The 43,220-nt window shown below is 65.5% G+C and carries 33 protein-coding genes and 3 pseudogenes; 25 read left to right on the forward strand and 11 right to left on the reverse strand.

The window, feature by feature from the left end:
- The 6 genes and pseudogenes from ACIQJT_RS41060 to ACIQJT_RS41085 all read left to right on the forward strand — a co-directional run.
- Nucleotides 1-345: pseudogene (locus ACIQJT_RS41060) on the forward strand (ectoine hydroxylase); the annotation flags it as partial.
- Nucleotides 346-572: 227 nt separating this feature from the next.
- Nucleotides 573-1,793: an acyl-CoA dehydrogenase family protein gene (locus tag ACIQJT_RS41065; RefSeq protein ID WP_402650588.1), complete on the forward strand. Its 1,221-nt coding sequence runs from the start codon at nucleotides 573-575 to the stop codon at nucleotides 1,791-1,793.
- A 225-nt stretch (nucleotides 1,794-2,018) separates the two neighbouring features.
- Complete coding sequence (gene ilvC, locus ACIQJT_RS41070; protein WP_402650589.1) at nucleotides 2,019-3,020, forward strand: ketol-acid reductoisomerase; 1,002 nt, start codon at nucleotides 2,019-2,021, stop codon at nucleotides 3,018-3,020.
- Nucleotides 3,013-3,525 (forward strand): MEKHLA domain-containing protein, encoded by a 513-nt coding sequence (locus ACIQJT_RS41075; protein WP_402650590.1) that lies wholly within the window; start codon nucleotides 3,013-3,015, stop codon nucleotides 3,523-3,525. Before ilvC ends, ACIQJT_RS41075 begins: the two co-directional genes overlap by 8 nt.
- 854 nt (nucleotides 3,526-4,379) lie before the next feature.
- Entirely contained in the window at nucleotides 4,380-5,099 is a 720-nt protein-coding gene (locus ACIQJT_RS41080) for a hypothetical protein (RefSeq protein ID WP_402650591.1), read from the forward strand.
- A gap of 45 nt (nucleotides 5,100-5,144) precedes the next feature.
- Nucleotides 5,145-7,544 (forward strand): tetratricopeptide repeat protein, encoded by a 2,400-nt coding sequence (locus tag ACIQJT_RS41085; RefSeq protein ID WP_402650592.1) that lies wholly within the window; start codon nucleotides 5,145-5,147, stop codon nucleotides 7,542-7,544.
- Nucleotides 7,545-8,044: 500 nt separating this feature from the next.
- On the opposite strand, the gene ACIQJT_RS41090 is transcribed toward ACIQJT_RS41085, so the two are convergent.
- Both ACIQJT_RS41090 and ACIQJT_RS41095 read right to left on the reverse strand, forming a co-directional pair.
- The gene (locus tag ACIQJT_RS41090; protein WP_402650593.1) at nucleotides 8,045-8,974 is read right to left on the reverse strand and encodes a M48 family metalloprotease; all 930 of its coding nucleotides are present in this window, start codon (nucleotides 8,972-8,974) and stop codon (nucleotides 8,045-8,047) included.
- On the reverse strand, nucleotides 8,974-9,342 hold the full coding sequence (locus ACIQJT_RS41095; protein WP_402650594.1) for a BlaI/MecI/CopY family transcriptional regulator: 369 nt from the start codon (nucleotides 9,340-9,342) through the stop codon (nucleotides 8,974-8,976). The genes ACIQJT_RS41090 and ACIQJT_RS41095 overlap by 1 nt, the downstream gene beginning before the upstream one ends.
- Before the next feature lie 115 nt (nucleotides 9,343-9,457).
- On the opposite strand from ACIQJT_RS41095, the gene ACIQJT_RS41100 reads away from it, so the two are divergent.
- The 7 genes and pseudogenes from ACIQJT_RS41100 (at nucleotide 9,458) to ACIQJT_RS41130 (ending at nucleotide 20,519) form a co-directional block, all read left to right on the forward strand.
- Nucleotides 9,458-10,123, forward strand: coding sequence for a DedA family protein (locus ACIQJT_RS41100; RefSeq protein WP_402650620.1), 666 nt, complete (start codon nucleotides 9,458-9,460; stop codon nucleotides 10,121-10,123).
- On the forward strand, nucleotides 10,120-10,725 hold the full coding sequence (locus ACIQJT_RS41105; RefSeq protein WP_402650595.1) for a phosphatase PAP2 family protein: 606 nt from the start codon (nucleotides 10,120-10,122) through the stop codon (nucleotides 10,723-10,725). Before ACIQJT_RS41100 ends, ACIQJT_RS41105 begins: the two co-directional genes overlap by 4 nt.
- 617 nt (nucleotides 10,726-11,342) lie before the next feature.
- Nucleotides 11,343-12,100, forward strand: a pseudogene (locus tag ACIQJT_RS41110) (transposase family protein).
- A gap of 268 nt (nucleotides 12,101-12,368) precedes the next feature.
- A complete protein-coding gene (locus tag ACIQJT_RS41115) occupies nucleotides 12,369-16,268 on the forward strand; it encodes a Pls/PosA family non-ribosomal peptide synthetase (protein ID WP_402650621.1) in 3,900 nt (1,299 codons plus the stop codon).
- Nucleotides 16,269-18,287: 2,019 nt separating this feature from the next.
- On the forward strand, nucleotides 18,288-18,965 hold the full coding sequence (locus ACIQJT_RS41120; protein ID WP_402650596.1) for a hypothetical protein: 678 nt from the start codon (nucleotides 18,288-18,290) through the stop codon (nucleotides 18,963-18,965).
- A gap of 204 nt (nucleotides 18,966-19,169) precedes the next feature.
- Nucleotides 19,170-19,304: a hypothetical protein gene (locus tag ACIQJT_RS41125; protein ID WP_402650597.1), complete on the forward strand. Its 135-nt coding sequence runs from the start codon at nucleotides 19,170-19,172 to the stop codon at nucleotides 19,302-19,304.
- A gap of 225 nt (nucleotides 19,305-19,529) precedes the next feature.
- Nucleotides 19,530-20,519, forward strand: a complete 990-nt coding sequence (locus ACIQJT_RS41130; protein WP_402650598.1) for a hypothetical protein — start codon at nucleotides 19,530-19,532, stop codon at nucleotides 20,517-20,519.
- 308 nt (nucleotides 20,520-20,827) lie between these two features.
- On the opposite strand, the gene ACIQJT_RS41135 is transcribed toward ACIQJT_RS41130, so the two are convergent.
- On the reverse strand, nucleotides 20,828-20,932 hold the full coding sequence (locus tag ACIQJT_RS41135; protein WP_402650599.1) for an FAD-dependent monooxygenase: 105 nt from the start codon (nucleotides 20,930-20,932) through the stop codon (nucleotides 20,828-20,830).
- A 358-nt stretch (nucleotides 20,933-21,290) separates the two neighbouring features.
- On the opposite strand from ACIQJT_RS41135, the gene ACIQJT_RS41140 reads away from it, so the two are divergent.
- Nucleotides 21,291-22,757 (forward strand): carboxylesterase/lipase family protein, encoded by a 1,467-nt coding sequence (locus ACIQJT_RS41140; protein WP_402650600.1) that lies wholly within the window; start codon nucleotides 21,291-21,293, stop codon nucleotides 22,755-22,757.
- A gap of 99 nt (nucleotides 22,758-22,856) precedes the next feature.
- On the opposite strand, the gene ACIQJT_RS41145 is transcribed toward ACIQJT_RS41140, so the two are convergent.
- Nucleotides 22,857-23,465 carry a TetR/AcrR family transcriptional regulator gene (locus tag ACIQJT_RS41145; RefSeq protein ID WP_402650601.1) on the reverse strand — a complete coding sequence of 203 codons (609 nt, stop codon included), beginning with the start codon at nucleotides 23,463-23,465 and terminating at the stop codon, nucleotides 22,857-22,859.
- Between the two features lie 317 nt (nucleotides 23,466-23,782).
- Between ACIQJT_RS41145 and ACIQJT_RS41150 the strand changes: the two genes are divergently transcribed.
- The 5 genes from ACIQJT_RS41150 to ACIQJT_RS41170 all read left to right on the forward strand — a co-directional run bounded on the left by ACIQJT_RS41150 (nucleotide 23,783) and on the right by ACIQJT_RS41170 (nucleotide 26,994).
- A complete protein-coding gene (locus tag ACIQJT_RS41150; protein WP_402650602.1) occupies nucleotides 23,783-24,214 on the forward strand; it encodes a VOC family protein in 432 nt (143 codons plus the stop codon).
- Nucleotides 24,215-24,218: 4 nt separating this feature from the next.
- Nucleotides 24,219-24,665: a heme-binding protein gene (locus ACIQJT_RS41155; protein ID WP_402650603.1), complete on the forward strand. Its 447-nt coding sequence runs from the start codon at nucleotides 24,219-24,221 to the stop codon at nucleotides 24,663-24,665.
- Between the two features lie 24 nt (nucleotides 24,666-24,689).
- Nucleotides 24,690-25,523, forward strand: a complete 834-nt coding sequence (locus ACIQJT_RS41160) for an HpcH/HpaI aldolase/citrate lyase family protein (RefSeq protein WP_402650604.1) — start codon at nucleotides 24,690-24,692, stop codon at nucleotides 25,521-25,523.
- 53 nt (nucleotides 25,524-25,576) lie between these two features.
- Nucleotides 25,577-26,104, forward strand: a complete 528-nt coding sequence (locus ACIQJT_RS41165) for a cupin domain-containing protein (RefSeq protein WP_402650605.1) — start codon at nucleotides 25,577-25,579, stop codon at nucleotides 26,102-26,104.
- 512 nt (nucleotides 26,105-26,616) lie between these two features.
- On the forward strand, nucleotides 26,617-26,994 hold the full coding sequence (locus ACIQJT_RS41170) for a hypothetical protein (protein ID WP_402650606.1): 378 nt from the start codon (nucleotides 26,617-26,619) through the stop codon (nucleotides 26,992-26,994).
- On the opposite strand, the pseudogene ACIQJT_RS41175 reads toward ACIQJT_RS41170, so the two are convergent.
- Nucleotides 26,982-27,377: pseudogene (locus ACIQJT_RS41175) on the reverse strand (transposase); the annotation flags it as partial. The gene ACIQJT_RS41170 and the pseudogene ACIQJT_RS41175 overlap by 13 nt on opposite strands.
- 18 nt (nucleotides 27,378-27,395) lie before the next feature.
- Nucleotides 27,396-27,728, reverse strand: a complete 333-nt coding sequence (locus ACIQJT_RS41180) for a TetR/AcrR family transcriptional regulator (protein ID WP_402650607.1) — start codon at nucleotides 27,726-27,728, stop codon at nucleotides 27,396-27,398.
- 720 nt (nucleotides 27,729-28,448) lie between these two features.
- Between ACIQJT_RS41180 and ACIQJT_RS41185 the strand changes: the two genes are divergently transcribed.
- A complete protein-coding gene (locus ACIQJT_RS41185; protein WP_402650608.1) occupies nucleotides 28,449-29,798 on the forward strand; it encodes an MFS transporter in 1,350 nt (449 codons plus the stop codon).
- A gap of 1,112 nt (nucleotides 29,799-30,910) precedes the next feature.
- Here ACIQJT_RS41185 and ACIQJT_RS41190 read toward each other — a convergent pair.
- The 3 genes from ACIQJT_RS41190 to paaI are packed head-to-tail and all read right to left on the reverse strand — an operon-like array spanning nucleotide 30,911 to nucleotide 33,349.
- Nucleotides 30,911-31,561 carry a TetR/AcrR family transcriptional regulator gene (locus ACIQJT_RS41190; protein ID WP_402650609.1) on the reverse strand — a complete coding sequence of 217 codons (651 nt, stop codon included), beginning with the start codon at nucleotides 31,559-31,561 and terminating at the stop codon, nucleotides 30,911-30,913.
- 25 nt (nucleotides 31,562-31,586) lie between these two features.
- Nucleotides 31,587-32,921 (reverse strand): phenylacetate--CoA ligase PaaK, encoded by a 1,335-nt coding sequence (gene paaK / locus ACIQJT_RS41195; protein ID WP_402650611.1) that lies wholly within the window; start codon nucleotides 32,919-32,921, stop codon nucleotides 31,587-31,589.
- Complete coding sequence (gene paaI, locus ACIQJT_RS41200; RefSeq protein WP_402650612.1) at nucleotides 32,918-33,349, reverse strand: hydroxyphenylacetyl-CoA thioesterase PaaI; 432 nt, start codon at nucleotides 33,347-33,349, stop codon at nucleotides 32,918-32,920. The genes paaK and paaI overlap by 4 nt, the downstream gene beginning before the upstream one ends.
- A 705-nt stretch (nucleotides 33,350-34,054) precedes the next feature.
- Between paaI and ACIQJT_RS41205 the strand changes: the two genes are divergently transcribed.
- The 3 genes from ACIQJT_RS41205 (at nucleotide 34,055) to ACIQJT_RS41215 (ending at nucleotide 39,254) form a co-directional block, all read left to right on the forward strand.
- Nucleotides 34,055-35,266 carry a sensor histidine kinase gene (locus ACIQJT_RS41205; protein WP_402650613.1) on the forward strand — a complete coding sequence of 404 codons (1,212 nt, stop codon included), beginning with the start codon at nucleotides 34,055-34,057 and terminating at the stop codon, nucleotides 35,264-35,266.
- Nucleotides 35,263-35,946, forward strand: a complete 684-nt coding sequence (locus ACIQJT_RS41210; protein ID WP_402650614.1) for a response regulator — start codon at nucleotides 35,263-35,265, stop codon at nucleotides 35,944-35,946. The genes ACIQJT_RS41205 and ACIQJT_RS41210 overlap by 4 nt, the downstream gene beginning before the upstream one ends.
- 143 nt (nucleotides 35,947-36,089) lie before the next feature.
- Nucleotides 36,090-39,254 (forward strand): efflux RND transporter permease subunit, encoded by a 3,165-nt coding sequence (locus tag ACIQJT_RS41215; protein ID WP_402650615.1) that lies wholly within the window; start codon nucleotides 36,090-36,092, stop codon nucleotides 39,252-39,254.
- Nucleotides 39,255-39,449: 195 nt separating this feature from the next.
- Here the strand turns inward: ACIQJT_RS41215 and ACIQJT_RS41220 are convergent, their stop codons facing one another.
- A complete protein-coding gene (locus tag ACIQJT_RS41220) occupies nucleotides 39,450-40,397 on the reverse strand; it encodes an alpha/beta hydrolase (RefSeq protein WP_402650616.1) in 948 nt (315 codons plus the stop codon).
- Between the two features lie 805 nt (nucleotides 40,398-41,202).
- On the opposite strand from ACIQJT_RS41220, the gene ACIQJT_RS41225 reads away from it, so the two are divergent.
- Nucleotides 41,203-42,105, forward strand: a complete 903-nt coding sequence (locus ACIQJT_RS41225) for a DUF3626 domain-containing protein (protein WP_402650617.1) — start codon at nucleotides 41,203-41,205, stop codon at nucleotides 42,103-42,105.
- A protein-coding gene (locus tag ACIQJT_RS41230) for an IS5 family transposase (RefSeq protein WP_402650618.1) occupies nucleotides 42,092-42,894 on the forward strand; the annotation gives its coding sequence in 2 pieces (ribosomal slippage) (nucleotides 42,092-42,433 and nucleotides 42,436-42,894; 801 coding nt in all). Before ACIQJT_RS41225 ends, ACIQJT_RS41230 begins: the two co-directional genes overlap by 14 nt.
- Here the strand turns inward: ACIQJT_RS41230 and ACIQJT_RS41235 are convergent.
- A partial coding sequence (locus ACIQJT_RS41235; RefSeq protein ID WP_402650619.1) for an MFS transporter occupies nucleotides 42,866-43,220 on the reverse strand: 355 nt, incomplete at its 5' end. The two genes, ACIQJT_RS41230 and ACIQJT_RS41235, sit on opposite strands and share 29 nt — an antisense overlap.

The raw sequence follows: 43,220 nt of genomic DNA on the forward strand, positions 1-43,220 counted from the left end.
TGTTCCCACCGCACCTTCGTGCCGTGCGTGGGCCGAACCCCGAACGATCACCACCGCAACTCCCTGCGCACCCACTCCGTGGCCGTCGGGATGCCTGACCAGGACTCGGTGCGTGAACTCGCCCACAATGCGGGCGGCATCGAGCAGTTCACCGGGCCCCCCGGATCAGCCACCTCCTTCGACTCCAACTGCATGCACGGATCGAACGGCAACATCACGCCCTACCCGCGGTCCAACGTTTTCATCGTCTGCAACAGCGTCGACAACGTCCTCGGGGAGCCCTTCGGCGCGCCCGCCCCACGGCCGACGTCACTTGTATTGAAGGTCTCGTGCGGCATAAGCTGAATGCATACGAGAACGATCGTTTTTTCTTGGAGGAGCCTTTGTCGTCACCTCCTGCCGGCCCAGGTCGCCGAGCGTGGCCAGCCGGACAGGACGGGACTGGGCACCTCCGACGGATCGTTGAGCGGACGATCTCCTGACTGCACGGCTTTCGCCGCTTATGGACATCCAAGCTCGTCCATGTCCCTGTAACACGACCTACGAACAAGCATTTCGAAAGAGAACGTGACATGACTGAACGGACTGGATCGGCGGACCGTCCTGCTGCCGACGAGCACGAGGGGCTTCGCCAGGACATCCTGGCTAGGACCGCGGGGTTGCACCCCCTGGTCGAAAAGTACGCGGCGCAGGGTGAAGAGATGCGGCGCATACCCAACGAGGTGGTGAACGCACTGACCGAGGCGGGGGCCTTTCGGCTGCTGCAGCCTCGTCGGTTCGGCGGCGCCGAGGCGGGACTCACTGAACTCGTCGACATGTCGAGCGATCTGGCGCACGCCGATGGTTCGACATCCTGGGTGACGATGATCATCGCTGTGACCAACTGGCTGGCGTGCCTCTTCCCCGACAAGGCCCAGGCCGAGGTCTTCGGTGTCGACCCAGACGCCAAGGTGGCCGGCGCCGCCGCACCGACCGGTACCGGTCGGCGCACTGAGGGCGGCTGGATCGTGAGCGGGCGGTGGCCCTACAGCTCCGGTTCCTGGCATGCCACATGGGCCGTGGTGGGCGTCCTGCTCCTTGACGACGACCAGCAGGTCACCGATCAGACTCTCGCCCTGATCCCTACCGACGAGCTCATCGTGGAGGACACCTGGTTCAACAGCGGCATGCGGGCCACCGGCAGCAACACGCTGTCCGGTCAGGACATCTTCGTGCCCGCGCATCGGGTGCTTTCCGTACCCAGGGCCGCGGAAGGCGACCGGCCCGCGACGGCATCGCGACAGGGCCTGTACAGCGCTGCCTTCGGCCCCATGCTCTCGGTGTGTCTGGCTGCCCCGGTGCTCGGCCTCGGCGAAGCAGCGCTCCAGTGGACGATCCAGCAGGCCGCAGTCAAGCCGCTGTCCTTCACCGTGCATGGACGCCAAGCCGACTCCGTCGGAGTTCAGAACCTGATCGGCCGGGCGGCGCTACGACTGCGATCGGCGCGACTGCACCTGCGGGACGTCGCTGCAGAAGTGGATACGGCCGCCGAAGAGGGCCGATCTCTCACCTACGGCGAGCGTGGACGTATCAAGGCGCAGACCGCGCACGCCGTCGAAGAGTCCCTGGCAGCCATTGACACCCTGCTCACAGTGCACGGTGCAGGCGCCTTTGCCGATGCCAGCCCGCTCCAGCGGATGTGGCGCGATGCTAACGCTGCCGCCCGCCACGCTGGCCTCAACCCTGCGGTCGCGCAGGAGGTCTACGGCAAGCATCTGCTCGGCGTGGATGAAACCGTGAGCCTCATGGTCTGACCCAGCCCAAAAGCCCACCCCGCTGAGTCATGAGGTGAGCGTGAACGCTTGCACGACCGGCGCCTGCTGGCGCCGCACACACCTCAAGACCGGTATCGCTCATTGGCCAGACATTCGTGCTGGCTGCCAGACCGGCATCGCGACAATGCCGAGGCTGGTCAGCTCTGTGGCCCGGAGGTCTCTCCGGTCACAGGGCCTCCAAGCCGTACCAGTGAAAGGAATCCAGTGGCCGAGCTGTTCTACGACGCCGACGCCGACCTGTCCATCATCCAGGGCCGCAAGGTCGCGGTCATCGGTTACGGCAGCCAGGGCCACGCCCACGCGCTGTCGCTCCGTGACTCGGGTGTCGACGTGCGTGTCGGTCTGCACGAGGGCTCCAAGTCCAAGGCCAAGGCCGAGGAGCAGGGCCTGCGCGTGGTGACGCCGTCCGAGGCCGCCGCCGAGGCCGACGTCATCATGATCCTGGTCCCGGACCCGATCCAGGCCCAGGTCTACGAGGAGTCCATCAAGGACAACCTGAACGACGGCGACGCGCTGTTCTTCGGCCACGGTCTGAACATCCGCTTCGACTTCATCAAGCCGCCGGCGAACGTCGACGTCTGCATGGTCGCCCCGAAGGGCCCGGGCCACCTCGTCCGTCGCCAGTACGAGGAGGGCCGCGGCGTTCCGTGCATCGCGGCCGTCGAGCAGGACGCGTCGGGCAACGCCTTCGCGCTGGCTCTGTCGTACGCCAAGGGCATCGGCGGCACCCGCGCCGGCGTCATCAAGACGACCTTCACCGAGGAGACCGAGACCGACCTGTTCGGTGAGCAGGCCGTGCTCTGCGGTGGTACGGCCGCGCTGGTCAAGGCCGGTTTCGAGACGCTGACCGAGGCGGGCTACCAGCCGGAGATCGCGTACTTCGAGTGCCTGCACGAACTGAAGCTGATCGTCGACCTCATGTACGAGGGCGGCCTGGAGAAGATGCGCTGGTCGATCTCCGAGACCGCCGAGTGGGGCGACTACGTCACCGGCCCGCGGATCATCACGGACGCCACCAAGGCCGAGATGAAGAAGGTCCTCGCCGAGATCCAGGACGGCACCTTCGCGCGTGAGTGGATGGCCGAGTACCACGGCGGTCTGAAGAAGTACAACGAGTACAAGCAGCAGGACTCCGAGCACCTCCTGGAGACCACCGGCAAGCAGCTCCGCAAGCTCATGAGCTGGGTCGAGGACGCTGATGGCTAACCGCGTCGCACAGACCTGGCACTCCCCGTCAGACCGTGACGTCACAGCCCTCTGTCCGGAATTCGCCGCGATGATGCTCGGCAGCCATCTACGTAGCGTAGGGGTCCCGCTGTGTCCGCGAGTTTGGACGAACGAAGAAGAGGCAGCGGTCTGGCTATACGAGGCGCCGTTCGGATTGCTGGCACACAACACGACATCGGATCCCCGTTTCGTCTACGCCAACCGCACCGCCCAGCGTTGCTTCGGCTACACGTGGCAAGAGTTCACTAGTCTTCCTTCCCGTCTTTCCACAGCTACCGACGCCCAGCACGACCGAGAGAAATTCGTCGATTCAGTTAATCGCAATGGGTTCGCTGACGGATACCGGGGTCGGAGGATCCGCAAGGACGGCAGTGCGTTCTGGATTGAAGACGTCTGCATGTGGGACCTAGTGGATGCAGCCGGAAAGAAGCACGGACAGGCAGCGGTCTTCCGTTCCTGGACCGACGCAGGAAAAGAGCATTGAAATAATCCAGGAAATTACCTCCTGCTCGAGCACACCGAGCCTCTCATCCTGTCCTGGAGGGTGAAATAGGTGGTCAGTGGGTGGGGTGACAAGACAGGGCCCCTCGTCATCGGCGTTGTGACTCCACTCCACACACCGGAGACCGAAGGAGCCCTGGGGCCTTCCTCCGTGATGGTGGACACGCTTCGTTGATCACGCGGCAAGTGTGAACTGAGCCAGGTGTCGACGTTCGTACTCGTAGGGGGCCGAGGTGTCGGCGGCGGAGTGCCGACAGGTAGGTGTTGTAGCGGCAGCCAGGCGAAGACCCGGTTCCTGCAGGGGGGCAGGGTCGCTGCAGCCACTACGACTTCGACGTCGATGTCCTGGCCGCCTATCGGCCCCCTGGCAAAGGATGCATCGAACGCCAGATCCTCATAAGTGGGGCCAGGCCTCGGCGACGAGGTTTTGGCCACAACCATCTTCGAACCGCTGCCCCACTGCGAAGTCGCCCCGATCAACGGCAACAACTACCGGCTCATGAACCGCCTTCAGGCGAGCGGGACACCGACGTGGCCTGAGCAGCGCTGCACCCAACTTCGTACCCGGTGGTGCCCTCAGAGGAGTACCTGGCATCCCGGGCCGCACGCGCGTCCACGGCCCGGAACTCCCCCTGGCCGCGGCTCCGCGATAAAGCCCGGCAACCTCCCCCCGCCGGATACGCGCAGAAGCGCCGGGCGACGGCAGTGCCGCACCGGTGCCGGGTAGTTCATAGTGGAATTCTTCGTGCCACTGATTCCTTTTAGAACGGACGCCTGGACGACTGTTGCCAGCGAGCCTTCCACGAGCGGGTCCCCGGTCGAATCTGGACGATCCGCTTGACCGGGCATGCCGACCGGACCGTCACCACCACCTGCAGCATCGCGGCGTGCCGGATGCTGCCCCGCTCCAAGGACCTGGCCGGGCTGCGGACGTTCGCCGCTCAGCACGCCGCCGCCCACGCACGAGTGGCCACCGTCCGCGCCAACGCCTGGTGCGACTGCGGCTCTTCTCAGTGCGCCGCCCACCCGGACACGACCGCCCACTGCGCGGGCGGCGTGGCACTCGTTCTCCAGCACGATCCTGTTGTCGGACGCGTCTGGACGCTCGAAAAAGTCTGTAAGGCGTGTGCCTCGCTGATCGCTTGCTGCCCGGGCGTGCGCGTCGCCACTTGTGCCCCAACCACCGGGCCATTGGGGCAGTATGCCGGTATGAACAACTGGAAGCGGTACGCGACGATCGCCGTCTCGACGCTTGTCATAGCTGCAACGGTGACCGTGTGGTTCACCAGAGACATGAATGCGGCGAGTCAAGTGGGCTCCATTGTGGCCGCGTGCGCGGCGGTGATCACACTAGCGAGGGAACTTCTGCGGCCGGGTGGGCAGCCGGCTCTTGCCGTCGCCCTGCAGACGGGCCGGGCGACGGCCCGATCGGGCGCTGACGCCAACACGGGCATCACAGGTCCAGCGAACAGCTTGCAGGGCGAGTTCCGGGCGGAGCGCACCGGAGACGCCGACGGCGACGGCGGCACTGCCAACACAGGCATCCGCCTCAGCTGACCCCCCTCAACCAGACCGTCCGCACAGCGCCAGAACGGGACGCAGGTGCTCAGTAACAAGAACGTGCTCAAGGTCTCGAACACGGGCAGCGCGTACGCCGAAGCCAATGGTTGGGCAAACAGTGGGCACGTCGAAAACCTCACAGTGGTGGTCAATGAAACCTTCCGGCCGCAGTGGCCGCTGCTCGTGGGCCCCCTCCCACCGCCTGCCTCCCGGTTTGTACCTCGCGATGCCTCATCGAATCTGCGCGAGTGGATCGAATCCGCCAAGGCCACTCCTTCGACAGTGGTTCTCCGGGGCATGGGGGGCACGGGCAAGACGCAGGTGGCGACCGAGTTCGCCGCGGACATGCTGGCGAAAGCCCGCGCCGATGTCGACTCAGCCTCCCTCAGCACCAGCACACAGCACGCCGACCCCGTTGCCTCGTCGCTCGCACGGATAGACCTCGTCGTTTGGGTGACTGCCGATCGCATCGAGCACATCGTGAGCACCTACGCCCGTGCCTGGCGTGCCGTCACAGGTCAGCTCCCTTTGGGCGACGCGGACGGCGAAGCTGCCAGCTTCCTCTCCTGGCTCGCTACGACTCCCCGACACTGGCTGGTGATTCTGGATGATGTGCCGGACGTAGGAACATTGCGGGACTGGTGGCCACCGCGCACGGCCAGCGGACGATGCGTCGTCACCACACGCAGCAATGACGCCGCCTGGCACACAGAGCATCGCGTCTGTGTGGACGTTGGCTTGTACTCTCGTGCCACGTCAAGGCGTTACCTGCAAAGTGTCCTTGGGCCGAAGGGACTGGAGCACGACCCTACCCATCTCGGCCGCCTCGCTGACGATCTCGGCCATCTGCCGCTTGCCCTTGCGCAGGCAGCCGCCTACCTCTGCGAGGATCACTCTTTGACCATTGAGCGGTACCGCGATCTGCTTGCGGACCGAACGCTGCATCTGACCGATGTCCTGCCCGAGGACAGCAGTCTTCCGGATGCGCAGCAGCACACCGTCGCTGCTGCGTGGCACCTGTCGGTGCAGCGAGCGAACGAACTCGCCCCAGCGGGCGTCGCCCGTCCGCTGCTGACAGTGTTGTGCCTGCTGGACACCCACGCGGTCCCCACCGCGATGCTCTCTACACCCGCTTTGCTCAAGTACCTCGATACACAGCAGCCGAGCGGTCGGCAAAGGCCGACCTCAGCCCACCACGCGACACGGGCACTGCGAGTACTACGCCGACTGAATCTCGTGACCCCGGCCCCTCGAGGAACGGATGACCAAGACGATCTCATCAGCATGCATCAGCTCGTTCAGCGCGCGGTGCGAGAAAGCGCCCAGCCCTCGGAACTGAACGTCGCGGTCCGAGCAGCAGCTGATGCTCTTGAGGAAACATGGCCGCCGGGCGTTCACTACGCGGACACCGTCGTCGGCCGCGCCCTGATGTCCAGCGCGGCGTGTCTCATCGCGCATGACACAGCGGATGCATTGTGGGATGAACAGGGGCCGCACCGCGTACTTACGCGACTCGGACTACAACTGCAAGGCACCGGGCGCAGGCATCAGGGCCTGCTGCACTACAAATCCATGCTGCGCACCGCCCGACGACAACTGGGTGACAACCATCCGGGGACTCTGCTCCTGCGCAGCGACATTGCATGCTTGCAGGCTGAAGACGGCGACGTGTCAGCGGCGGTGAGAGAGCTCAGGGCAGTGCTGGCCGTTCAGCGCCGCCTTCTCGGTGACGAGCACTCGCACGTGCTGACTACGCTGAACAATCTGGCCCACTGGCGCGGCATGGCTGGGGACCACGCGGGGGCGGTCGCAGAGTACGACCGTCTCCTCAACACATTGCGGCGGTTGTCTGCTCCTGCGGAAGAAGACATTCTCGCTACCCGGCGCAACCGCGCTCACTACATGACCCGTTGCGGCCGGGAATCTGAGGCTCTGCCGGAGCTGCGCGCTGTCGTCAAGGGCACCATGCGGATCAGCGGTCCGCGTCATCCTCGTACCATGGCCGCGCGAAACGCCCTCGCCAGCTGCCTGGGCCTACTGGGCCACCACAAAGAAGCGATCGAAATCCTCACGCTTGTACTGGCCGACCAGCACGAGGTGCACGGAGAGCTCCACGCCGAGGTCCTGATCACCCGCTGCAATCTCGCCCAACAACGCGGCAGGGCGGGCCACCACGGCCAGGCAATCACGGAACTCACGGAACTCGTACCCCTGTTCGCCGCCGTGTTCGGCCCCGACCAGACACGCACGCTCACCTGCCGCGCGGTTCTGGCGCACTGGACCTGGCGAGCAGGCGAGAAAGAAACGGCGCGCGCCCAGATGGAGAATGTGGCCGACCACGCGACACGCGCTCTGGGCCTGCATCATCCCCTCACCACAGACGCATGCCAGACCCTTGGCCACTGGTCTGCAGACGGCGGAACCTGGGCTGAACAGCCGTAAGCCATCAAAACTGGGGGTTGCCGCCGGGGCCCATCAGCCAGCGACAGAGCAACCGTGAGTTCTCCACCTAGCCGGGAAGCAGGTGCTCGATGAGGCGCAGCCGACGGAAGTGACAAGCGATGACAAGGCGCAGATCGCTGGCAGCTTCGAAGGGGGTGCCCTACGCCGGGACCGCTTGGCGCCCCTGCCAAAGCACGGGTCCGGTGTGCCACGGCACGGGTCCAAACTGCGGCGAATGTCCGCGCCGCCTTCCGTGACCGCGGCCAGGTTCAGTCTGGTGGTTAACCGGCTGTGCGAACGTCCCAGTCCGTGATCACCTGGCCCGGTGAGTACACCATCCGGCGGTTCTCGCTGCGGTTCACCCTGCTTCTGAGCCCGGCTGCACGCTGATGGGTGCGACACGCCGTGGAGCCGACGCTCAGGCCCTACATGATCGGATCCTTCGTGGGCGAGGGCTGACGGCGCCGGAACCACTGTCCCTTGCGGAATGCGCCGAGCCCTTATGGATTTTCTTCGCCCTGGGCGACCTCAACCTCGTGGTGGAAGGCCACCACGCTGGTGGTTGCGGCCGCGGCGGGCAGGATCGCGCAGACGGTGAGGAGCAGGGCGATCCATCGCCTGGTGTTCAAGCGGCCATCGCCGGGGACGAGTAGGGCGGCAACCCGCTGGGGAACGGGGCCCGTGGTCGCGGCCGGGGCGAAGCCCGGGCGGGTGGAGCGCTGCGCATCCCCCGCGAGGGCGGCACGGGCGATGGCCCGTGCCAGGAGGCGGCGGTCGCCGACTGCTGCGGCAGCGCTCTCGTCGGCGGCGCGTTCCGCGGCGAGCTGGATGGTGGCACGTGTGGCGTGGAGTGCGGGGTGGCAATGGGCGGCGAGTTCGGCGGCTGCCAGGAAGTGGTGGTGGCCGCCTGCGTTGTGGGCCCGCTCGTGGGCGAAGAGAGCTTCTCGTTCGGCGGGATTGAGGCTGCGCAGCATCGCGGTGGTGACGACGATCCGGTGGGGCCTGCCGGGCAGGGCGTACGCGTCCGGATGCGGTGAGTCTACGACGCACAGGTCGCCGGCGGCGGGGCGGCGGTCGGCCTCCGCGCGGGCGCTGCGGAAGGCCCGGACTTGCCTTAGTGCTGAGCACCCAAGGGTCCAGGCGCCGACGGAGAGTGCGCCGGTGGCGAGCGCGGCGGCCGGGAGGACGAGCAGGTCCGAGGGGGTGTGCAGGGGGTGGACGAGGTCGCCGAGCGCCGCGAAGAGGGAGAGCTTGAGCAGTCCGATCAGCACGAGGGCACCGAGCGCAGCCACGCACGCACCGGCACACACCAGAATGCACACAGTCAGCACACGCAGGGCGGTGACCGGGTCGAGGCGCCCGAGGGCGCGCCGGGCCAGTACCGGCAAGGCGAAGGGCAGCAGGATCGGAATCAGGAGGAGAGCGATCACTACTCTTCGGCCTCCAGCAGTTGGCGCAGCAGCTCCCCGTCGTAGGGGCTGAGTTGGGCGACGAACCGGGCGAGGACGGTCTCACGGTCGACGTCACGGTTGAGTTCGGTGTGCATGCGCTGGGCGGTCAGACCTGGGGCGTCCTGTACGGGGACGTACGCGTAGCCGCGCCCGTGCCGCTCACGGTCGACGGCGCCCTTGTCGTAAAGGCGGGACAGGATCGTGGTCACTGTCGTCCGGGCGAGGCCAGAGGAAAGTTCGGCCTGGACCTGCCCTGGAGTGAGCGGGGCGTCGGCGGCCCACAGGGCGGCCATGACGGCGGCTTCGAGTTCGCCGGCCGGGCGCCGTTCATCCTTCGAGTCGGTCATGGGAACGATCCTCACCCCGCTATCGTCTACAGTTCAGTAGACCGTCTACAGCATTGTAGTCATCGGTCGGGTGCTGTTGCTGCGCGCCCTCCGCCGGATTGATGAGGTCGCGATGATGTTCACAGCCGTCCACCTATCGTCGCAGCTGGCTGGCAACGTGCTCGATGTCCATTCTCTGCTGGCCGCCTGCGGAGTGGTGGGGGCGGGGGCGGTGTTGTTCACCGAGACGGGCTTACTGATCGGGTTTTTCCGGCCAGGCGTTTCACTGCTGTTCACGGCGGGCCTGCTGTCCGCAGGCTCCACCGCGGCGGATGTGCACCTGTCCCTGGGGCCGTTGCTGGTCGCGGCGGCAGGTGTGCTGGCCGGGGTGCAGTGCGGGTATCTGCTCGGCCGGAAAGAGGGCGGAGCCCTGCTGGCCCGCGGCTGCTCACAGCGCCTGCACGGGGGCGCGAGACGCGCCGGGGAGCTGCTGGAGCGGCTCGGTTATGCGAAGGCCATCGTGCTGGCCCGTTTTGTACCGGTGGTGCGGACCGTGCTCAGTCCGATGGCGGGCGCGCTAAGGGTGCCGGTGCGGACGTTCACACTGTGGCGGGCCGTCGACGGGCTCGTGTGGAGTACCGGCCTCACGCTCGCCGGCTATGCATTGGGCGCGTCGATCCCGAACGTGGACCGTAACCTGCTGCCTCTGGTGGCTCTGATCGTCGTCGTATCGCTGATCCCGCTTCTTGCCGAGGTGCACACGTCTCGCCCGGGTGCCGAAGCCGAGGGGACAAGCAGGTGATCATGGCCTTCGACGGGGCGCCGATCGATGGCTCTGTCTACCTGGACGTGGTGCGTGTGGCCGACCATGCGCCGAGCTGGCTGGATGACGCGGTGTCGCTGTGGTCAATGTACGGGCTGGCGGTGTTCGCTGTCCTTGCGGGCGTCGGCTGGTGGTTCGCACGTCGGGCCGGGGGCGCGGCGGCGGTGACCGCGCTGGCCGTGCCGGTGGTCGTGGTCCTGGCGTACAGCGTGGACGCTGTCTTGAAATTGGTGGTGCGCGAGGACCGGCCGTGCCAGGGCCTGCGCGTGAAGACGCTGGAGGAGTGTCCGGCCCCCGGGGACTGGTCCTTCCCCAGCAACCATGCAGCGATTGCGGCCGCCGCCGCGGTGGCCCTGTTCTTCGTCTCGCGCCGGCTGGGGTCGTTCGCGGCCGTGGCCGCTGTGGCGATGGCGGTCTCTCGGGTGTGGGTCGGTGTGCACTATCCGCACGATGTCGTGGCCGGCATGCTGGTCGGCGGGCTCGTCGCGCTCCTGTCGATGACTGCCGCGCGGCGGTGGTCGCGATCAGTGGGCCGGTGGATCGGGTCCGGCCGCCTGCGCGCACTGGTGACGGTGCCATGAACCGGCGCGACGCCGTCGATGTGGCGGGCACGGGCTCGGCGCCTTCATGGCATTCGGCATCCTCATCAGGGTGGGGATCAGCCAGAATGGTGCTTCACTGTGGGCGGATGAAGGAGTGCTGGTCTGGTCGCTCAGCCATCGTCCGCACGTGACGACGACGCTGGCCCGAGGGGTGACCAATACCGGCACCGGCGCCGTCTCCCTATGTCCTCGCGGCGCTGGCTCGTACGGCGCGGCAACGGATGCGGGCTGCGGTGCTAAACCCGGGATGCCTCCAAGCTATGCGAAACGAGTTGATGGCACTCATCCAGCGGCCGCGTCCGCCGAGTGGGCGACTTCGGCGGGCGACTGGGCCTTCTCTCCGGACATACCACCACAGCAGCGCTCACCGGCATCTGGTCGCTCCCACGGCGGGCCGCTCGCCAACGTTGCCTTCACCGACGACGAGCACCCCCAACGCACTCTCCGCCGGGGCTTACGTCATATACAGCTCCGCCCTGACCTCATCGATGGTTGCCGGCGAGCACCAGGCCACCCCTCACCCGGCAGCCGACAACAACCCGAAGAAGGCAGTGAGGCGTGTTTACACCTAGCTTTGAAGCGGGCATTTCCCCTGCATACGTGAGATATTGGGGGTTCAGCCGCTGTGGGTGGAGACGTTCACGGGACTTCGGATGGGGCAGTTCGAGCGGCTGCTGAAGGTGGTCCGTGAACGGGTGGGAACGGGGCCGGTGGGGTGCCGTCCGTGGTGCCTGCCGCTGGCCGATCGTGTGTTGCTGGTCGCTGGTACTACCACACAAATCTCACCATCGCAGCGCGCCCTGTTGGTCGGATGCCCGCCTGCGACGGCGTGCTGGGTCAAAGGCTGCGGCCGCTGCTGACCATCGAGCTGGCAGCTCGTCCGGCAGACGCGCGATGGAATGGCTGTGGATCGTGGACGGCACCCTCATCCCGGTCCGTGACCGGAAGACCAGGGCGTCTTCACGCGACTACCGCGCCCCGGCGAACGTGCAGGTTATCGTCGATGTCGACACCTACCTTGTGATTGCCTCCGCACACCCGATGCCGGGCACCACCGCGGACGCGCAAGCCTGACGGCGACTGGCTTGGCCGCACACTGCCAGGACGTGACCGCGCTGGGCGACGGTGCCTGCACGACTGCGGGATGGTCACCCTGCACCGCGAACGCCCCCATCGGACCCTGCTGGCGGGCGAGGAGGAAAACGACGCCGCCAACCGCAAAGTGTGAGCGATGGTAGAACGTGTGATCGGCCACATGAAGAACTACAAAATCCTCCGCGACTGCCGGCAATGCGGAGACGGACTCCACCACGCTGTCCAAGCCATCACCCACATGCAGACCTCGCCCTGGTGACACGACCAGTGGACTGCCTGCACGGGCCCTGATCTGCCCGAACACGGCCTTGCGTAACGCCCTTAGCAGGGACACGGCAGAGGAGACACGGAACGACGTGGGCCGCCAAGCCTTGACGGAGCCCTGACATTTTACCGTGCCCGTTCAGGATCCGATCGAACTAAGTCGAACGCTTTCCCACCGTTCTCTGAGAAAGCTGTAATGATATCCATAGGTGTCATCCATAGCGTTTCGACTGCAAATCATCGCCTCAAGCGAAGAGGAGAAGATGCAGAGCCACGCAGTCGAGAAAATCGACGCCTCCGGCACCGCGCCCCCTAGCCATAGGGCCGTGTTAGGTGGCCCCTCCGCCCCTCCCGCGCGCACGCTCGTTGACGTTCTCGTCCACACAGTGAATAGCCACGCATCGGAGCGTGCCCTGGACGACGGCGAAACTGTCTACACGTACGAACAACTCATGAGAGAGGTGGAACAACAGGCGAAGGATCTGCGCGCGCGGGGTGTCGGCCCTGGTGACCGGGTCGGCGTTCGTCTGCCTTCTGGAACCGCCGCCCTCTACGTCGGTATCCTCGCCGTCCTTGCTGTCGGTGCCGCCTACGTCCCCGCGGATTTCGATGAGTCCGAGGAACGCGCCACCACGGTATTCACGCAGGCGCAGGTCTGCACGGTGCTCACCGCCACCGGGACCGCCCCCGGGCCAGCGCGGCCACACGGACGCGCGCGGCGGCCGGTACAGCCGGGTGACGACGCCTGGATTATCTTCACCTCCGGTTCCACCGGCGCGCCCAAGGGCGTCGCGGTCAGTCACCGGTCCGCCGCCGCCTTCGTCGATGCGGAGGCGAAGTTGTTTCTGGAGCATGCCCCACTGGGACCGGGAGACCGGGTCCTTGCTGGACTGTCAGTGGGGTTCGACGCATCGTGCGAGGAGATGTGGTTGGCCTGGCGGCACGGTGCCTGTCTGGTCCCGGCCCCACGAGCAGTAGTGCGGTCAGGACCGGATCTCGGGGACTGGATCGTGGAACGGCGGATCACCGTGGTCTCCACCGTCCCTACCCTCGCGGCGCTCTTGCCAGACAGCACGTTGCATAGGGTGCGGCTGCTCATCGTCGGCGGTGAGGCATGCTCACCCGAATTAGTGGAACGCTTCGACGACGGTGTACGGGAAGTATGGAACACCTATGGTCCGACGGAAGCGACTGTCGTCTCAACTGCGGTACGACTGCGCGCCGGCCACCCCGTCACCATCGGTGTCCCGCTGCCCGGCTGGCAGATCGCGGTAGTCGACCCCGACGGGAACCCGGTTGCCTGGGGCGAGAGCGGCGAACTTGTAATCGGCGGAGTGGGCCTCGCCCGGTACCTGGACGCAGAAAAGGACGCCGTCGCATACCGGCCAAGCCCCGAACTCGGTTGGGAACGCTGCTACCGGAGCGGCGACCTAGTACGCGCTGAGCCTGACGGCCCCATTTTTCTCGGCCGCGCTGACGGCCAGGTGAAGATCGGCGGACGCCGGATCGAACTTGCCGAGGTCGAGTCCGCGTTGATGGCTCTGCCCGGAGTACGGGCGGCGGCTGCGACCGTGCGCGACGGCATGCTGCTGATCGGCTACTTGCTTCTCGACCAAAGCACCACGCGGGCGGAATTCCCGTACGAGGCCGCGCGCGCGGAATTAGCAAAGCGACTCCCGCATGGACTGATGCCGACGTTGGCCGTCCTCGATGCTTTTCCTCTCAACGCGGCCGGGAAAACGGACCGCCGGGCACTTCCATGGCCTTTGCCATCACAGCCGGTAGTCCCTGATGGGAACGCTCTCACGGGAGCCGAGCAGTGGGTCGGGGAGCAATGGCAAGACGTCCTCGGCACAGTGCCTGAGCGCGACACCCACTTCTTTCTGTCGGGGGGCACCAGTCTTGCCGCGACCCGCCTGGTCGCCCGGCTGCGCGAGCGCTACCCGCATGCGGCGGTCACTGACCTCTACGAGGCCCCTACCCTCGGCGAACTGTCCCAGCGTCTGACCGCCCCGCCGGAGGCATCGTGCCGACAGGCGGACGCCGTGCCGTCCGACGGTGGCGCCGGCGTGGAACCCAACGACCGGGCTGTGCCGATGCCTCGGCGCTTCGGCGCCGCGCAGGCCGTAGTTTCCCTCGCTCTCTTGTGGATCCAGGCCTTACGCTGGGTTCTGACGGTGGTATTCGCCATTTCCGTCTACGACGAGGCCACTGGCCGTGCCTCAACAACCGCCCAAACCTGGATCGTCCTCGCAGTCGCCGGATGCCTGCTGACGCTCACGCCGGGGCGGATGCTGCTCGCCGCAACCTCTGCGCGCGTGCTGACTGCCGGACTGAGCCCCGGAACATATCGCAAAGGCGGATGGAATCACCTGAGGCTATGGACGGCCGAGCGGCTCGTCAGTGTCATCGGTGTGGCGGGCCTGCCCGGAACCTGCTGGAACCTGCTGTATGCACGACTCCTTGGCAACGACCTCGAAAGTCCTCTTGACCTCAACGCGCTGCCCCCTGTCACTGGGCTGGGTACGTTCGGCAGGGGATGTGCGGTTGAACCGGAGGTCGACCTGGCGGGCTGGTGGGTCGACGGATCTCGGCTGCTGGTCGGCAGAGTCACTGTTGCCGCTGGGGCATCCGTGGGCGCACGTTCCACCCTCATGCCCAATTGTGTGGTCGGACCCGATGCGCGCGTCGGGAGCGGCAGTTGCGTCCAGGGCACGGTACCTGCAGGTCAGTCCTGGCACGGCTCCCCGCTTGCACGCGAGGCGGATGCGTTGCAGGGACCCACACGGCCCGCGCCGCGCAGCCGCGGCTGGGCTATGGCCTACGCGTTGACCCCGGCGCTCTCTGGGTTCCTCTCGCTGCAACCCGTACTGCTCGTCGTATTTGCCATGACTGCGTTCCCCGGTGCCCAGACTTCCTGGTTGTGGCTGGTCCCGATCCTGGCGATCACTTCCTTCATCCTCTCCGCAGGGCTCACCGCTGGTGTTGTGCGATGCGCAGCGCACTGGCTGCGAGAAGGTACCCATCCGGTCCACAGCGCCGCCGGCTGGAGCGCCTGGTTCATCCAGTCCGCAATGGTTACGGCCCGAGACGGCCTTTTCCCTCTCTACTCCAGTCTGCTCACCGGCGCCTGGCTGCGCCTGCTCGGCGCAACGGTGGGAGTCCGCACCGAGGTGTCCACCGTCGTCGGACTGCCGTCGATGCTTTCGGTCGGCGCTCAGGGATTCCTCGCCGATGACGGCCTGCTCGCCTCGTATAGGCTCCGCCGAGGGTGGGTCCACGTCGACTGTGCCACCGTTGGGGACCGCTCCTTCGTGGGTAACTCCGCAGAGGTGCCCGGCGGACATCAAGTTCGTGAGGACTCCTTGATCGGCGTCTTGTCCGAGGCACCTCGCAACGGCATCCCGGGCTCTTCCTGGCTGGGGAAGCCCGCCTTCCCATTGCCGCGCCGGCCCGAAACCTCAGACGTGGCCCGTACCTTTGAACCCGCCCGGCGTACCGTCGCCGCGCGAGCGGCAGTCGAACTTACCCGGTGTGTACCGCTGCTCATCCAGACCGGACTCTCCTGCGCCGTATTCGTCAGCCTGCGCACCCTGGTCGAAAGCGTGGGCATCAGCACGGCAATGGCTGCCTCGGGCCTCTTGCTGATCGCGGCAGCACTGTGCAGCACGGCTGTCGCCGTTGCCGCAAAGTGGCTACTCATGGGCAAGGTGAAGGAGGGCGAGCACCCGCTGTGGAGCGCCTTCGTTTGGCGCAATGAACTCACCGACGTCTATTACGAAGAGCTCGTCGTCCGCTCCATCGGCACCGTCGCCATTGGCACCCCGATGTTCAACGCAGTGTTGCGCGCTTTCGGAGCCCACATCGGACGCGGCGTGTGGTGTGAGACCCGGTGGCTCCCCGAACCCGACCTCGTCACCCTCGGCGATGGAGCAGTGGTCAACCGAGGCTGCGTAGTGCAGACGCACCTCTTCCACGACCGTGTCTTGCGCCTCGGCCCCGTCGTCCTCGATGTTGGCGCAACATTGGGAATCCACGCGGTCGCTCTGTTTGACACCATCGTGGGACCCGCCACATCGGTCGGGGCGAATTCCCTCGTGATGCGTGGTGAGTCTCTGCCCCCAGGGACACGATTTGACGGTAACCCAGTCGCGCCCCAGTAGGCGCTGCAAGAACGGCTCCGCGTTCTGCGCTCCTGAACACCTCCTGGGACGGCAGTGCCCGGCAGGGACGCTGGGTCGCTGACCGCGTGGCGGGCGACCACACAGTGCTCAAGAATGAAGGCAGTCGGCGGCGCTTGTGTGCTCTCGGCGAGCACACAAGCGCCCCGCAACCCCGCTCACCTGCTCCGCTTCGCTTGAACGCTGATACGGGGAGCGACTCCCCGCACCGGCATCTACGACCCCGGTGACCGTAAGTGCGGTGGAGGCCGCCGACGGCGTGAGCAGGGCAGAGGGCATACTGCCAAGCGGGCGTGGCGGAGGGACGTGCCCGGCCGCCCGGATCCAGCGAAAGTGCCAGATCTGCTCGACTCGATCACTTCTGGGCGGCGGGGCCCGGGCCAGTCGGCAGGCTGTGCTCGAGCGCTGCTATGGAAGCCCTCTCGTTCTCCGACGGCGTGGAGCCGAAGACATCAAGGTTCTCGCGGATCTGGCCGGGGGTGACAAACCTCGGGATAACCGCACTGCCGAGCTCAGGGCGCCGGCGCAGCATGAACTGAGCCAGTAACTTTTGAGTCAGGTTGGCTCCGCCGCTTCCCAGGTGGTGACTGAGCCGCCTTCGTTGCTTTCCGGATAGCTTCCCCCAGCGAACCTGGGGGATCTGGCGGAGGTCGGCGCACAGGCAGATTCGTACGCGAGTTGGGAGCGGCCCAGGAGCGGTCGGCCGCAGGTGCGAGATGGCATCCAATCCTGGCAGTTGACGACTGGGTTGATCTTGCGACTGCCAGTGTTGGTGATCGTTGAACGAGAGGTGGGTCTTCGACGCTCGTGACGCAGCGACGTGCCGGTCGCCCGCAGGGCCTTGATGAACCGGTCTTCACCGCTTGGCGGGCGAGACGGACAGGCCCCGGCACGCTGCCCGGGGCGTAAGGTGCGGGAGATCGTCAACGCGATCCTCTAGACAATCGCACCGGCATCCCTCGGAGGACCTGCGGCACGGCTTCCTGCCGCTTCTCTGTCAAATTCAGCGGGTTGCTGGGTAGCTCAGTCGAGGGCTTGACCAGGAACACGTCAGGTCACTGTCCAATGTGCTGGCCGAAGCACTCACGCGTGTGGCGGGCCGTCGTCTGCCCGGATCCGGCCTACCTGGCACCCCCTGCACCGCATACCGTATGCAATATGAAGCAGACTTTCCGGTTAGAGGACGTCGCGCTTGTTCTGTCGCTGCCCGAACAGAGGCGCCTCCCGGCCGATGCAACAGTGCGAGTCAACGGCGACGGGACCTGGTCGGCCTGGGTTCAGGTCAAGCCCCCGCACAGCGGGACAGATTTCGAAGGTTTTCACGAGGCGCATATCACGCACTCCGGACAGTCTTTTCCGGTCAGCCGTCGACCGAGCGGCGTCTGGATGAAGGGTTTCCAGGGCGGTTTCGCATGTCACGTCGATGGTGCCGGCGCCCCGCCACCGCTTCCCGTCCGGACAACGCTCGGGGAGCGCCTGCGAGACACACAAAGAAAGATCGTGAAAGCCCTCCGGGTGGGCAGGAGGGGCGGTGTAGACAAGAGCGCCGCAGGCGGGGACTCATGACGGCTGGGGCTCCACCCGCTTGGCCGCACAGGGCCCACGAGAGCGATGGGTAAGAGGCTTTGACATTACGCATGGCTCACGAGCTCGTGCATGGTTGGCGGTGGTGGTTCGCCGGGGGAGAAAGACGAGCGGTGCCGCTCCGGGGTGGGCGCCGTCGGAACCCCGCGTCTTGCTCGAGATGCCAGACCGCCTAGATCCTGATTGGCTGCGCTGACGGCGGAGGCGATCTCTGCGGGCCCTGCTGCGGCACGGACATCACCTACACCTGCAGCCGCTGCGGCTTTCCCGGCGGCATCTATGACGCCGGACTCTGCACCCGATGCGCGGTCGGTGACCGCGTGCGCCAACTCTTCACGCAAGGGGACGGCTGGCCCCGTCCCGCGGGCACTCCGTCCGCTGGCGGACGCGCTCGCCTTGGCCGACCACCCGCGGTCCGTGCTGACGTGGCTTCGGACCAGTTCCGGCCCGAAGGTCCTCACCGGGCTCGTGTCTCGGGACACGGAGATCACCCACGCCTCTCTGGACGCCCTGTCCCAGGACTACAACTCGACCCATCACTTCCGGAAGCTCTTGGTGGCGACCGGCGTCCTGCCGGAGCGAAACGCGAACCTCGCCCGTCTGGAACTGTGGTCTGCCGATGTCCTGGCACGACTTCCGCAGCCTCAGATGAAGATCATCCGTCCCTTCGCGGAGTGGCACATCATCCGCGACGCACGACGCCGGTCGTCCCGCGGCCGGTACACCACCAACGCCGCCACCAGCGATCGCAGGGACATCCGCGCCGCGATCGACTTCCTGAACTGGCTCGATGAGAAGCAGCTCGACCTGGCCGCAAGCCGGCCAGGAGGACCTGGACGTCTGGCTCACCACTCATGCCACACGCCGAAGGTCGATCGGAGCCTCCATCCGATGGGCCAAGGCCCGACGACTCAACAGCACGATGACCTAACGGCAGAGCGAACCAGTCTCCCAACCCAGTTCATCACCGAAACTGCGCTGAACGAACAACTGAAACGCTGCCTGGACGACGACCAACTCCCCCTCGCCCTTCGGCATCGCGGGCGCTTTGATCGGGCTCTACGCCCTGCCCGTCGTCCGCCTGGGTCGAACTGACCACTGACAGGTTCGAACGCACTAGGGACGACGCCTACCTCACCATCGAACGCAATCCCGTCCTCCTGCGGCCCAAACTGGCACTGCTCATCGAGGAACAGATCGCACGACCGAGGTCCGCTCAATGCTCCGGCCGCCACAGGACGCCCTGTCTACGTGCTTCCGGGCGTGCCCGCCCACCGTCCGATCGCGGCGCAGAGGATCGTGAACAAGCTCCGGAAGCACGGCCTGGAAGTCATCAGCGCCCGCAACACCGCCATGCTCGAAGCCGTGGCCGCCCTTCCTCCCATCGTGATCAGTGACCTCTTCGGCCTCAGCGCAACCAGCGCCCACAGGTAGGCGCGGTACGCGCGGGACAGCTGGACGGACTACCTCGCTGCCTGCACAAACGACAAAACGGGTCCGGAGAGAACTTGAAAGGGACCGTGAATAGTGCAGCGATGGAATACCGCCTCAACCAGTCCAGACATGACATTTTGCACCTGGCTGTGGTGCTGCATGTAAATCCTCTGGTCTGCCTCAAATCGTGCTCGGTGCCCAGTGCGCGCTCGCACAGTTGGGTCTATGACACTTTGGCAGCGAAGCGTCGGCCGTATGCGTGCCCACCGGAAACTCGCTTGGGCTCCCCTCGGTTTTTCGGCCATCGTTTACGGCAACGTCCTTTACGAGAGCTCCCAGCAGCGCCTCGGGATGGCCCTCTTCCTTGGCGGCTGGGTGGTAGCGGTCGGCGGGATGCCAGCCTGGAAACGGTTCCTAGATGAGGATCCGCTTCGTGAGGGCAACCAGAAGGTAGCCTTGTTGGTCGGCTTCATGCTCGTCTTCCTTGCGCAAGCTGTTGTCGCTGCGGGCAAGGTCATCTGGGGAACGGCCCAGCCGATTGACTACCGCGGTGCCGCCACATCGCTGGGCTTGGTCTACTTCGTTATTCCCTTGGCCGTACGCTGGGCCGAGCCGAGGGACTTTGTCCTGCAACGGCTCCCCAGCCGCATTCGGAGGGCCGCCATTTTCCGGACCGTCGCGAACGCAGCTGGCATCGGCGCCGTCGCTGCGTTTCTGAGTGAACGGTTTGCAGTCACCTATCCCGCACCGCTGATCTCTACTGCCCTGACCCTCATGGCTGCCATGGCCGTAGTCACACACAAGACTTTCGCGCGGGTGCGCAAGCTGTGCACGCAGACCCACATCGACGTGCAGAATCTGCTTCGAGCCATGGACGAGCTCGACGATGTGAAACGTCGTGACCGGGCGACGGGCAAGCTTAGAAACTGGCTTCCGAGACCGCGCACTGGGCAGGCGACGGGCGACAAGCACGCCGACAAGCGGATGGCGGCCCGGCGCAGTTGGGACGTCCTCAAACTTGATCTTTGTACCACTCTAGACAGCGGTTATCGCCTGTTCGGGCTGCCCTTCCTCGCTGCTGATGCGGTAGCCGTTCTGGAGGGGAAGGTTCTGCTTGAGATCGAAGCGGCCGACTTCGATACCGCCGGCCCGGCGCGTGATGACCTCCGCGCCATCCTGAACGCGTGTGCAGGGCGCATTGACGTCTTGGCCTAGCAGCTCTGTACCCCAGCGGGCCTTCCCACCAACGATTTGCGCCCGGGGATCAAAGAGGGCTACAGGGCCTATCCATCACCTGACCTCGAATACTGCATGCTTGGAACACGGCCTCTTCAACGGTCTCACTGGGGAGGTACCGGTGAGGTGGTGAATGGCGTCATGCGCCTCAGTCTCGGTGAGCGTGGGTTGTCGGCGGCGTCTTCCACGCCCACTGCTTCGGTGACGCGCACGCGGACCCAACCATGATGAACGCCGCCGTGTTACAGCCGCCCTCGCTGTGTGTTGAGCGGATCGGGTTCTGCCAGTTAAGCGAGGACGACGGCATGGACCCCCGCGATCTCCAGCTCTGCCGCGAGTTCCAGTCCCACGGGCCAGGCACCGACGATGACGACCGCGCTGTCTTCGTTCATGAGCTCGCTTCCTCTAGGGAACTACGGTATCTTGTTGTTAGGAAACCGCAGTACCCTCCGGAAGTGGACGCTGCATCCGCGCCCGCTCTCGAGCGGGCGGCGAGCGATGCGCCGGGAGTCCCGGAGGGGGCCCGCTTGGTCTGACGGTGTGGCCTCGTCTCAAACGAGAACGATTAGTTGCGCTATCGGGTGGGAGGGGACTAGCGTCACCCCAGAAGCCCTCTGGTCGGGGACGTCTTAGTCGCGAGAGATCGCGAGGTTCGTCAGGAGGCATCTACGCGACCAGGGGCCGCTCGGGCGCTCGCATGCATCGTCTGGGCAGTGAGCTTGGACCTCAACACGGAAGAGGTGGAAGTGCGTGCGTCCACGGGTCAGTCTCAGGCAAGGCGTTGCTGAGGGAACCTGTGAGCAGGGAACCCGACGCTTCCTGCGGCTGCCCTACGCTGCGCCCCCCATCCGGGACCTGCGTTGGCGGCCACCGGCTCCCGCGCAGCGCTGGGAAGGTGTGCGCGACGCGAGCTACTTCGGCCCCGCCTGTCCGCAGACTCGAGGAGCGAGCTTCGATCTGCGCGTGAGAGAGCAGAGCGAAGACTGCCTGTATCTCAACGTCTGGACCCAGGCCCTTGATCCTGGTGCACGTCAGCCGGTCATGGTGTGGATCCACGGCGGCGGCTTTATCGGCGGGGCCGGATCCGAGGATGCGTTCGACGGCGCCTCTCTATCTGCACTGGGCGTCACCGTTGTCACGCTGAACTATCGGCTCGGCGCCTTCGGATACGCGGCTCACCCCGCCATCGGTGCCAACTTCGGCGTGCTCGACCAGATTGCGGCACTGAAGTGGGTGCAGGAGAACATCGCAGCCTTCGGCGGTGATCCTGGCAACGTCACTGTTTTCGGCCAGTCCGCTGGAGCGGCCTCGGTACGCGCCCTCCTGTCGGCCTACCGCGCCAGGGGGCTCTTTCATCGGGCGATCCTGCAAAGTGCCGGATTCGAACCGGCGGCCAGCCAGCCGACAGCAGCCGGCTCCGAACCTACATGGGCAGCCACCAGGGAGATGTTTGCTCGGCTAGGTGGCGACGCCGAGGCTGCGCGCAAAGCATCCACCGAGGACGTGCTGGCCCTCTCCGAGGCGCTGGCGGGGATTCGCCCGCGGCCTGGCGAGGTGCATACGCCAGCCAACTTGGTCTGGACACCGCTCTACGACAACCGCGAACTGGCCAGCGGGAACGACTTCGTCGGATGGCCGACTGACGTGCCCGTCATGCTGGGCGTGGTCACCAATGAGGCCAGGTACTTCCTCCCGCCCGCGGCACCGGTTACACCGGACGTCCTCGAGAAGATGGCCAAAGTGCTCGCCGGCCCCCGCGCTGGGGATGTCCTCGAAGTCCTCGCCCAGTCGGGAGCATCCACGTACGAGGCACTTGACGAACTGTTCACTACCGCCATCTTCACAGAACCGGCTCTCGCGACGCTGCAATTATTCGCCGCGTGCGGCAGGGTGCAGTACTACTACCAGTTCGGCCGTGTCTCGCCTAGGAACCGGGAAACGGGTCACCTGGCCAAGCACACTGCCGAAATCCGTTACATCTTCGGGAATCTTCACCCCCGACAGGATTACGATGACACCGACGCTGCACTCTCAAGCGCGATGCAGAATGCCTGGGTAGCGTTCGCCCGCACCGGTACGCCGACCATGTCTTATGGGTCTGTGTGGCCGCGTTACAGGGGGGATAGTCCAGGTATGACCTTCATTGGCAACACTCTGAGGGCAGTGCCTTTCAGGGTCAGGCAGCTTACCGACATCATTCATCAGCTTCGTTGCTAGAAGCGCTTCCCTGGGCCACCTTCAGCGGTTCCACACATGAGCGGGGGCCACAAGCAGGCTGATGGCTGCTTACCCCGGGCAGCCATCAGCCGTCCCTCGTCATCGGGCATCCAGTGCGGTCCCGAGTGCCTGCAGGCCGCTCAGGAGCTCTTCGGACTCTACGTCGGCCGCCACGTGATGGCAGACGATGAGCCCGTGCATCAACGCGGCGAAGACCGGCGCCACACTTGAGGGGTCCGCGCCGGCAGAAAGCTGCCCCGCAGCCTGCCATCGGGTTGCCAATTCGGTCAGACGTCCGCGGGATTCGTCGTACAAGGTGCGTGTGCGCTCGTTCAGGGCCGGGCGACGGAGGGTCTCCGTCCACGTCTGCAGCGCCAGTTTGGACAGGTCATAGTCCGGGTGCCTCGTGCGCTCCCTGAGCTCGCCAACGATGAGGGTGAGTGTCTCCGCGGGGCCGGGTGCGGGATCAAGATCCAGGATGTGCACGAAGATGTCGCGGACCAGTCCGATGCCCACCTCGGCGGTGGCGTCTATGAGTTCGTCCTTGCTGCGGAAGTAGCGGTAGACCGCAGCGGCGGACATGCCTGAGGCAGCGATGACGTCATCCATCGAGGTGGCGTGGAAGCCGTCCCGTGAGAAGCAGCTCCAGGCGCTGGTCAGGATGTGGTGGCGGCGCTTGGCTCGTGTTTCTTCGCTGAGGCGGGGCATGCCACTCATCATACGAGAACGATCTCTTGCGCATGGAAAGCTGTTTGGCCACTATGTGGGCGTTCCCTCACGGGAGGGCGCTCTCTTGGTGCTCCGGTCAGCCTGCGAGGGTGGCTCGGAACTTTTCCCGGCGTCACTGGCTCCAGGTGTGGCGCGTAGTCCGACCCAGCGCGTTTTGCCTCTGGGGGTGATGTGCGGGTGTCGGCGCCCTGACGGTGAAATCGACTCGGTTAACGAGAACGATCTCTTGTGTTAAGCATCCTTCGCGGCTTACCCTAAGGGCCAAACGAGAACGTTCGTTATCTCTTGGAGGGCTGATGCTGTCACCTCCTCTAGTCTCCGGACTCCACCACGTCACCTTGCCGGTGACCGATTTGGAAGTCAGCACCGATTGGTACACACGAGTCCTTGGCGCAGAACGCTTGCCCGAGCTGGACCACCACGACGACCGAGGTTTCCGTTACTCGGTAGTTCTCTTCCTGCCCGGCCTCACCATCCCAATCCAACTCCGCCTCGCGCCTGAAGCAGCGGGCACAGCAACCGAGTTCGACCCCGTCACCTTCGCTGTTGCGGACAGCACACAACTTGATCACTGGGAAACCCATCTGCGCGCGTGCAACGTCTCCCACAGCCCGGTGGTGAAGGCCCGCATCGGACATGCGCTCAGCTTCCACGATCCCGACGGCACGATGCTGCGCCTCTACACCGAACCGGCCGGCGGACTCGGCGCCATTACCCAAGGAGGATGAGGCAGTGATCGCCTACGAACAGGCCCGCACTATCGTCGATCAGGCACTGGCCCACGCCCGAGGGCGCAACTTCCCGCCGATGACAGTCGCCGTCCTCGAACCCGGCGGCCATCTGGTCGCCTTCGCGCGAGAAGACCACTCCTCGCTTCTGCGCGAACGCATCGCCGTAGGCAAGGCGCGCGGAGCACTCAACATGGGGGTAGGCAGTCGTAGCCTCGCGGCGCGGGCCGACGCACACCCCCACTTCATCAATTCCCTGGTCGCCCTATCAGGCGGCGACCTCGTTCCCGTTCCCGGCGGCGTGCTCATCCTCGACGCCGACCAAATCGTTGGTGCCGTCGGAGTCAGCGGACACCTCCCCGACAAGGACGAGGAGTGCGCTATCAAGGGCATCGAGTCGACAGGCCTGACGGCCGACCCCGGTACCGACTCGGCAGCACGCAGTCGCTGAACCGCGAGCGAAAGGGACAGCACCATGAACCCCCTGCTCCGCCGGTTGAAAGACAGCGTGCCCGTGGGCATGCAGTTCTTCACCGGAGATCACACGCTGATAGAAGTCCTAGGACGAACAGGCTTCGACTATGTGTGGCTGGACAGCGAACACTGCGCCACTAACCCACGCGCCCTCGAAGACACCATCCGAACCGCCGACGGCGTGGGCCTGATCTCTCTGGTACGCATACCCGAGCCTGACGACACCACCGCCGCCCGCCGAGCACTAGAAGCGGGCGCGCACGGTCTAATCGTCCCAATGGTCCGCTCGGCCGTCGACATCCAGCACATCCTGGACGCTACGACCTATCCGCCGGACGGCCGCCGGGGCATCTGCCCGGCCTATCGCGCTGCCGGCTACTCGCTGCGGTCCTTCGGCCAGCATGCCCAGGACAGCGACGCCGATCTTCTGGTCATCCCTCTGATCGAAACCCTCGACGCCCTCGAGAACATCGAAGAAATCTGCGCCATCGAGCAGGTGCGGGTCCTCTGCTTCGCTGCCGGAGAACTCGCCTTCGCCATGGGCGAAGGTGCCCGCATGCACAGCAGCCCCAAGATCAAGGAAGCACACGCCAAGGTCAACGCGGCAGCCGCACGCCACAACGTGGCGCTCATGGGCGGCCCCATCCTCAATCCCACGCACGACAGTTGTGCAAAGGCCCTAGAGGACGGCATCCGGGTCTTCTGCCTGGGGATCGACGTCATGGCCTTCCGGGGTGTCTGCGAAAAAACGATCACGGCACTCAACTCGGCGGTCGCCGAGTCTGCCTACACGAGGCCGCCCGCCCCCGAGAGCGGCTTCCCTGACCACTACTGATTAGGACGGGTGAGGGCCGATTCCACCCGCGCGTAGCGAAACGAGAGGCAGTTATGGCTGACATCAAGAGGTACGTCCTGGGCCCCGACGCCGGAGGGCGTTCCACGATCCTGGAGACCGAGCCCACCAACATCCAGACCAAGGACGGCTTTTTCTGGCGATCCACTCTGTGGGCGACCGAGGAAATGCCGGTGAACAACACCATCGAGGGCGACCGTTCCCTCGTAGGCCCCCAGCGCGAGCCCGCTCCCGGGGGCATGCTCGTACGCGCCCTCGAGCTGTGGCCGGACATGGACCCCGCTCAGCACCGCCAGCAGTTCGCCGAGCTGAACACCCAGGTCGGACAGACCCACCTGCCCACGGAGGCTGATGCGCAGCGCCACCCGACGATGCACCGCACGGACACATTGGACTGCATCACGGTCGTCCGAGGCGAGATCTACCTCATCACGGACACCGAGGAGGTCCTCATGCGGCCGGGTGACACAGTAGTTATCCGCGGAGTCAACCACGGTTGGAGTAATCGCTCCGACAGCCCCTGTCTGCTGATCGGGTCCATGCTCGACGCCCGCCAGCCGTAAGAACCGGCGCTGTGACCGGGACGGTTCGGCAGGCTGGCGGTGGACCAGCGATGATGTCCGTTCCGAGCGCTGAAGGTGCACCTGATGCTGCGAGGGTGCGCAGACCCGCCGATCAGGAGGGCACAAGCTGCGGAAGACCGAGGCGAGAAAGCGCGAAATCCGGCGCAACTGGTGATGATGGTGCTCGCGCCAGCGGTGCGTGCTGACCGTGCCCTGGGCACTGCTCAGTCCGGTGCAGGCCGAAAAGGGCACGGTGCGAAGGTGAACCATCCGAACAAAGACCGCGCCGGCCTGTCTGACCCTCGATAGGCGACAGGTCGCCCTCGCCTGCTCAGCCCTGACCACGGGAACATCGCCGTCCAGACGGCCACCAACCCGGTCGACAGCCTTCGCTGGCGTCACCCGCTGATCGAGCTGCGCCGGCGGCACCCAAGACGTCGTTTCCTTTGGCTGCTGCGAGTGCTGTGGGGCTGACCCATATGTCTGTCAGTTCAGTGTGAGAGCCTCCGGGCATGAGCTACGACCTGGCTGTCTGGGAAGGCGAACGGCCGGCGAATGACAAGATCGCCAGCCGGATCTTCAACGACCTGTACGACCGCTATCTCGACAGCGAGACCCAGGAGCCTCCGTCCGAGCGCATCGCGGCCTACGTCGCGGCGCTTCTTGAGCGGTGGTGCGACATCACAGAGGACAGGGAAGAGACCTCGCCTTGGTCGGTGGGACCGTTGATGGACAGTGCAAGTGGTCCACTCATGTACTTCGGGATGGGCTGGAGCAGGGCCGGGGAAGCCTCGGCCTACGCGGCAGACCTCGCAGATTCGATGGGGCTGGTCTGCTTCGACGTGCAAGAAGGCCGGCAGGCCCTGAGTGCGGTGGCCAATCGGCGGTAGCTGATGAGGGCTGCGGTGATGCCGACGAAGGCGAGGAAGTGTTCGGCCTTGCGTTCGTAGCGGCGGTGCAGGCGTCGGCATCCGACGAGCCAGGACACGGTCCTCTCGACGACCCAGCGGTGACGGCCCAGCCGCTGTGAGGACTCGATGCCTTTGCGTGCGATGCGGTGGCAGATGCCTCGCTTACGTAGCCATCTGCGCAGGTGGTCGTAGTCGTAACCCTTGCCGGCGTGGAGCTTGGCCGGTCGCCGACGGCGTGGGCCGCGCCGGGCGCGGATCGGTGGGATTCCCCGTACCAGTGGCTTCAGGCCGAGGCTGTCGTGCATGTTGGCGCCGGAGATGCCCAGCGACAGAGGTACGTCCCACTCGTGAATAGATGAGCCGTGTCAGTTCCGCGTCGCTCACCATTGCCTCGTGAAGTCTATGGGCCACCTTCGGGGAAATCCTGCGAAGCGATCAGCGAGCGACCCCCGCAGGGCGATGAGGTCAACTCGAAGGTCCCCGTGGTCCTCATCTGGAAACTTCGGAGGGAGGATTCTGTCGATGAGAGCGGTCAACAGCAATTCCGCTCGGCTGTGCCAGCGCCGGTACAAAACCGGTTTGCTCGTCCTGGCCCAGACCGCAACCGAGTCCATCGTGAGCTGCTCGTACCCGCCCTCGATGAGGATCTCCCAAGCTGCGCCCACAATGGCCGACGCAAGCTCAGCTCCACGTCTCCTGCGAACGCCCTGCATCGCGCTGAACTCCTCTTCTCCAACTGGCAGGCCTTGGCCCCTTTGCGCTCATGTGTGGTGCGTGGGTCCAGGGGCACCTCACTTAAGATGCCATGGTGTCTTGATGTGATCGATCATGGAAAATGCTCCCGGAGATCGCTGTCCAGCATTAGATTGCCATGTAACACCGGAGGCGCTGCGCCGACGACTCGCCCACCCTCGATCCATGTACCCATGGGCGCCGACAACGGGCGCTAGAGGGCACCCACTTCGACCGCAGAGTCAGAAAGTGCCGCCAGGGCGTTGTCGACCGCAGCGCTGGTTTCCGTGTTGAGCCACTCGTAATGATCGCGCCAGAACTTACTGAAGCCCACCAGAGCAGGCTCTGGGACGGGCACTCCAGCGCGGCTCGCAGCGCGTCCCCGGCTTGATGACGCGGCGCCAGGGATAACTCATCGCCGTCAACGATGCCTCCATCTAAACGAGAACGATCCCTTGCGCTATCAGTCGACCGGTCGTACGGTCGGCTCCACGGCAGAGCCCACTAACTCGGTCTTTCGCTCCGTGGGCTCAGTCCGTCAGCTTCCGGCCGTCCGCTTGCGCCACAACCAACACGCAGACGGATGGACTTCGCCCTCCCTCGCCTCGGCTGTCCAACCAGCACTCACACCCCCGCAGCGCCAGTTGGCCAACACTGAGTCCCCCGGCGAGACGTCCCCTTCTCAGGAATCGAGTCAGTCCATGCCTGCGCAGGAGAGAAAGAAATTCGACGATCTCTTGGACGCCAGCCCCATCGGTAGGCTGCAAATCACCGTCATCGCCATGTGTTCTTTGGTAGCCGTATTCGACGGCTATGACACTCAGGCGATAGCCCTAGTGGCGCCGGACGTCGCATCCGACTGGGGCATCAGCAGCTCCGATTTCGGATTCGTCTTCGGTATCGGCCTGTTCGGCGGCCTCGTCGGCGCCCTCATCTTCGGCCGCCTCAGCGACAAGTACGGACGCCGCCCCAACCTGCTCACTGCAATCGTGGTGTTCTCCTTCTTCTCGATCGCCACCCCGCTCGCCGACTCGCTCGCTAGCCTGGCGGCATTCCGATTTTTGACCGGCATCGGCCTTGGAGGCGCCCTTCCCGGGGTCATCTCACTGACCTCTGAGTACACACCGCGCCGGATGCGGGCAACGGTAGTGGGCCTCATGTTCTGCGGATTCCCTCTGGGCGCGGTGATCGGCGGCGTCGTCTGCACAAAGCTCATCCCCGCGTACGGCTGGCAGAGTGTCTTCCTCGTCGGGGGTATTGCGCCCTTGGCGCTGCTTCCCGTCCTCTTCCTGCAGCTCCCGGAATCCGCACGTTTTCTCACCCTGTCACGCGACCACGAGGGGCTGGCCAGGATTCTGAACCGCATGGGCCACTCTGTGCCAGCAGATGCAATCCTTCCGGAACCGTCCCCCAACCGCTCGCCTGTGGCGAGACTGTTCACCGAGGGAAGGTGCGCTGGGACCCTGCTCCTCTGGGTGACGCTCTTTATGAGCTTGTTGCTGAGTTACCTGCTACTCAACTGGATTCCCCTCGTGGCCCGGGATGTTGGCGTCGGGTCGACAGGTGCGGTTCTAGCCGTGGCTGCACTGAACCTCGGAGCAATCGCGGGGCAGCTCCTGATCGGGCGCCTGGCTGACCGGCGCGCTCCCACCAAGATCACCGGAACAGCCTTCCTTCTAGGGGCCGTGGCCATCGCAGCCATCGGCCTGTCCGGCCAATCGAGTACTGCGCTTTTGGTGACGGCGTTCATAGCTGGCTTCCTCAGCATCGGTGCCCAAATGTGCACCGTGGCGCTCTGCGCGAACTTCTACGAGACGTCCCTGCGAGCCACTGGGGTCGGATGGGCCATGGGGATCGGCCGGGCGGGAGGGATCGTCGGCCCCGTGCTCGGCGGGATCGCCGTTGACGCCGGCACAAGCGTCCCGCATCTCTTCCTACTGACCGGAGGCGCTTCACTGTGCGCTGGCGCGGCCGCTTTTGCGATGGCGCTGACGGGACGCAACAGAAGAACGCGGCCGACTCCGGCTCTCCAAATGTCAGTGGCCGAGTGAAAACCGTGGCGCATTCCCCTCCTCGCCTGAGACGCAGACGGGGAGGGGACCGACCGGTTTCAGTCAATTCGCAGCCACCGCCGTGCCGTCCCACCTGGGCTGGCGCCTGCTCTTGCTGGGCGACTGCAAGCACGGCGGCGACGTGCGTTCGAATACAGCGCCAGATCGGCATGCCGCATCGTCCGGCGGTCTCCTGCTCCGCGAGTAGTGAGCCTGAGCCCAAGGCTTGGTCCCGGATCCCACCATCGATGACTGTTCCCTCTCGCTGAGGTTGACCACGGCTCACGTCGTGAGCTGAGTTGTCGGTGACCGATCGGGCCGCACGCGAGTCTGGAGAACTCCTCAGTGGAGTCGACTCGGCGTTCCCGGCGTAGGCGCCGGCAGCCGCGCCGCCCCGCCCCGCATCTGTGCCTGGTCACCCACTGGTTGGCGCCCAGTCTGGGGCAAGTCGGGTCCAGCGACGGGCGATGGCGGGCTGAGATTGCGTTCGCGGACGTAGTCGGGGTAGATGACTTGGGTGCAGCCGCGGTCGGTGTAGGGCCAGTCGGACGTGCGGCGGGGACAGCCGACCCGGCCGCAGTTCGGCGGGATGGCGTCCAGTAGGGGCGCAACTGGCTGACGTTGTTGCGGTTGCTGCCTGCCAGCAGGGCAGCTCACGCCGTTGTCATCATCACCGATGATCAGGTGTTGCTTCGAACCTGGCCGACCCCGGTCGACCGCCGCGGTGCCCGTGAGGCTTCCCGCTTTTGGAACCCTGCCGCGCGAAGGGTCGTTCACCCAGCAGGACCGGCCAGCCGCGAGGCTGAGTGCAACAGGGCGAGCAGGGCTTCGTGCAGTCGCTGCGAACGGCGGCTTAGTTTCCGGCCGCCAGTCGCTGCCCGCACGTTACGTCCGAGCTGAATCCGAGCACCTTTGGCAGGTACTTCAACGGAATGCCGACGTGCAGTATCGGGAGGATCCCGCACAGCACGCTCCGTGTCAGGCAACGGCTCACGATCCGACTACCGAACGCGCCGCCCGCAGCTGCGGCAGCAGATCCAAGGGATCGCACAGCCCGTCCGACACGATCCAGGGCAGGCGCCCCACGCCCGACCGACCGTGCAACTCCCGCTTCAGGCGCGGTGACGAGAGCCGATGGCGCTGGGGCCCTGCCGACCGCTGCTACTGAGACCGTCGAACAGCATGGTCGTCACTGCATTGGCCAGGCCTTCCACCGAAAGATCGCCGTCGGGACGATACCACTCGATCAAGGAGTTCACCGTCCCAAAGAGCAGCCGACTCGTCAGGTGTGGATCGATGTCGTTGCGTACGCCTCCCTCGGCCGCCTCCCGTACGGCCAACTCGGCAACGCGGCGGTCGAACTCGCGTCGGCGATCGAGAGCGCGTTGTTCGACCTCGCTGTCCCCGTGCACGCGCAGGAGCAACGTGACGTAAGGCAGTTCCTTGGCCAGGACCTCCACGCTACGGCGCACAACGTGCCTGAGCGGATCAGTGGTCGCCCCGGGCGGCGGGCCTTCGTCGAGTACAGCGAACAAAGCATCGAGTGCACGCGTGACGGCGAGGTCAAGGAGCTCCTCCTTGCCACTCACGTGGTGGTAGATGCTCGACTTGCTCAGGCCCAGGCGTTTGGCCAGCTCTTCCATACCGGTGGCGTGATAGCCGCGCTCGTTGAAGACCGCTACCGCGACTTTCAAAAGAGAGTCGCGGTCGTACGCGGGTCGCTCGCCGCGCCGGGCGGCCTGTCTTATGGGCGTGGTGGTCACGCCATCATTGTGACAAGCCCCTGCATCAAGCGCCGCGACGGTCCATGACTCGGCGCAGTTTGCCCAGGGACCGCTCCAGCGTCTCCGGGTCCACGATCTCCACCTCCACGCTCACCCCCACAGCGTCCTTGATTCCGGTGGAGATTGCGCGGGCGGCGGCGTCACGCTGTTGCGGTTCCGTATGGGCCTGGGCCTCCACTAGCACGGTCATATGATCCAATCTGCCGCGAGTGCTGAGCTGGATCTGAAAGTGAGGCGCGGCGTTGGGGGTGCGAAGCACGACTTCCTCGATCTGGGTCGGAAACACATTCACACCACGCAGAATGATCATGTCGTCGCAGCGGCCGGTGATTTTCTCGATCCGCCGGAAGCTCGGGCGCGCCGTGCCGGGCAGAAGACGGCTCAGATCCCGCGTGCGGTAGCGAATGACCGGCAGGGCTTCTTTGGTGAGGGACGTGAAGACGAGTTCGCCGCTCTCGCCGTCGGCGAGCACTTGGCCGGTGATCGGGTCGACGACCTCCGGCAGAAAGTGGTCCTCCCACACGTGCAGGCCGTCCTTGGTCTCTACGCATTCCTGCGCAACTCCGGGACCCAGCACCTCCGACAGTCCGTAGATGTCGACCGCGTGGATGTCCATGCGGTCCTCGATCTCGCGGCGCATCTCCTCCGACCACGGTTCGGCGCCAAAAATGCCCACCTTCAGGGTTGTCGAGCGGGGATCGACGCCCTGGCGCTCGAACTCGTCGAGCAGGGTGAGCATGTAGGAGGGCGTGACCATGATGATGTCGGGCTCGAAGTCCTGGATGATCTGCACCTGGCGTGCGGTCATGCCGCCCGAAGCAGGGATCACCGTGCAGCCGGCGCGTTCGGCGCCGTAATGGGCGCCGAGACCGCCGGTGAAGAGCCCGTAACCGTAACTGATGTGCACCTTGTGCCCCCTACGCCCTCCAGATGCTCGGATGGACCGGGCGATGAGGGCGGACCAGTTCGACAGGTCCTGGTCGGTGTACCCGACCACGGTCGGGCGTCCCGTGGTCCCGCTGGAGGCGTGGATGCGTCGAACATCGGACATAGGTACGGCAAACATCCCGAACGGGTACGTTTCCCGTAGGTCGGACTTGGTGGTGAAGGGGAACCGTGCCAAGTCCTGCAGTGCCCGGCAGTCGTCGGGTCTGACCCCGGCCTGGTCAAACTTCTTGCGGTAGAGCTCGACATTGTCGTAGGCGTGCCTGAGTGTTTGCTGCAGACGTTCCAGTTGGAGGGCCTCTAGTTCCCGCCGTGAGATCTGCTCGGCATCGTCGAGCAGAGCCGTCGGCAGGGGCTCACCCCGGCGTGCTGGCGCCTTGAGGTCGCGGGTCATTGCGGCTCCTTGGGTGACGTGTTGCGGATACTGCGGCTCCGGCCTCGGAACTCCGCGATCACCGTGTTCCCGCGCGTCACGCTCACGTCGTAGATGCCGCTGCGGCCGAAGCTGATGACTTCACGGGCGGTGGCTGTCAGGACGTCACCCTCGCGGGCGGGAGCGACGAAGGTGACGTCGGCGCCCGCTGCGACGGTGACGGGCCCATAGCTGTTGCAGGCGCATGCGAAAGCGGTGTCCGCCAACAGGAAGAGATATCCGCCGTGGGCAAGCCCGTGCCCGTTCACCATGGACGCCGCCACGGTCATGCGCAGCACGGCGTGGCCGTCACTGTGCGACAGCAATTCAATGCCCAGCGCCTTGGAGGCCGTGTCGGCTGCAAACATCCGCTCTGCGGCCCCCGGATCCGTGGGTACGGCTTCGGTCATAATCTGTACCACCTGTCTCCCAACCGAACATTCGGTTAGGGTGCGGCGCCTAGTAATCCAGGCACTTCCTTGCCTGTCAAGAGGTGAGTCCGTCCGCCGAACCCGGCCCCCGGATTTCCTGCGACCGCCCCTGGCGACGTGCTCGAACGGAGATCGCGACGATTCGCGGCCGCACCGGATCCTGCTTCCGCAATCACGTCTAGGGTCAATCCCCTTCGAGAGCGGATGACGTGGCCACCGGGGAGCACCGCGGGGTCGGATCGTCCGATCCCAGACCGCCAAACCGCCGTAGCCGGCGCGTAAGAGCGGACTGCCCACTGCGGAAACGGTGGGCAGCTGGCACTGCCGTAGATGTAACCCGCCTGGATCGACCTTTACTGCGCCGACCCGGCGGGGTCTGCACTGATCCGGACCATGATCTTCCTCTGGAGCGCGGTCATCGACAGCAGATCCAGGTTCGCCTCGACGTGCCTGCTGGAGCTTCCCGTAGTGCTCGAAGAATCGGACGAACGAAGGGGCAGGAAGCTGCGTGCGCCGTTCTGTGGCGTGCGTAGTGAGCCGTGAACCGAGACCTTGCGCTTGCTGCGTGCCCGCCTGCAGCGCCCCTTACCTGACGAGGAAGGCCGCTGTACCGCGCTCGCGGTAGACAGCCTGTACTGCCACGGGATGACGTTCCGTGCAGAGCCCCTGGTTAGCCTGGCCTGCGTGAATTCGATACGGCGCGGAGAGTTCTGGCAGCGTTGGGGAGTGCTTCTGCTGCCCGCGGTGATCGTGACATCGCTGTGCTCGCTTCGTATAGCAGTCTCCTCGCCGGCTAGCGAGCAGAGTGGGGCGTGGTCGGCGCTCGATGCTTCGCTCGCTCTCATCTCCGGTGGGGCTTTGCTGGCCCGGCGCAGGGCCCCCTTTTGCGTCCTGGGTGTGGAATTGGCGCTCTCCGTCCTCTACCAGGCCTGTGGCGGAGCGCTCGATGCGACCCTGCCTGCGACAGAAGTCGCCCTGTATACGGTGGCCCTGAGTACAGGGCGCGTCACGGCGTGGGCGACAGCGGGGCTCGTCGCATCCTGGGCCTTGGTGACGACTGTCGCCTTTCAGAGCGGGCCTTGGTTCGGCCCTCAGCGTATCGGGGTCGTGGCGTGGATCGCGGCTGCCGTCGCCATCGGGGACGCAGTACGCAGTCGTCGAGCCGTGGTGGCGGCGTTGCAAGAGCGAGCGGAGCGCGCGGAACGGACCCGCGCGGAGGAGGCGGCCCGTCGGGTGGCTGAGGAACGCGTCCGCATTGCGAGGGATCTTCACGACGTGGTGGCTCACCAACTAACCCTGATCCATGCCCAAGCGGGGGTGGGTGTGTATCTGAGCGAGTCGGGCGGTCAGCCGGACGCTGGCCTGTTGCCCCGGATCCGGGACGGGGCCAAAGCTGCTCTGGAGGAGTTGCGAGATCTCGTCGGTGTGCTGGCGCCCTTGGACGGCGATGATGTTCCGTACACACCTACGCCGCGGCTGGAGGGATTGCCCGATCTGATCGTGTCGTTTCAACACGCCGGACTGGAAATCGAATTTCAGCAGCGCGGTACACCGATTCCGTTGCCGACTTCCGTCGATGTGGCCGCTTACCGGATCGCGCAGGAAGCGCTGACCAACGTGCAGAAACACGCAGGCGTCGATCAGGCACGGGTTGAGCTCGATTGGGATCAGGACTTCCTGCGCCTGAGGGTGATAAACGGGCGGGCGGCCCGAGATCTGGGCGGCTCCGTGCCAGGGTGCGGACGCGGCTCCGTCTCCATAAAAGAGCGTGCGGCCGCTCTGGGAGGAAGTGCCCGCCTCACGCGGCATGACGACGGGTTCCTCGTCGAAGCCGAGCTGCCATACCGTGCGGCGCTGCAGCAGCGCTCATCCCAAGAACCGCAGGTAAACACATGAGCGTACGCGTGTTGCTCGTCGATGATCAGGTTCTGCTCAGGGGCACGCTCCGGGTGCTGCTCGACAACGCAGAGGGTTTCAAGGTGGTCGGTGAGGCAGGTGATGGCGCAGAGGCATTGGAACTGGTGCGGCAGCATCCCACTGACGTGGTCCTCATGGATCTCAGGATGCCGCGCACAGATGGCCTGCAGGCCACCCGAGCCATCCGCGCGGATAAGACCCTGGCCGAGACGAAGATTCTGGTCTTGACCACCTTTGAGACGGAACAGTACGTAGCTGAGGCGATGCTGGCGGGGGCAAACGGCTTCATCGGCAAGGGCACTGACCCAAGAGAGCTGCTAGCGGCCATTGAGTCCGTGGCCCGCGGAGATGTGGTACTGTCGGCTACGGCTACGCAGGTGCTGGTGCATCGGTTCCGCCGTCAGGCGTCATCCCTCCCCGAGGTCACCCAACAGCGGCTCGCCGCGCTAACGCCGCGGGAGGTGGAGATGGTGGTCATGGTGGCGAGCGGGTTCACCAACGATGAGATCGCAGAGCGGGCAACGCTGAGCCGGCACACCGTGAAGACGCACGTCAATCGTGCGATGGCCAAGCTCGGCGTGAGCGAGCGTGCGCAGCTTGTCGTCCTTGCTTATGAAAGCGGTCTGGTGAGCCCCCCGGGGCAACCGCGAGCGCGGTAGAGACCGAAGGGTGTACCGCGCTGGCAGTACACACAGAAGGGTCCTGAGGAGGGACGTCACCGGAGCGCCGGGTGATCGAGGGTTGTTCCGGGCCTTTAATGCCCCCGACTCTCCTGCCACTCCAGACTTTAGGAAGCTCCTCGATGTCCTGGCTGTCCAGGATCAGCGTGGCCAACCGCAAACTGGTCGCCTTGATCACTCTCGGGTTCGTTGCGTTGGGCGGGTACGCCATCCCGTCCCTGAAACAACAACTCCTTCCGGACCTGTCCTTCCCTGCCGTAACGGTTGTAGGCACCTACAGCGGCGCCTCAGCGCAAATTGTGGAGGACCAGGTCACCGTCCCTCTCGAGGACGCTCTGAAAACGCTGGACGACGTGGAGAGCATGACGTCGACGTCGCGGCAGAACTCCTCGTCGGTGATGCTCCAGTTCAACTTCGACGCTGACATCGACGACGAGTCCAGCAAGGTCCAGCAAGCGATCGACAAGATCGCAGGGCAGCTTCCGGACGGCGTCGATCCACAGGTCATGACCGGCAGCACGGACGCGCAGCCAACGATCACCCTGGCAGCGACCTCGAACGCTTCGCAGCGCGACCTTGCCGATGAACTCACGGCCGACGTGGTCCCTGCCCTGAAAGCCGTGGACGGCGTCAACGATGTGACCGTCTCCGGCGAACGCGACCAAGTCGTCTCCATCACCCCGGACGCCGACAAGATCAAGCAGGCGGGGCTTAGCACTCAGTCCATCACCGACGCCCTCGAAGACCTGGGCACCCGCCCGGCTGGCTCCCTTGACCAGGGCAAGGAGTCGGTCAGCGTATCCGTCCCCCATACCGTCGCCAGCCTCCAGGACATCCGCGACCTGTGGCTGTCACCTTCCGCGCCGGCTGCAGGCGCCGCGGCCAACAAGCCTGCCGCGGTTACATCGCCGGTGCAGCTCAAGGACGTTGCCGCTGTCGAGCTGACCGAGGCCGACGCAACGTCGCTGACGCGCACGGACGGAAAGCCCAGCCTGGGCGTCGCCGTGACCATGGACCACAACGGAAGCTCCGCCTCCATCTCGGAGGATGTCCGCTCCCAAATTCCGGACCTGGAGGCGAAGCTCAGTCACGACGCAAAGCTGACCGTGGTTTCCGACTCCGGCCCTCAGGTGAGCGACTCCGTTAACGGGCTTCTCGAGGAAGGCCTGCTCGGCTTGATCATGGCCGTTCTGGTCATCGTGGTCTTCCTGAGGTCGGTGCGCTCCACACTCGTGACCGCCGTATCGATCCCGCTGTCCTTGATGATTGCGCTGATCGTTCTGTGGACCGAGGACTACTCCCTCAACCTCCTGACTCTCGGCGGCCTGACGATGGCCGTCGGTCGCGTGGTCGACGATTCGATCGTGGTCCTGGAGAACATCAAACGACATCTGGGATACGGCGAAGACAAGGGCCGCGCGGTGATCAACGCTGTGCGCGAAGTCTCTGCCGCAGTCACCGCCTCCACCTTGACCACCGTTGCAGTGTTTCTGCCCATCTCCCTGGTCTCCGGCTTGGTGGGCGAACTCTTCGGCCCCTTCTCGGTCACTGTCGTCGTCGCAATGCTCGCCTCTCTGTTGGTCTCGCTGACCCTGGTCCCCGCTCTCGCCTACTGGTTCCTGAAGCCGCCAACCGACACGCAAGACGTGGACCCCGACGTCTACCGCGCACGCGTCGAGGCCAAGGAACGCAACGGATTTCTCCAGCGCCATTACCTGTCGGTTATCCAGTGGTCCATCAGGCACCGCCGCACCGTACTGGCCGGCGCCACAGCCTTGCTGGTACTCACCTTCGCGCTCATCGGCACGCTCAAAACAAGCTTCCTGGGCGACTCAGGTTCCACCAGCATCAACATCACACAGACCCTCCCGCCCGGCACCAGCCTCTCCGCCACCGACGCCGCAGCAAAGAAGGCGGAATCCGCGATCGAGGACGTCGACGGCGTCTCCACCTACCAGGTGACCGTCGGTTCAGCGCGCAACGGCCCGATCGGAAACTCCGCTGACGCATCGACCGCCACCTACACGGTGGTCACCAAGAACGCGGACGACACCGATGGCGTCAGCGATGAACTGCGCAAGCGTCTGGACGGACTCAAAGACGCCGGCACCTTCACCATCGCCGCCGGCCGCGGTCTGGGCAGCGACAGCGACGTCCAGGTCGTCGTCCACGCCAACGACGACACCACCCTTCGCACCGCGACCGAACGAATTGAGTCCGCCCTTAACAAGGTGAGCTCAGTCTCAGACGTCACCAGCGACCTCTCCGCCGACGCGCCTCAAATCACCATCACCCCCAACGGGGAGAAGAGCGCCCGGCTGGGCCTTACCGCTACTGCCCTCGCCCGCAGCGTCAGCCAGGCAGTCTCCGGGATTCCTGTCAGCCAGGTCACCGTGAACGGTGAACAGGATGAGGTCATCATCAGGGGATCGGGAGACACCCCCGACTCCATCGCGGCGCTGGAGAATCTGACCGTCCCCGCGGGCGGGGCTGAGGTGAGGCTCGGTGACGTAGCCAGCGTCCGCCGTATCGAGGCGCCCGTCGAGCGCACGCGGACCGATGGAGAGCGAACCAACACCGTCTCGGCCACGCCGGTCGGAGACGACACAGGGGCCGCTACCACGGCTGTGCAGCAAGCTCTTGACACCGTCGATCTCCCCGCCCGCGCCAGCTACGAGATGGGCGGTGTCGCCAGTGACCAGCGTGAGGCGTTCAGCCAGCTGGCCCTCGCCATGGCTGCCGCGATCCTGCTGGTCTTCCTTCTCCTCATCGCTGTGTTCCGCAGCATCCGGCAGACTCTCGTACTGCTGGTATCCATCCCCTTCGCCGCGACCGGAGCTATCGCCCTGCTCAGTGTCACCAGCACGCCGCTGGGACTCGCGGCCCTGATCGGCCTGTTGATGCTGATCGGCATTGTTGTCACCAACGCAGTGGTCCTGATGGATCTCATCAACCAGTACCGCCGCCAAGGCATGAATGTCGGCCAAGCCGTCGTAGAAGGCGGGCTGCGCAGGCTACGGCCGATCGTGATGACCGCGCTGGCGACCATTTTCGCCCTGCTCCCGATGGCCCTGGGCATCACAGGCGCAGGGGGATTCATCTCCCAGCCGCTGGCCGTCGTGGTGATCGGAGGGCTCATGTCTTCCACCGCGCTGACACTGGTCCTGATTCCGACCCTGTACACCATGGTCGAGACCCGCCGGGAACGACGACGCGCGCGTAAGAACCCGCCCACGCAGCAGATCACATTGGTGAAAGAAGAAGACCAGCAGCCGGTGACGACTTAGCCGGCTGGCAAAGACCCCGGAGCCCGCCCTAATCCCCCCGAGGGCGGGCTCCGGCCCACTCAAACGACTTCCTGACACGGCGGGGCGGTGAGGCGTACTACTTGGCCCCGGCATCCTTCAGGAACGACGCGCCGACCGCACGGCATGCGATCATGCGGCGGTCGGCGCGCTGCTCGGGTGATCTGCCCCAGTGGTTCAGTACCCGAAAGCTGCGCGGAGGGCACGGACAGCCTGCTCAACTGCGGCTCTCGTGGCGTGTGTTGCCTGCAGTGGGTTGAGCATCATGAAGTCATGGATGATCCCGTTGTAGCGAACGCTTGTCGTTGGGACACCGGCCTGGGTCAGACGGCGGGCGTAAGCCTCTCCTTCGTCGCGCAGTACGTCATTCTCGTCGACGATCACCAGGGCTGGCGGTAGCCCAGCGAGCTCCTCCAAGGTGGCTCGCAGCGGTGACGCCGTGGACTGGGCCCGCTCCTCCGGATCGGTGGTGTAGGCATCCCAGAACCAGGCCATGGCCTTCGCTGTGAGGAACGGTCCATTGGCGAACTCGCCGTAGCTCGCGGTGTCCTGGCTCGCATCCGTGACCGGGTAGTACAGCGACTGGTGGACGAAAGAAACATCCCCGCGCCGCTTGGCGAGAATCGTCAAGGCTGCGGCCATGTTGCCTCCGACGGAATCACCCGCCACAGCCAGGCGCGTAGCGTCCAGCCCCTCTTCCGCAGCGTGACGCGTCAGCCACTGAGCGGTGGCGTACCCCTGTTCAAGTGCCACGGGGTAGCGCGCCTCGGGGGAGCGGTCGTACTCGACGAACGCAACGGCCGCATTGGCCCCCACGGCGAGTTCACGTACCAGCCTGTCGTGAGTCCCGGCGTTACCCAGGATCCATCCGCCACCGTGCATGTAGAGGACGACTGGCAGGCCCTGATTTGCTCCGAGGGGTGTGACGATACGCACGCGCACGTCCGCGACGTCTGCCGGCACCGTCACCCATCTTTCCGAGACATCCGGCTGGTCCACTGGTGCGGCCTGGATGTCGTCGAGCACCTTTCGGGCTCCCTCCGCCCCGAGTTCGTAGAGGAAGGGGGGTTTTGACGTTGCGTCGGCGAGTTCCTGCGCAGCAGGTTCAAGGACTGGCTTGCTCATGGTGACCATCCCTTTTCTGTGGAATGCCGTGCGAGCGGGTGGGTGCGCTTAAAGGTGTCGAGGGGACGCCGAACCACGGACGAGAAGGGTGCCAAGAGTGGGTGCAGACCCACAGCCGGCTGGGGGGTGAAGCCGTACCGGACGGGTCGCTGCTACAGCAGGCATCGAGGCGCCCGGGCGCTCACCGCGTCCGTGGGGACGCGGTAGGAGAAGATCTTGACCTCCGTAGGGGCGGGGCCGTGCGCTGAAGGCCGCGGCGCGTCTGGCCTGCCAGCTACGGTCCATATGGGATCAATGTCTCGGACGGTTATCCATTTTAGAGATATATCTTTTGAATTACAATGACATCTCGAAGCGAGGGCCTGTGTGATGCCGTTCTTGCCTTTACTGCAGATAGACAGCCGGGTCCGAAGCGAGAGCGCTGCTCGGTGGCAGGTGTATGCACAGAGGGAGGAGCCGCACTTTTGCGCCGGACCTGATGGCCACCAGGCGAGCGGCCCTGCCGAGGGGCCCACCACGGGGGGTGAGGAACCGTGACGATGGCGCTTCGTGAATCTGACCCTGGCCGCAGCGGGGTGACGGCCCTCCGCTCCAAAGCTGTCACCTGGCCGTGGCATCGGGAACGATGGGCTGATCCGGGCTCGAGGGCGATGGGCACCGCTGCGGGAGCATCATGGCCGTGGTTACCGCGGCGGCGAGAATAAGAGATCGTCTCGATTGGTGCTTAGCTCCGTCTCCCGCATGGCCGGACTGTCGGTAGACAATCCGCGTGCAGCGGTTGATCAGCTTGAGGAACACTGTGCGGATGAGCTCCGCAGCCTCCCAGACACCACAGGAACGGGCCCTTGGCCATGTCGCGGAACTGGCGTCGGGCCCTCCGATGGACCCGACACTGCGGGTGACCCTCAACTTCCACCCGGACCGGCTACTGCACGGCAAGCCGATCCTGGATGCCATGGCTGAGGACAGTGCCTACCGCTCACAGTTCGTCACGGGGACCAGCAACGGCGGACTGACCGCATATCCCGGCGGCGACCGGTGGCGCTGGGAGAGCCGGATCTTCGACGGTGCTTACGACGACGCGCACGCTCATGAGCGGCCCGTCTACGGGGCGTTGAACTTCCGTCGCAAGCCTGTGGGCGGGGCACCGCGGTTCGGCTCCGCCCACTTCCGGCTGACGGTCGAGACGCTGACGCGGACCACGTTCTGCTACCCGGACAGTTTCTTTGAACCCTCGGATTTCGGTGTCGCGGCCCGCATGGGGCTCATCGAGCTTGCCCTCGCCGATCGCCAGGACGACCTCGACGACTACATCGAGGCGCAGGTCCACGGGCCTGTGCGACTGAACTGCCACGCCGAGGCGCTGGTCCTCGACCCCTGCTATCGAGGGACGGCTGTGGAGGTTGCGGCCTTGCGCCTGGGCTGCCCCGTGGAGTGGCATCCCGGCTTCCGACTCAATGTCGCAGATCTCCTCCGTCATCCCGGCTACCGCGGTCAGGAGTACGTCGACTTGGGCGCACAGATCGCCGTCGACGGCGTACTCAATCCGCGCATCGTCGGGGAGGCAGCGCGTGCCGGCCACCATGACCCACAGGCGATCAAGAAGGTGTGGCACTACCTCGCGCGTTTCGGGGCGCCTGGGAGGGCCGTTGACGATTCGGTGAGTCCGGGACCGACGGAGAGGGCTGTACTCGATGGGCTTCGTTGAAGGGCTGGTGCCGGAGGGGTTGTGGGAGTTGTTCGGGGCTGTGAGACCGCCGATTCCCACAAGGCCGCAGGGCGGTGGCCGTCAGCGAGTTGACGATCGCGCGGTCCTTGCCGCGATCATCTTTGTCGCTACCTCGGGATGCACGTGGCGGCAGTTGCCGCCGGTCTTCGGCGCGTCGTGGCAGACCGTCCACAGACGGTTCTCCGAGTGGTCCGCTGCGCGGGTGTGGGCGAAGCTCCACCGTCTGGTGCTGGACGAACTCGGCGCCCGGGGAGATCTGGACTGGTCGCGGTGCGCGATTGACTCCGTGAACATGCGGGCCCTCAAAGGGGGGAGCTGACAGGCCCGAATCCTGTCGATCGCGGCAAGAAGGGCTCGAAGATCCACTTGATCACGGAGCGAACCGGTCTGCCCCTCTCCATCGGCATCTCCGCAGCCAATACCCACGACAGCCAGGGTCTCGAACCCCTAGTCCGCGGCATACCGCCCATCCGATCTCGCCGTGGACCGCGTCGACGCCGCCCCGCCAAGCTGCACGGAGACAAGGGCTACGACTACGACCACCTGCGGAAATGGCTCCGATCCCGGAACATCACACCCCGCATCGCCCGTAAGGGGATCGAGTCCTCCCAGCGCCTGGGCCGCCACCGTTGGACCGTGGAGCGGACGGTGGCGTGGCTATCCGGGTACCGCCGTCTGCACCGTCGCTACGAACGCAAGGCCGAACACTTCCTCGCCTTCGCTGGCATCGCGGCCACACTCATCTGCTATCGGAGATTGACCAACTGAGACGATCTCTAAGCGCGGCGGCGAGGCAGAAGGCGTTGCGGGCGCCGGTGAGCGCGGCGGCGGCCGGGGTGGGGTCGCCGGGAGCGGCTGCATGGAAGAAGAGGCTGCCGAGCAGGGCGACGCCGAGAGTGCCGCCGAGTTGCTGCACCGCGTTGAGCAGGCCGGCGGCGGAACCCGTCTCGTGTGGGCGTACTCGGTGCAGGGCGGTGGTGAAGAACGGCACGGCGTACGGGCCCTGACCGATCCCGGCCACGGCCAGCGCGGGCAGCAGCAGCCACGGGTAGGAAGCGGGCGGGCTGGTGGCGTACACAGCGGCGGCAGATACG

Origin of the sequence: Streptomyces sp. NPDC091972 (genome assembly GCF_044756385.1) — a bacterium.
In the GTDB taxonomy this organism is placed as follows: Bacteria; Actinomycetota; Actinomycetes; order Streptomycetales; family Streptomycetaceae; genus Streptomyces.

Bases quoted from the DNA above. Each gene is read 5' to 3' on its own strand.
- ACIQJT_RS41065 (WP_402650588.1), top strand. From the start codon at position 573: ATGACTGAACGGACTGGATCGGCGGACCGTCCTGCTGCCGACGAGCAC.
- ACIQJT_RS41075 (WP_402650590.1), top strand. From the start codon at position 3,013: ATGGCTAACCGCGTCGCACAGACCTGGCACTCCCCGTCAGACCGTGAC.
- ACIQJT_RS41095 (WP_402650594.1), bottom strand. From the start codon at position 9,342: ATGACCGACTCGAAGGATGAACGGCGCCCGGCCGGCGAACTCGAAGCC.
- ACIQJT_RS41100 (WP_402650620.1), top strand. From the start codon at position 9,458: ATGTTCACAGCCGTCCACCTATCGTCGCAGCTGGCTGGCAACGTGCTC.
- ACIQJT_RS41115 (WP_402650621.1), top strand. From the start codon at position 12,369: ATGCAGAGCCACGCAGTCGAGAAAATCGACGCCTCCGGCACCGCGCCC.
- ACIQJT_RS41130 (WP_402650598.1), top strand. From the start codon at position 19,530: ATGACACTTTGGCAGCGAAGCGTCGGCCGTATGCGTGCCCACCGGAAA.
- ACIQJT_RS41135 (WP_402650599.1), bottom strand. From the start codon at position 20,932: ATGAACGAAGACAGCGCGGTCGTCATCGTCGGTGCCTGGCCCGTGGGA.
- ACIQJT_RS41145 (WP_402650601.1), bottom strand. From the start codon at position 23,465: ATGCCCCGCCTCAGCGAAGAAACACGAGCCAAGCGCCGCCACCACATC.
- ACIQJT_RS41150 (WP_402650602.1), top strand. From the start codon at position 23,783: ATGCTGTCACCTCCTCTAGTCTCCGGACTCCACCACGTCACCTTGCCG.
- ACIQJT_RS41160 (WP_402650604.1), top strand. From the start codon at position 24,690: ATGAACCCCCTGCTCCGCCGGTTGAAAGACAGCGTGCCCGTGGGCATG.
- ACIQJT_RS41165 (WP_402650605.1), top strand. From the start codon at position 25,577: ATGGCTGACATCAAGAGGTACGTCCTGGGCCCCGACGCCGGAGGGCGT.
- ACIQJT_RS41170 (WP_402650606.1), top strand. From the start codon at position 26,617: ATGAGCTACGACCTGGCTGTCTGGGAAGGCGAACGGCCGGCGAATGAC.
- ACIQJT_RS41180 (WP_402650607.1), bottom strand. From the start codon at position 27,728: ATGCAGGGCGTTCGCAGGAGACGTGGAGCTGAGCTTGCGTCGGCCATT.
- ACIQJT_RS41185 (WP_402650608.1), top strand. From the start codon at position 28,449: ATGCCTGCGCAGGAGAGAAAGAAATTCGACGATCTCTTGGACGCCAGC.
- paaK (WP_402650611.1), bottom strand. From the start codon at position 32,921: ATGACCCGCGACCTCAAGGCGCCAGCACGCCGGGGTGAGCCCCTGCCG.
- paaI (WP_402650612.1), bottom strand. From the start codon at position 33,349: ATGACCGAAGCCGTACCCACGGATCCGGGGGCCGCAGAGCGGATGTTT.
- ACIQJT_RS41210 (WP_402650614.1), top strand. From the start codon at position 35,263: ATGAGCGTACGCGTGTTGCTCGTCGATGATCAGGTTCTGCTCAGGGGC.
- ACIQJT_RS41215 (WP_402650615.1), top strand. From the start codon at position 36,090: ATGTCCTGGCTGTCCAGGATCAGCGTGGCCAACCGCAAACTGGTCGCC.
- ACIQJT_RS41220 (WP_402650616.1), bottom strand. From the start codon at position 40,397: ATGAGCAAGCCAGTCCTTGAACCTGCTGCGCAGGAACTCGCCGACGCA.
- ACIQJT_RS41225 (WP_402650617.1), top strand. From the start codon at position 41,203: ATGAGCTCCGCAGCCTCCCAGACACCACAGGAACGGGCCCTTGGCCAT.